At 70.6% G+C, this 55,726-nt stretch carries 52 protein-coding genes, 2 tRNA genes and 1 riboswitch (2 of these 55 running past the window's edge); of the genes, 30 read left to right on the forward strand and 24 right to left on the reverse strand.

Annotation, left to right across the window (positions count from 1 at the left end; translation table 11 throughout):
* Both ACIBVQ_RS16560 and secA2 read right to left on the reverse strand, forming a co-directional pair.
* Nucleotides 1-698, reverse strand: the 5' portion of a protein-coding gene (locus ACIBVQ_RS16560; RefSeq protein WP_352010458.1) for a helix-turn-helix transcriptional regulator. 106 nt of this gene lie to the left of the window's left edge; the window shows 698 of its 804 coding nt (coding positions 1-698); the start codon lies at nt 696-698; its stop codon lies beyond the left edge, outside the window.
* Nucleotides 699-763: 65 nt separating this feature from the next.
* A complete protein-coding gene (gene secA2, locus ACIBVQ_RS16565; protein ID WP_399178281.1) occupies nt 764-2,974 on the reverse strand; it encodes an accessory Sec system translocase SecA2 in 2,211 nt (736 codons plus the stop codon).
* Between the two features lie 169 nt (nt 2,975-3,143).
* Between secA2 and ACIBVQ_RS16570 the strand changes: the two genes are divergently transcribed.
* Both ACIBVQ_RS16570 and ACIBVQ_RS16575 read left to right on the forward strand, forming a co-directional pair.
* The gene (locus tag ACIBVQ_RS16570) at nt 3,144-3,503 is read left to right on the forward strand and encodes a VOC family protein (protein WP_352010459.1); all 360 of its coding nucleotides are present in this window, start codon (nt 3,144-3,146) and stop codon (nt 3,501-3,503) included.
* 252 nt (nt 3,504-3,755) lie between these two features.
* Nucleotides 3,756-4,619 carry a DMT family transporter gene (locus ACIBVQ_RS16575; RefSeq protein WP_352010460.1) on the forward strand — a complete coding sequence of 288 codons (864 nt, stop codon included), beginning with the start codon at nt 3,756-3,758 and terminating at the stop codon, nt 4,617-4,619.
* On the opposite strand, the gene ACIBVQ_RS16580 is transcribed toward ACIBVQ_RS16575, so the two are convergent.
* Nucleotides 4,616-5,749 carry an FAD-dependent monooxygenase gene (locus ACIBVQ_RS16580; protein ID WP_399178283.1) on the reverse strand — a complete coding sequence of 378 codons (1,134 nt, stop codon included), beginning with the start codon at nt 5,747-5,749 and terminating at the stop codon, nt 4,616-4,618. The genes ACIBVQ_RS16575 and ACIBVQ_RS16580 overlap by 4 nt on opposite strands.
* Before the next feature lie 152 nt (nt 5,750-5,901).
* On the opposite strand from ACIBVQ_RS16580, the gene ACIBVQ_RS16585 reads away from it, so the two are divergent.
* Nucleotides 5,902-6,471: a TetR/AcrR family transcriptional regulator gene (locus ACIBVQ_RS16585; protein ID WP_399178596.1), complete on the forward strand. Its 570-nt coding sequence runs from the start codon at nt 5,902-5,904 to the stop codon at nt 6,469-6,471.
* On the opposite strand, the gene ACIBVQ_RS16590 is transcribed toward ACIBVQ_RS16585, so the two are convergent.
* The 3 genes from ACIBVQ_RS16590 to ACIBVQ_RS16600 all read right to left on the reverse strand — a co-directional run bounded on the left by ACIBVQ_RS16590 (nt 6,422) and on the right by ACIBVQ_RS16600 (nt 7,989).
* Nucleotides 6,422-6,504 (reverse strand) — tRNA-OTHER (locus tag ACIBVQ_RS16590). The two genes, ACIBVQ_RS16585 and ACIBVQ_RS16590, sit on opposite strands and share 50 nt — an antisense overlap.
* 231 nt (nt 6,505-6,735) lie before the next feature.
* The gene (locus tag ACIBVQ_RS16595; protein ID WP_352010463.1) at nt 6,736-7,326 is read right to left on the reverse strand and encodes a GNAT family protein; all 591 of its coding nucleotides are present in this window, start codon (nt 7,324-7,326) and stop codon (nt 6,736-6,738) included.
* Nucleotides 7,327-7,335: 9 nt separating this feature from the next.
* Nucleotides 7,336-7,989 carry a TetR/AcrR family transcriptional regulator gene (locus ACIBVQ_RS16600; protein ID WP_399178285.1) on the reverse strand — a complete coding sequence of 218 codons (654 nt, stop codon included), beginning with the start codon at nt 7,987-7,989 and terminating at the stop codon, nt 7,336-7,338.
* Nucleotides 7,990-8,103: 114 nt separating this feature from the next.
* Here ACIBVQ_RS16600 and ACIBVQ_RS16605 point away from each other — a divergent pair, with 114 nt between their 5' ends.
* The 5 genes from ACIBVQ_RS16605 to ACIBVQ_RS16625 all read left to right on the forward strand — a co-directional run bounded on the left by ACIBVQ_RS16605 (nt 8,104) and on the right by ACIBVQ_RS16625 (nt 11,170).
* Complete coding sequence (locus ACIBVQ_RS16605; protein WP_352010465.1) at nt 8,104-8,913, forward strand: SDR family oxidoreductase; 810 nt, start codon at nt 8,104-8,106, stop codon at nt 8,911-8,913.
* A gap of 158 nt (nt 8,914-9,071) precedes the next feature.
* Nucleotides 9,072-9,833 carry a nuclease-related domain-containing protein gene (locus ACIBVQ_RS16610; protein ID WP_352010466.1) on the forward strand — a complete coding sequence of 254 codons (762 nt, stop codon included), beginning with the start codon at nt 9,072-9,074 and terminating at the stop codon, nt 9,831-9,833.
* Nucleotides 9,834-9,954: 121 nt separating this feature from the next.
* A tRNA-Lys gene (locus ACIBVQ_RS16615) sits at nt 9,955-10,028 on the forward strand.
* 312 nt (nt 10,029-10,340) lie between these two features.
* Complete coding sequence (locus ACIBVQ_RS16620; RefSeq protein WP_399178288.1) at nt 10,341-10,721, forward strand: hypothetical protein; 381 nt, start codon at nt 10,341-10,343, stop codon at nt 10,719-10,721.
* Nucleotides 10,718-11,170 (forward strand): DUF5946 family protein, encoded by a 453-nt coding sequence (locus tag ACIBVQ_RS16625; protein WP_399178290.1) that lies wholly within the window; start codon nt 10,718-10,720, stop codon nt 11,168-11,170. The genes ACIBVQ_RS16620 and ACIBVQ_RS16625 overlap by 4 nt, the downstream gene beginning before the upstream one ends.
* 119 nt (nt 11,171-11,289) lie before the next feature.
* Here the strand turns inward: ACIBVQ_RS16625 and ACIBVQ_RS16630 are convergent, their stop codons facing one another.
* The 3 genes from ACIBVQ_RS16630 to ACIBVQ_RS16640 all read right to left on the reverse strand — a co-directional run bounded on the left by ACIBVQ_RS16630 (nt 11,290) and on the right by ACIBVQ_RS16640 (nt 14,769).
* Nucleotides 11,290-11,742 carry a pyridoxamine 5'-phosphate oxidase family protein gene (locus ACIBVQ_RS16630; protein ID WP_362909220.1) on the reverse strand — a complete coding sequence of 151 codons (453 nt, stop codon included), beginning with the start codon at nt 11,740-11,742 and terminating at the stop codon, nt 11,290-11,292.
* Nucleotides 11,743-11,887: 145 nt separating this feature from the next.
* The gene (locus ACIBVQ_RS16635) at nt 11,888-14,035 is read right to left on the reverse strand and encodes a hypothetical protein (protein ID WP_399178293.1); all 2,148 of its coding nucleotides are present in this window, start codon (nt 14,033-14,035) and stop codon (nt 11,888-11,890) included.
* Nucleotides 14,036-14,037: 2 nt separating this feature from the next.
* Entirely contained in the window at nt 14,038-14,769 is a 732-nt protein-coding gene (locus ACIBVQ_RS16640; protein WP_399178295.1) for a hypothetical protein, read from the reverse strand.
* 261 nt (nt 14,770-15,030) lie between these two features.
* Between ACIBVQ_RS16640 and ACIBVQ_RS16645 the strand changes: the two genes are divergently transcribed.
* Nucleotides 15,031-16,839: a glycoside hydrolase family 15 protein gene (locus ACIBVQ_RS16645; protein WP_399178297.1), complete on the forward strand. Its 1,809-nt coding sequence runs from the start codon at nt 15,031-15,033 to the stop codon at nt 16,837-16,839.
* A gap of 203 nt (nt 16,840-17,042) precedes the next feature.
* On the opposite strand, the gene ACIBVQ_RS16650 is transcribed toward ACIBVQ_RS16645, so the two are convergent.
* The 3 genes from ACIBVQ_RS16650 to ACIBVQ_RS16660 all read right to left on the reverse strand — a co-directional run bounded on the left by ACIBVQ_RS16650 (nt 17,043) and on the right by ACIBVQ_RS16660 (nt 19,620).
* The gene (locus tag ACIBVQ_RS16650; RefSeq protein ID WP_352010474.1) at nt 17,043-17,681 is read right to left on the reverse strand and encodes a maleylpyruvate isomerase N-terminal domain-containing protein; all 639 of its coding nucleotides are present in this window, start codon (nt 17,679-17,681) and stop codon (nt 17,043-17,045) included.
* A gap of 84 nt (nt 17,682-17,765) precedes the next feature.
* Nucleotides 17,766-18,710, reverse strand: a complete 945-nt coding sequence (locus ACIBVQ_RS16655) for a sugar kinase (protein ID WP_352010475.1) — start codon at nt 18,708-18,710, stop codon at nt 17,766-17,768.
* A 103-nt stretch (nt 18,711-18,813) separates the two neighbouring features.
* Nucleotides 18,814-19,620, reverse strand: a complete 807-nt coding sequence (locus tag ACIBVQ_RS16660) for an IclR family transcriptional regulator (RefSeq protein WP_352010476.1) — start codon at nt 19,618-19,620, stop codon at nt 18,814-18,816.
* A 156-nt stretch (nt 19,621-19,776) separates the two neighbouring features.
* Here ACIBVQ_RS16660 and ACIBVQ_RS16665 point away from each other — a divergent pair, with 156 nt between their 5' ends.
* The 5 genes from ACIBVQ_RS16665 (at nt 19,777) to ACIBVQ_RS16685 (ending at nt 25,411) form a co-directional block, all read left to right on the forward strand.
* Nucleotides 19,777-21,039 (forward strand): extracellular solute-binding protein, encoded by a 1,263-nt coding sequence (locus ACIBVQ_RS16665; RefSeq protein ID WP_352010477.1) that lies wholly within the window; start codon nt 19,777-19,779, stop codon nt 21,037-21,039.
* Nucleotides 21,036-21,995, forward strand: a complete 960-nt coding sequence (locus ACIBVQ_RS16670) for a sugar ABC transporter permease (RefSeq protein WP_362909213.1) — start codon at nt 21,036-21,038, stop codon at nt 21,993-21,995. The genes ACIBVQ_RS16665 and ACIBVQ_RS16670 overlap by 4 nt, the downstream gene beginning before the upstream one ends.
* Nucleotides 21,992-22,831 carry a carbohydrate ABC transporter permease gene (locus tag ACIBVQ_RS16675; protein WP_399178300.1) on the forward strand — a complete coding sequence of 280 codons (840 nt, stop codon included), beginning with the start codon at nt 21,992-21,994 and terminating at the stop codon, nt 22,829-22,831. Before ACIBVQ_RS16670 ends, ACIBVQ_RS16675 begins: the two co-directional genes overlap by 4 nt.
* Nucleotides 22,828-24,402 (forward strand): beta-N-acetylhexosaminidase, encoded by a 1,575-nt coding sequence (locus ACIBVQ_RS16680; RefSeq protein ID WP_399178302.1) that lies wholly within the window; start codon nt 22,828-22,830, stop codon nt 24,400-24,402. The genes ACIBVQ_RS16675 and ACIBVQ_RS16680 overlap by 4 nt, the downstream gene beginning before the upstream one ends.
* Before the next feature lie 157 nt (nt 24,403-24,559).
* A complete protein-coding gene (locus tag ACIBVQ_RS16685; protein ID WP_399178304.1) occupies nt 24,560-25,411 on the forward strand; it encodes a DUF4253 domain-containing protein in 852 nt (283 codons plus the stop codon).
* Between the two features lie 18 nt (nt 25,412-25,429).
* On the opposite strand, the gene ACIBVQ_RS16690 is transcribed toward ACIBVQ_RS16685, so the two are convergent.
* From ACIBVQ_RS16690 to ACIBVQ_RS16705, 4 genes are all read right to left on the reverse strand, one after another.
* Nucleotides 25,430-26,737 (reverse strand): alpha/beta fold hydrolase, encoded by a 1,308-nt coding sequence (locus tag ACIBVQ_RS16690; RefSeq protein WP_399178306.1) that lies wholly within the window; start codon nt 26,735-26,737, stop codon nt 25,430-25,432.
* A 78-nt stretch (nt 26,738-26,815) separates the two neighbouring features.
* On the reverse strand, nt 26,816-27,469 hold the full coding sequence (locus tag ACIBVQ_RS16695) for a response regulator transcription factor (protein WP_352010482.1): 654 nt from the start codon (nt 27,467-27,469) through the stop codon (nt 26,816-26,818).
* On the reverse strand, nt 27,466-29,451 hold the full coding sequence (locus ACIBVQ_RS16700) for an ATP-binding protein (protein ID WP_399178309.1): 1,986 nt from the start codon (nt 29,449-29,451) through the stop codon (nt 27,466-27,468). The genes ACIBVQ_RS16695 and ACIBVQ_RS16700 overlap by 4 nt, the downstream gene beginning before the upstream one ends.
* Before the next feature lie 127 nt (nt 29,452-29,578).
* Entirely contained in the window at nt 29,579-30,499 is a 921-nt protein-coding gene (locus ACIBVQ_RS16705) for a lytic polysaccharide monooxygenase (protein WP_399178311.1), read from the reverse strand.
* A gap of 266 nt (nt 30,500-30,765) precedes the next feature.
* Nucleotides 30,766-30,916, forward strand: a riboswitch (cyclic di-AMP (ydaO/yuaA leader).
* Nucleotides 30,917-31,161: 245 nt separating this feature from the next.
* On the opposite strand from ACIBVQ_RS16705, the gene ACIBVQ_RS16710 reads away from it, so the two are divergent.
* Complete coding sequence (locus tag ACIBVQ_RS16710) at nt 31,162-31,782, forward strand: hypothetical protein (protein WP_362773790.1); 621 nt, start codon at nt 31,162-31,164, stop codon at nt 31,780-31,782.
* Between the two features lie 295 nt (nt 31,783-32,077).
* Here the strand turns inward: ACIBVQ_RS16710 and ACIBVQ_RS16715 are convergent, their stop codons facing one another.
* From ACIBVQ_RS16715 to ACIBVQ_RS16730, 4 genes are all read right to left on the reverse strand, one after another.
* Complete coding sequence (locus ACIBVQ_RS16715; RefSeq protein WP_362909203.1) at nt 32,078-32,461, reverse strand: roadblock/LC7 domain-containing protein; 384 nt, start codon at nt 32,459-32,461, stop codon at nt 32,078-32,080.
* A 70-nt stretch (nt 32,462-32,531) separates the two neighbouring features.
* Nucleotides 32,532-33,113, reverse strand: coding sequence for a hypothetical protein (locus ACIBVQ_RS16720; RefSeq protein WP_399178313.1), 582 nt, complete (start codon nt 33,111-33,113; stop codon nt 32,532-32,534).
* A gap of 152 nt (nt 33,114-33,265) precedes the next feature.
* Nucleotides 33,266-34,477: a DUF4032 domain-containing protein gene (locus ACIBVQ_RS16725; RefSeq protein ID WP_362773784.1), complete on the reverse strand. Its 1,212-nt coding sequence runs from the start codon at nt 34,475-34,477 to the stop codon at nt 33,266-33,268.
* A gap of 73 nt (nt 34,478-34,550) precedes the next feature.
* Nucleotides 34,551-35,195, reverse strand: coding sequence for a class II aldolase/adducin family protein (locus ACIBVQ_RS16730; protein ID WP_352010489.1), 645 nt, complete (start codon nt 35,193-35,195; stop codon nt 34,551-34,553).
* Nucleotides 35,196-35,525: 330 nt separating this feature from the next.
* Between ACIBVQ_RS16730 and ngcE the strand changes: the two genes are divergently transcribed.
* From ngcE to ACIBVQ_RS16750, 4 genes are all read left to right on the forward strand, one after another.
* Nucleotides 35,526-36,983, forward strand: coding sequence for an N-acetylglucosamine/diacetylchitobiose ABC transporter substrate-binding protein (gene ngcE, locus ACIBVQ_RS16735; protein WP_399178316.1), 1,458 nt, complete (start codon nt 35,526-35,528; stop codon nt 36,981-36,983).
* Nucleotides 36,984-36,989: 6 nt separating this feature from the next.
* On the forward strand, nt 36,990-37,901 hold the full coding sequence (locus ACIBVQ_RS16740; RefSeq protein ID WP_399178318.1) for a carbohydrate ABC transporter permease: 912 nt from the start codon (nt 36,990-36,992) through the stop codon (nt 37,899-37,901).
* The gene (locus ACIBVQ_RS16745; RefSeq protein ID WP_399178320.1) at nt 37,901-38,779 is read left to right on the forward strand and encodes a carbohydrate ABC transporter permease; all 879 of its coding nucleotides are present in this window, start codon (nt 37,901-37,903) and stop codon (nt 38,777-38,779) included. Before ACIBVQ_RS16740 ends, ACIBVQ_RS16745 begins: the two co-directional genes overlap by 1 nt.
* 117 nt (nt 38,780-38,896) lie before the next feature.
* Nucleotides 38,897-39,187, forward strand: a complete 291-nt coding sequence (locus tag ACIBVQ_RS16750; RefSeq protein ID WP_352010493.1) for a 4a-hydroxytetrahydrobiopterin dehydratase — start codon at nt 38,897-38,899, stop codon at nt 39,185-39,187.
* 55 nt (nt 39,188-39,242) lie between these two features.
* Here ACIBVQ_RS16750 and ACIBVQ_RS16755 read toward each other — a convergent pair whose 3' ends face one another.
* Nucleotides 39,243-39,464 (reverse strand): hypothetical protein, encoded by a 222-nt coding sequence (locus ACIBVQ_RS16755; protein WP_352010494.1) that lies wholly within the window; start codon nt 39,462-39,464, stop codon nt 39,243-39,245.
* A 138-nt stretch (nt 39,465-39,602) separates the two neighbouring features.
* Entirely contained in the window at nt 39,603-40,250 is a 648-nt protein-coding gene (locus ACIBVQ_RS16760) for a GntR family transcriptional regulator (RefSeq protein ID WP_399178322.1), read from the reverse strand.
* A gap of 110 nt (nt 40,251-40,360) precedes the next feature.
* Here ACIBVQ_RS16760 and ACIBVQ_RS16765 point away from each other — a divergent pair, with 110 nt between their 5' ends.
* The 9 genes from ACIBVQ_RS16765 to ACIBVQ_RS16805 all read left to right on the forward strand — a co-directional run bounded on the left by ACIBVQ_RS16765 (nt 40,361) and on the right by ACIBVQ_RS16805 (nt 52,051).
* Nucleotides 40,361-42,412: a beta-galactosidase gene (locus tag ACIBVQ_RS16765; RefSeq protein ID WP_399178324.1), complete on the forward strand. Its 2,052-nt coding sequence runs from the start codon at nt 40,361-40,363 to the stop codon at nt 42,410-42,412.
* Nucleotides 42,409-43,740 (forward strand): aminomethyl-transferring glycine dehydrogenase subunit GcvPA, encoded by a 1,332-nt coding sequence (gene gcvPA, locus ACIBVQ_RS16770; protein ID WP_362773769.1) that lies wholly within the window; start codon nt 42,409-42,411, stop codon nt 43,738-43,740. Before ACIBVQ_RS16765 ends, gcvPA begins: the two co-directional genes overlap by 4 nt.
* Nucleotides 43,737-45,296, forward strand: coding sequence for an aminomethyl-transferring glycine dehydrogenase subunit GcvPB (gene gcvPB, locus ACIBVQ_RS16775; RefSeq protein WP_362773766.1), 1,560 nt, complete (start codon nt 43,737-43,739; stop codon nt 45,294-45,296). Before gcvPA ends, gcvPB begins: the two co-directional genes overlap by 4 nt.
* Nucleotides 45,293-46,441 carry an ATP-NAD kinase family protein gene (locus tag ACIBVQ_RS16780; protein WP_399178327.1) on the forward strand — a complete coding sequence of 383 codons (1,149 nt, stop codon included), beginning with the start codon at nt 45,293-45,295 and terminating at the stop codon, nt 46,439-46,441. The genes gcvPB and ACIBVQ_RS16780 overlap by 4 nt, the downstream gene beginning before the upstream one ends.
* Nucleotides 46,438-47,205, forward strand: a complete 768-nt coding sequence (locus ACIBVQ_RS16785) for an SDR family NAD(P)-dependent oxidoreductase (RefSeq protein ID WP_352010500.1) — start codon at nt 46,438-46,440, stop codon at nt 47,203-47,205. Before ACIBVQ_RS16780 ends, ACIBVQ_RS16785 begins: the two co-directional genes overlap by 4 nt.
* Before the next feature lie 104 nt (nt 47,206-47,309).
* Nucleotides 47,310-48,626 (forward strand): ABC transporter substrate-binding protein, encoded by a 1,317-nt coding sequence (locus ACIBVQ_RS16790; RefSeq protein WP_399178329.1) that lies wholly within the window; start codon nt 47,310-47,312, stop codon nt 48,624-48,626.
* A gap of 2 nt (nt 48,627-48,628) precedes the next feature.
* Nucleotides 48,629-49,570 carry a carbohydrate ABC transporter permease gene (locus ACIBVQ_RS16795; protein ID WP_399178331.1) on the forward strand — a complete coding sequence of 314 codons (942 nt, stop codon included), beginning with the start codon at nt 48,629-48,631 and terminating at the stop codon, nt 49,568-49,570.
* Between the two features lie 13 nt (nt 49,571-49,583).
* Nucleotides 49,584-50,438, forward strand: a complete 855-nt coding sequence (locus ACIBVQ_RS16800) for a carbohydrate ABC transporter permease (protein WP_352010503.1) — start codon at nt 49,584-49,586, stop codon at nt 50,436-50,438.
* On the forward strand, nt 50,438-52,051 hold the full coding sequence (locus ACIBVQ_RS16805; protein ID WP_399178333.1) for an amylo-alpha-1,6-glucosidase: 1,614 nt from the start codon (nt 50,438-50,440) through the stop codon (nt 52,049-52,051). Before ACIBVQ_RS16800 ends, ACIBVQ_RS16805 begins: the two co-directional genes overlap by 1 nt.
* A 9-nt stretch (nt 52,052-52,060) precedes the next feature.
* Here the strand turns inward: ACIBVQ_RS16805 and ACIBVQ_RS16810 are convergent, their stop codons facing one another.
* Entirely contained in the window at nt 52,061-52,645 is a 585-nt protein-coding gene (locus ACIBVQ_RS16810; RefSeq protein WP_399178335.1) for a TetR family transcriptional regulator, read from the reverse strand.
* Nucleotides 52,646-52,877: 232 nt separating this feature from the next.
* Here ACIBVQ_RS16810 and ACIBVQ_RS16815 point away from each other — a divergent pair, with 232 nt between their 5' ends.
* Nucleotides 52,878-53,612 carry a 3-oxoacyl-ACP reductase family protein gene (locus tag ACIBVQ_RS16815; RefSeq protein ID WP_352010506.1) on the forward strand — a complete coding sequence of 245 codons (735 nt, stop codon included), beginning with the start codon at nt 52,878-52,880 and terminating at the stop codon, nt 53,610-53,612.
* 19 nt (nt 53,613-53,631) lie between these two features.
* Here the strand turns inward: ACIBVQ_RS16815 and ACIBVQ_RS16820 are convergent, their stop codons facing one another.
* Nucleotides 53,632-55,014, reverse strand: coding sequence for a serine hydrolase (locus ACIBVQ_RS16820; RefSeq protein WP_399178338.1), 1,383 nt, complete (start codon nt 55,012-55,014; stop codon nt 53,632-53,634).
* A gap of 185 nt (nt 55,015-55,199) precedes the next feature.
* On the opposite strand from ACIBVQ_RS16820, the gene ACIBVQ_RS16825 reads away from it, so the two are divergent.
* Nucleotides 55,200-55,726: the beginning of an ATP-binding protein gene (locus ACIBVQ_RS16825; protein ID WP_399178340.1), read on the forward strand. 1,237 nt of this gene lie beyond the right edge of the window; the window shows 527 of its 1,764 coding nt (coding positions 1-527); its start codon is at nt 55,200-55,202; its stop codon lies off the right edge, out of view.

Raw genomic sequence — 55,726 nt, forward strand, 5'->3', positions numbered from 1 at the left:
AAGGTGGCCATCGTGCTGAAGAAGGCGAGTTCGCGGTAGCCCCTGCGGATCCTGAGCGGGATCACGATGTGACCGGGGCCCGGCCGGTCGATCTCGGGCACCGGCTGGTCGCAGGGGTAGTCGTCCAGCTCCCGCCAGAGGGCGCCGAGCTCCGGGTCGGCGGTGAGGCTGATCTGACGGCGTAACCGGTGCAGCAGGTGGGCCCGCCACTCGCCCAGGTTGATGATCCGCTGGGACATCCCCTTGGGATGCAGGCTCAGCCGCAGCACGTTGACCGGCGGGACGAGCAGCTCCGGGGCCACGCCGCGCAGCAGCAGCCCGGTCGCGGAGTTGCGGTCGACCACGTTCCAGCGCTGGTCGACGACCACCGCGGGGTACGGCTCGTGCCCGCTCAGCACCTGGCCGAGGGCCTCGCGCACCGAGGCCATCTCCGGAGAGCTGAGCGGTGTCTCCGAGTAGACCGGCGCGAACCCCCCGGACAGCAGCAGGTGGTTGCGCTCGCGCAGCGGCAGGTCGAGCTCCTCGGCCAGGCGCAGGATCATCTCCCGGCTCGGTTTCGAGCGGCCGGTCTCCACGAAGCTCAGGTGCCTGGTGGAGATCTCGGCCTGGAGGGCGAGGTCCATCTGGCTCATCCGCCGTCGTTCCCGCCACTGGCGCAGCAGTTCACCGACTGGGCGGGACACGCTGGTGGTGGTCACAATTAACACGATATCGGGGGCATGTTGGCAAAACCATTACCCACTGCCCCCGGGGGAGAAGCGTGTCAGCGGCGGCGGACCTTGGTGACCAGACGGTTGAGGATGCGCTCCCACTCGGTGCCGAAGGGGTTCTCCTGGACGAGGTAGGTCCAGGTGGCGGTCGGCCGTTTGATGCCCGCCTCCTCGTGGTCGAGACCGTCGGCGGTGATCGTGGCCGCCTCGAACGTCTCGATCGAACGCGACTCGACCTCGGCGAGCATCCGCTCGTAGGCGGGCTTGGCCTCCTTGTTGAACTCGTCGATCGGGCTGAGGCGGCCGAGCGCGCGCAGGTGGATGCCCTCGCGCAGCTCGGCGAGGTAGGCCAGGTGGTCGGCCCACGAACGGTCGAGGTGGAAGAGGACGATCTGCCTGGCGGCCTCCTTCAGCACCTCCTCCCCGACCGTCTCCTCAAGGGAGGACCATCGCTCGGGGGCGGCGGAGGCCAGCGCCTGGGCCGCGGAGTCGCCGTGCAGGACCTTGCCGCGGAGTTCGAGCACCTGGCCCCGGTGCTGTTCGAGCAGCCGGGTGTAGCGCCAGGTGTTGCGGTGGATCTCCATGTCCACCCCCTCGGCGACCCGCTGGGCGTGGCCGACGAGACTGTGGTCGGGCACGCCCCTGGCGTACTCGTCGGCCACGTAGTGGGTGATCAGTTCGTCCTCGCCGCTGACGAAGAAGACCGAGCCGCCGGGGTCGCCCTGCCGCCCGGCCCGGCCGCGGAGCTGGTCGTCCAGGCGGCTGCTGGTCTGCCGCCCGGAACCGATGACGTACAGCCCGCCGAGCTCCTCGACGCCCTCACCGAGGCGGATGTCGGTGCCGCGCCCGGCCATCTGGGTGGAGACCGTGATGGAGCCACGCTCACCGGCCTTCGCGATGATCGAGGCCTCCTCGGCGTCGTTCTTCGCGTTGAGGACCACGCACTCCAGGCCGCGGCCGCTCAGGGTCAGCGAGAGGCGCTCGGACTCGGCGACGTCCAGGGTGCCGATCAGGATCGGCCGCCCGGTCGCGTGCACCTCGACGATCTCCTCGACCAGGGCGCGGTCCTTGTCCATCCGGTACTCGAAGAGCCGGTCGGGGGCGTCGGTCCGCACGCAGGGCCGGTTGGGGGGAACCACGGCGACCTTGAGGTCGTAGAACTCACGGAGCTGGTCGCCGACCGCGACCGCGGTCCCGGTCATGCCGCACCGCTGCGGATAGCGGGTGATCAGGCCCTGCACGGTGATCGAGTCGAGGATCTCGCCGGTCGCCGAGGGCGGCAGCGCCTCCTTGGCCTCGACCGCCGCCTGCAGGCCGTCCGGCCAGCGCTGCAGCAGCGCGACCCGGCCCCGGGACGGGTTGATCAGGTGCACCTTGCCGTCGCGGATGATGTAGTCGACGTCCTTGGCCAGCAGGGCGTGCGCGTGCAGGGCGAGGTTGACCTCGGTCAGCGTGGCCGGGGTGTCGTAGAGGTCGATCCCGAGCGCCTGCTCGACGGTGTCGATGCCCTTGCTCGTCAGGTGCACGTTGCGCGCCTGGTCGTCGAGCTCGTAGTGGTAACCCCTGACGAGCTGGCGGACCAGCGCCGCCATCTCCGGGACCGCGTTGCCCGGGTCGGTGGCCCCGGCGAGAACCAGCGGCACCCTGGCCTCGTCGACCAGCACCGAGTCGGCCTCGTCGACCAGCGCGACCTCGGGGTCGGGCATGATCAGGTCGGCCGCGTCGACGCGGGTGCGGTCGCGCAGCACGTCGAAGCCGATCTCACTGACCGGGCCGTAGGTCACGTCCTTGGCGTAGGCGTCCCTGCGCTCCTCGTGCGTCGAGGTCTGGCCGATCCAGCCGACCGAGACGCCCAGCGTCTCGTACAGCGGGCCCATCCACTCGGCGTCGCGCTGGGCCAGGTAGTCGTTGACCGAGATCACGTGGACGCGCTTGCCCTGCAGGGCGTATCCGGCGGCGGCCATCGCCCCCGACAGGGTCTTGCCCTCGCCGGTGGCCATCTCGGCGACGTTGCCGGAGAGCATGGCGAGCATGCCGACCAGCTGCACGTCGTACGGCCGCAGCCCCAGGGTCCGCCGTGCGGCCTCCCGGACGATGGCGCAGAACTCGGTCAGGTCGTCGAGCGAGGGCTCGGGCAGCTCGTCGAGTTCGCGAACCCGATCCTCCCTTTTTCCCGCCGCGGCGACGATCCGCTCGAAGGGGGCCAGATCGATCGACCCGGGACGTTCGAGGAGCCGTCTGATGCGCTGAGTTATCGAGGCCACGTCTCCTCCAACGCCCGTCCCCGGGTTCACGTTCCAACGAGGTTCACAACGAGCCTCACCGTACCGACCGAACGGATCATCGTGTAGCCCGAGGGCGGAACGGCGCGTTCGGGAAAGGATTTCGCAATCCTGACATGAGCTGACAGGTATGGGCGTGACGATGGGCTGCATGACAACGATCGCTCAGCTCATCGCCGTGAACATCGACTGCGCGGAGCCCAGGAAGCTCGCGGAGTTCTACGCGGCGGTCTTCGGTTGCGAGGTCCAGTACGCCGAGGACGACTACGCCGCCGTCGGCGACGGCACGATGACCATCTACTTCCAGCGCAACCCCGACCGCACGCCCGCCGTCTGGCCGGGTCCGGACAAGCAGTTCCATCTGGACGTACGGGTCCCCGACGTGGAACAGGCCGTCAAGGACTACCTGGAGCTCGGGGCGACCAGGCCGGACTTCCAGCCGGGAGGGCACTGGGTCGTCCTGGCCGACCCGGAGGGCCACCTGTTCTGCGTCTGCCCGCCCCAGCAGTAGGTCCGGTGGGCGGTCCGCTCCGGAGCCTTCGCGGAGGAGGGGCCGGGGCGGGCGCCGTACCGGAGGGGCGGGGACAAGGCGGTGCAGGACCGAAAAAATCCGCAGAAAAGCTGACTAGGGCGGATTTTTGTGGCCAAAATCGCTCTTGGCGCACGAGAGAGGCCCCTTACCCGCCCTTGGCGCGCTTTAAGCTTGCGGGATGACCCAAGAATCGCTTCTTTACTCATGTCTGGTCGCTTCCGGTGGGTGGCGATGACCTGGGTCGGTATGTCGATCGCTCTGATCGGCGCGCTCGGCTACGCCCTCGGAGCGGCGCTTCAGCAGTTCGAGGCGGTCTCGGAAGGGGCCTCGCTCAAGCTGATGAGACGGCCCCGCTGGTGGCTCGGCGGAGTGATCGGTTTCACCGGCGCCTGCCTGCACGCGGTCGCGCTGAGCCTCGCGCCGCTGGTCGTGGTGCAGCCGATCAGCGTGGCGACGCTGGTCTTCGCGGTGCCGCTGGCGGCGGTGCTGCACGGCAGGCGCCCGCGCAGGCAGGAGATCCTCGGGTCGATCGCGGTCGCCGTCGGACTGCTCGGCCTGATGCTGCTGGTCCCCGCGCACGCCGGGACACCCCACATGACCAACGGCCAGGCGTTCGGCTTCCTCGCCTGCGTCGGGCTGATCGTGCTGGTCACCCACCTGACCGCGCGCAAGGCCAACGGATCGCTCAAGGCGCTGTTGCTCTCGGTCGGGGCGGGGGCGGTCACCGCCAGCGTCTCCACCTTCGTGCGGGTGGTCGGCGGCGGTCTCGAAGGTGATCTGAGCAGGTTGCTGACCTGGTTCACCGTGGCGATCCCGGTGCTGCTCGTCTGCGCCGTGGTGCTGCTGCAGAAGTCCTACGAGGTGGGTTACTTCGGCATCGCCTACGCCGCGGTCCAGGTCGTCGACCCGATCACCTCGATCCTCGCCGGGGCCATCCTGCTGAAGGAGCCCATGCCGACCGGGGCGGCCAACGTGATCCCCGCCCTGCTGGCCGCCGCGGTGCTCATCTGGGGGACCGTCACCCTGGGGCGGCTCTCCCCCGACCACGGCGGCAGCCGTACGGCCGTGCGTGAACCCGCGACGGTCTCCTCCTAACCCTGGTCGTGCGGGGGCCGCCAGCCGAGGACATCGTCCATCGCGGCGGTCATCCGCCCGGAGGCGAACCGCCAGGTGAGCGCCGTCGCGGTGTCGCGCAGCCGTACGGCCAGCGGCCCGCGCAGCCGGGTTGCCCGGCAGATCGAGGCGGACCTGGCGGTGATGCGCGCGGTCCGCGCCAGCCTCGCCGAGGTGTAGGCGGCCAGGTCCCCGCCCGTGCTCACGACGTGGGCCAGCACGACGGCGTCCTCGATCGCCTGGCAGGCCCCCTGGCCGAGGTTGGGGGTCATCGGGTGGGCGGCGTCGCCGATCAGCGCGATCCTGCCCCGGTGCATCGCGGGCAGCGGGGCCGTCAGGTGGTACACGTCGTTCCTGAGCGCGTCCCCGGGCTCGGCGGCGGCGAGCAGTTCGGGGATCGGGGAGTGCCAGCGGCCGAACAGGCGCAGCAGCTCGGCGCGCTGGTCGCCGTCGCCGGCGCCGGCGGGGACCGTGTCGGTCGCGTAGCAGTAGGTCAGCCCGCCCGCCAGCGGCATCACCCCGAAGACCCTGCCCGCGCCCCAGGTCTCCGAGGCCTGGACGGCCCCGCCGCCCGGCACCAGCACCCGCCAGCTGGTGACCCCGGCGTAGCGCGGTGCCGGGTGGCCGGGGAACAGCGTGGCCCTGACGGGGGAGGAAACGCCGTCCGCGGCGACCACCAGGTCCGCGCGCAGGGTCTCCGCCTCGGTGCGCACCTCCCCGCCGGGATCGGCCGCCAGGACCGTGGTGCCCAGCCGTAGGGTGCCGGGGGCGAGGGCGGCGTGCAGCGCGCCGACGAGATCCGCGCGGCGCAGCAGCACCACGGAGTCGCCGTAGCGCGCCGAGGCCTCCTCCTCGGTCGTGCGCGCCAGCCAGCTTCCGTCGGGGCGCCGCAGGCCCAGCTCACCCCTGACCGCCGACAGGCCGCGGACCGTGTCGCCGACGCTGATCGTGTCCAGCGCGCGCAGGGCGTTCGCCGCGACCGCGAGCCCGGAACCGACCGGTTCGAGGGCGGGCGCGCGCTCGCACACCGTCACGTCCCAGCCCCGCCCCTGGAGCGCCGCCGCCGCCGTCAGGCCGCCGATCCCCGCTCCGATCACCACAGCGCGCGCCACGTCGCACTCCTTCACTACAGGTGTAGTCACTACAGGCGTAGTGAAGGTTACTCCTCTTCCCGAGGTAACTACAACCGTAGTATTGGACGGTGAAGTCCCAACGCGCCGAGTTGATCGCGGAGACCGCCATCGCCCTGCTGGCCGAACGTGGGATGCGCGGCCTGACCCACCGGGCGGTCGACGAGGAGGCGGGGTTGCCGCCGGGGTCGACCTCCAACCTCGCCCGTACCCGCCTCGCGCTGCTCGAACTGACCCTGGAACGGCTCACCGAGCTGGAGGCCGCCACCTTCGCCGCCCTCCTCGACGCCGCCGGTCCCGGCTCGCCCGAGACGCTCGTCGAGCTGGCCGCCAGGACGCTGTGGGAGCAGCTCACCGCGGGCCGCCACCGGACGATCGCCCGATACGAACTCGCCCTGGAGGCCACCCGGCGTCCCGAACTGCGTGAGGTCTACGACCGGGCGGGCAGCCGTTTCCGCGACCCGGCCGTCGCGGTCCTCGCCGCCGCCGGGTCCCCCGACCCGGTACGGCACGGCCGCCAGGTCGTCGCGTTCGGGGAGGGCCTGATGTTCGACACCGTCGCCGGAGCGGGAAGCGAGCCGACCCTCGACGACCTCCGCCTCGGCCTCGCCGAACTGCTACGGGGAATGCTGCCCGGCGAGGGCGGCGGTGAAGTACCTGCACCAGGACTCGAACCTGGGACCCGTCAAAGGGGCGCGTTATGAGTGCGGCGCTCTCACCGACTGAGCCATGCAGGCGTGTGTGCCGTACAAGGAGGGTAGCGAGGGCACAGGCGGGGATTCACCCGGTTTTCCCGGCGTACCGGGATGTGGGATTCCTTCCCCGCCGGGACGATCGGCCCGTGCGTACGCGCGGTGAGATGCGGCTCCACGTCAACGCTGTGGAAGGCGTGATCGGCCCATGTTGTACGCGCGCGGTGACGCGTCGCGGCCGGGCCGCGTCGAGTGACCGGCCGTGCGGTCTTCGGGTCACCTCACCGCGAAGGAGCACAACCTGCTGCGGTGCGCGGGCCACTCGTCGTCCAGGATGCTGAAGTAGGCGGTGTCACGCCAGGAGCCGTCGGGCCTGCGGCGGTGGCGGCGCAGAACCCCCTCCTGGACGCCGCCGAGCCTGCGGATCGCCGCCTGCGAACGGAGGTTGAGGATGTCGGTCTTGAGCTGGACGCGGTTCAGGCCGAGCTCTCCGAAGGCGTGGTCGAGCAGCAGGACCTTGCAGGCGGTGTTCACCTCGGAGCGCCACACGGCCCTGCCGTACCAGGTCCAGCCGATCTCGATGCTCTCGTCGAAGCCCTGGGTGTCGATGTAGGAGGTCCAGCCGACCGCGCGGCCGGTCGCCTTGAGGATCACCGCGAACGGCACGTGGCGCCGGTCGTGGACGAGCTGCGTCACGATCGCGGCCAGTTCCATCTCGGTGCGCGGGGTGATGGCCGGGAGCCAGCGCCACACCTCGTCGTCGCCCCCTCCGGCGAGGAACAGGTCGGGGACGTGGGCCTCGCTCAGCGGTTCGAGCCGTACGGCTTCACCTTCGAGGGTCACGGGGGACGGCATGGTCGCGGTCATGAGACGACCTTATGGCCGGTCGTGACCTGCGGGAAGGTCCACTTCCTGCGTGTCCTGGGCGACGGGTGGACCGGGCCTGCGGGGTGCCAGGCCGTACAGGAGGGTGTCGATGATCAGGGCGGCGAGGGCGTCGGGGTCGTCGGGGGCCTGAGCCCGCATGCCGGCGGGGGAGTGGTGCACCGCCTCGCTGATCAGCGCGAGGTAGACCTGCCGGGCCCAGAGCGGGTCGGTGCCGGGGCGCAGCAGCCCGGCTTCGAGCGCGCGCGCGAACACCGCGTCGCACTTGGCCATCACCTCGTTGTGGATGCGGGCGGCCTCCTCGCCGGGCGGGGGCAGGGTGCCGAGGGCGAAGCGCCAGCCGGACTTGATCTGGACCACGTTGGCGGTCGCCTGGTGCATGGCGACCAGCGGCGGCGCGGTGTACGGCCTGGCCGCGTCGACGGCGTCGCTGATCTCCTGCCAGGCGGAGGTCGCCATGGTCTCGACGAGGGCCTCGCGGCTGGAGAAGCGCCGGTGGACGGTGGTCCTGGCGACTCCGGCGGCCTCGGCGATCTGTTCCATGGTGGCGCCGGGGTTCTCGCTGAGCAGTCGCTCGGCCGCCTCCAGGATCGTCCTGATGCTGCGCTCCGCGTCAGCCCGTAGCCGTCGACCTGTCGTTGCCATGCTCAGAGGCTACAGCACCGCACCATTTCGAAAGTTAACTGCAACATTGATGTTGCGGATAACTCCATAGCTGCTACCTTGATGACCCAGGAAACCAAGTTAGGGAGTTTCGCGATGAACAGCACCGCTCTCGTGACCGGCGCCTCCTCGGGGATCGGCGCCGAGTTCGCCCGTCAGCTCGCCGCGCGCGGACACGACCTCGTGCTCGTCGCCCGTTCGGTGGAGAAGCTGGAGAGCCTGGCCGGGGAACTGCGCGGGGCGCACGGCGTGCGGGCCGAGGTCGTCGTCCAGGACCTCGCCGCACCCGACGCCGCCTCACGGGTGGCCGAGGAGGTCGCCGCCAGGGGGATGACCGTCGACCTGCTGGTCAACAACGCGGGCTTCGGCACCGCGGGCCGCTTCGAGGAGATCCCGGCAGAGCGCGAGCACGAGGAACTCATGGTCAACGTCGTGTCCCTGGTCGGCCTGACCCACGCGTTCGTCCCCGGCATGGTCGCCCGCGGTGGCGGTGCCGTCGTCAACGTGGGATCGACCGCGGGCTTCCATGTCGCGCCCTACTTCGCGACCTACGGCGCGTCCAAGTCGTTCGTGCTCAACTTCAGCCTGGCGCTGTGGAGTGAGTACAGGGGCCGGGGGGTCAAGGTGCTCGCCGTCACCCCGGGGCCGGTGGAGACCGCGTTCTTCGACGTGATCGGCACCAGGGCCGCGGCGATCGGAGCGCGCATGATGACGCCGGACCGGGTGGTTCGCGGCGCGCTGCGCGCGCTCGACCGAGACCGGGGCTACGTCGTGCCGGGGGTGGGCAACCTCTTCATGGCCCACATCGTGCCCGACCGTCCGCGCAGGCTCTCCGCCCTGATCGGGCGGCTGGTCACCAGGAAGGTCGTGGAGACCTCCTCACCCGTCGCCGCGAAGACGGCGTGACCCCGGTGGGGCCCGAAGGCTATCCGGCTTGTGTTAGTTCCATCACCTTTGGACGGTCCGGGGTGCCCCCAACCCTCCGCCGGGTATTTGATGACCAAGGATCTTCAACGCCGCAGATCCACGTGTCTTCCTGACCGTTCGACTCTCGGGAGTTCGCTGTGCCCGGCGGATCGATCTACGTGACGAGCGACGACCCGGTCCACGGGTTGTCCCCCCAGGTCATGTACGAGCAGTTCTGGCGCAAGGAGGCGGACCAGCGCTGGAAAATGCGCGGGCTCAAGGCCGCCGGAGGGCTGGCCGTGGGGCTGGTCATCGCCTACCGGTTCGCCATCCCCTCGCCCGCTTTCTTCGGGCTCGTGTGCGGACTGCTGGTCGGCGCGGGCGACCTGTTCTGGGCCTGGCGCTCCTACGAGGCGACCGCGGTCTGGCGGGGCAGGCGCCGGGGCGAGACCATCACGGGAAGGCGGCTGCGCCGCAGCCTCCGCAGGCGCGGCTACCGCGTCCTCGACGGCCGGGCCGTACCCGGAGAGGCCTCGATCGACCACCTGGTCATCGGGCCCGGCGGCGTCTGGGTGGTCGACAACGAGGCCTGGTCCCCGGACACCGAGATCGCCAAGTACGGCGAGCGGCTGTTCCTCGGCGAGAAGTACGGCACGTCGGTCGCCAAGGCGCTCGTCAAGGCCGCCGACTCCCTGGCCGAGGTTCTCTCCCGCGAGACGAACATCCCCGTGACGATCGAGCCGCTGCTGGCTGTACACGGCGGCGAACTCAGGCGGACGGTCAGCGCCGAGGGGCTCACCCTGCTCAAGCCGCGCCTGGTCGCCCGCTGGATCCTGGCCGGGCCACGCATGGATCTCGACGCGGAGCAGGTCGAGGTGCTCGCCAGGACCGCGGCCCGCGTCCTGCGCAGGATGAACTGACGCCTCACCCCGTCAGCCGTGAGAGCGCGGACGGCACTTCCCGGCTTGTCGCGCGGGATGAACTGACTCCCGCCGGATTACGGGCCTGTGGCCGAAGTGCGCTATCCTTCAAGGGCTTCAAGCGCCGCTAGCTCAGTTGGTTAGAGCAGCTGACTCTTAATCAGCGGGTCCGGGGTTCGAGTCCCTGGCGGCGCACAGCGAGGTCACCGGCACGTTCACGATTCCGATCGCGGGCGTGCCGGTGTCGTTTTACAGGGTGGTTAGTCCCCCACATCGGCTCCATGCGAATGACCGCTCATCGCTGATCCCGTTCATGTCTCAGCCCCCTGTTCGGGGCGCGCGTCAGCCCTATGGCCGCTCTCGTCTGCACATGGACTCCTGCTCGACATCCCCGAGGTCGGCTGAGAGCCTCTGCTCGCCGACGGCTCGCTTGACCTTCCGGCGAGGGGAGCCCCTAGCCTCGCAGCGCATTGCTTGACATCGATGACTTCGTCATACAGGAGGGGCATGTCTGCCAGACGAGGTGAAGCCTGGAGCCACGTCCTGATCAACGCTGAGCGGGCGCTGGCCGTCTCGTCGCTTGGCGAACTGGTAGCCCTGCTCCCCGATGAGCACGCCGTGACCGAGGTTCTCAACGAACACCTGGCCCAAGGGTCCGCGGTCCTGGTCCCGGAAAAGGGCTGCTGGCGGCTGCGCTACGCGTCCTCCAGCGTGTCGGCGCAAGCCGCTTTCACCTTGGCGAAGCTGGTGATCCTGGACGACGGGTTCGCAAGAGTCAAACAATGTGCCCGATGTCGGCGGCCGTTCGTCGATCAGACCTCGGCCAGGACCGGCAAGAGGTGTGCCGAACACCTACGCTCACCCGGTGAGAACAGGAGGTACCCGTGACCCGCTGCCCCGAATGCGGAGCACCCACTCGGCCTCACTCGTGTCAGGAACTCTTCGAGATCGTGCTCGCACTCGACCACTCTCGGCTCCCACCCTGGGGTTCTCTGCACGGTGTCACGGTGTCCTGTTTCCTGCTCCAACATCCCAGCCGCCTGCTCGGGGCCGCTCCAACCCGTCCCTGGACGATCCTGCACACCTACCTCGACGGAGGGCTCACCGCCGTCACCCGGCTCACCGAACACACCCGCCGCGCCAACAGCCACCGCGACACCCGACCCTCTGAAGCCGCCTTCGGCGCACCGGTCACCCTCATCCCGCCGCCCACAGCCTTCAGCGTCACCATCCACGACGTTGCCCAGGACGGCACGTTCCCCGCCGAAGGCTTTCCAGAACGCCTCACCGCCTGGGCAAAGGACTGCATCACCGGCTGGAGCTCTCTCAGCACCTGATGACGCGGCGGTCCTGCACCAACGATGAAGGCCGAGACCCCTCCGATCCCCCTTAGGGCTTGCTTTGCGGATCCTCGCCGTGGTGAAGATCCATAAAACAGGCCCTGGCCGCCTTTCGGTTATCTGCGGCGGATGGTTCGTACCGGTTGGCCGGGGCGCCAGAGGCGGATGACGAGTTCGTCGCCTTCGACCGAGGTGAGGACGGCCTCGTGGAGGTCGAGGCGGAAGGCGTGGAAGTCGCCGGGGGGCTCGTCGCCCGTGGTGTAGGCGAGCTTCTCGCCGGGATCGGTGATCTCGACCGCGACCCCGGCGACCTTGGCGTCACCGTCGTCGTGCGGGTGGGCGTGGATCGCGCACCGGCCGTCGCGCCGCAGGTCGAGGGCCTTGACCGCGCCGAGCATCGAGCCGAACGACAGGTCGGGCCCCTGGAAGTCGACCTCGCTGCCGCTCACCCTGGGGGAGCCGTCCCTGCGCAGGGTCGCGAGCACGTGGCTCTTGCTCGCCTCGAACCGGGCCCTCACCACCGAGGCCAGCTCACCGGCCTCACGCTCGAACTGTTGCCATGTCGCCATCCCCGCAGTGTGGCAGCCGCCCACGACAAAAAGCCTCGGCAAAAGCCCCGACGAAAAGCTCCGGCGGCACAGGCCCGGTGAAGTGGTCCTGACGAACAGGGAGTCCCGTTGAGACGGTCTCGACGGGACAGCCCGCACAGGACGGTCAGAGGATCGTGGGGCGTAGCCGTACCCAGGCGAGCAGGAGCCAGCGTCGCCACTCGGGCAGCAGGACGCGGGTGAGGATCGCCTCCCTGACCGTACGGCGGCCGGGTCCCGCGGCGGCCCAGGAACGGACCACGTCCGTCAGGAGCTGGCGGGAGGCCGGGCTGGGGTGGGCGGCGTCGGTGAGAGCCGAGACCAGAGCGGTACGCAGATCCTCGCGGGCGGCCGCGGTGTCCAGCCAGACACGCAGGGCCTCACCGAAGTGGGGGAACTCCCGGGTGGCGGCGAAGGCGGCCCGCCAGGCGAGGGTGCAGGACATCGGGTCGACGGGACCGGACATCTCCAGCACCGACGAGTGCTCCTCGAAGTCCAGGGAGACGGTCAGGGTCAGGAAGAGATCGGTGCCGAAGGTCGTCCGCTGCCGGACGGAGGGGATGTCGTTCCTGGTGAGGGACAGCGCCAGGATGAGGACGTGGACCGGGTAGCCGGCGGCCAGTTCCCTGGCCCATCCCAGCAGGCGGGAGCGGAGCTGGGGGGTGCCGTTCGTGACCAGGTGGTCGACGGTCTCCAGGACCTGACGGAGTTCGGGGCCTCCGAAGGAGGGGAGCAGGTCGAGCAGGAGACGCATGGCGACGTCGAGCCTGCCGATCATGTCCGCGCCGGTGCCCTGGGCCGTGCTCGCGGCCCACTTCAGCGCCGTGGAGAAGACCGCCGCCGGGTCGAGGTCGGCCAGGGCGCGGGCCACGTCGAGGACCTCAAGCCTGACCCGCTCGTCACCGTGGGTCGCCAGGTGCTTGAGCCGGGTCATGGCGATCGACAGGTGGGTCTGGCCGAGGACCTCGCAGACCTGCACGACGGTGAGCTTCAGGCTCTGGGGGGCCTGGCGTTCCCGCGACCACTCGTAGAGCTTGGTCCGCACCCGGCCGCCGACGAGGGGGTGCAGGCAGGTCTGGGTGAGCGCGATGTAGGCCAGGTCGGCGGCCGATCCGGTGGCCCAGGCCCGCGCCATCTGGGTGATCTTCTCGTACTTGTTGTATCTGGCCGCGAGGTCGGCGAACGTCCTGACGAGCCGGTGGCCGAGCGTTCTTTCCAGCGCGAGGACGGTGTCGGTCGGCAGTTTGGCAAGCCAGGAGAGCAGTTCCATCCTGGCCAGGGGATACTCGGCGAAGACGTGGGGCAGGAGCGACTCGGCGTAGCCGTACCGGCGGAAGACGATCTGGTCCTCGTCGCGTTCGGCGTCGAGCAGTTCGCTCAGGCCGGTGGTCGGGGTCCAGGCGAGGCCGCCCCCCGCCAGGGTGATCTCCAGGTGCCTGGCCAGGGATGACGCGGCGCCGTACACCTGGGTCTCGTCGGCGGGGGTGATCGTCGCCGCGGCGATCATCAGGGTCTGGTCCAGCAGGCCGGGGTGGGAGCCGAACCACTTGCGCAGTTCCTCGGCCCAGCCGAGGTAGGCGCGCTCGACCTCGTGCTCGTCGCCGCCCCTGCGGCTCACCTCGTAGACGATCCTGGCCAGGCGGGCGGCGTCGCCGGGGGAGGCGCCCCACAGCAGCCGTGTCCCTCCGGGCCAGTCCTGCCAGGGGGAGTCGAACAGACCCCGGCGGGCGAGGTGGCTGCGGTAGACGGTGTTGGCGGGCGGTGGTTCGACGGTGACCGAGGTCAGGAACTCGGTGAGGTGCCGCTGTTCGGCCGCCGTGCCGACGACGACGGCGAACGCGTTCGACGCGCGCACCGCGGCCAGGAAGGACCGCAGCCGCGAGGGCTCCTCGTCACGGGCGCGGATCAGGTATCCGCAGGGCGTGGACGCGGCGGCGGCCTCCTCGACGTCGTCCTCCCCGGTGGAGAAGAACCGGATGCGCAGGGCCGGGTGCAGCCGCCGCAGCGCCGCGATGGCCGTGGTGACCACGCCCGCCCCCTCCGGGCCCGCCAGCGCGATGACGTGGTCCGCCGCGAGGATCTCGACGATCCGGCCGTGGTTGAAGGCGGGGATGTAGGCCCTGACCCGTTCGGCGACCTCGTCCTCGGACAGCACCATCGCGGGACGGCCCCGCACGATGGTGAGCTGGTTGAGGATGAGGTCCCGCGCGACGGTGTTCCCGAAGACGTTCTGGGAGCCGTCCCCGGTGATCGTGACGTCCTCGATCGTGGTCATGCTCAGCCCATCCTGAAGTCGCCGTTCACCGTGTTGCCGAAGGCGTTTCTTGATCCCCGCCCGTTGATCGTCACCCCGCTGATCGAGGTTCCGTCGCTCCGGGCGGGAGCGCCGGTCCCGGGGAGCGGCGCGGCGACGGCGGACGGTACGGGAACGCGCAGATAGGCGGTCTCGGAGAACTGTTTGTCGTCCATCCGGACCCGGACCTCAGTGAACTGGCTCTCCCGCAACGCCGTACGGCCTCCGGCGACGTAGTCGCGGAAGACCTGGTCCGACAGCAGGAACGCGGCGAAGGTGACGTCGGGGTCGCTCCCCCCGATGGCGTCCCGGAGGGGTTCGCTGTCGCAGAGACGGCAGACGGTGACGGTGGCGGCCGAGACGCCGGGGGCCTCCTCCCGTTCGTCGTCCACGAGGCCCGCGTGCAGGGCGGCGCGCAGCCGCAACCTCAGCCCTCTGGCCCGCAGCTCCGGCGCGGCGGCGGCCAGGGCCTCCTGGAGCCGGGCGGGGAAGGGATCGACGAGCGTGGGGATCGCCTCACCGGGCAGGACGGCGAGGATTCCGTCCCCGGTGCTCTCCTTGAACCGGGCGGACTCCCAGGTCTCGGCCAGGCCGCAGGCCGTACAGGCGGCGGAGAGGGCGCGGCGGATCTCCATGTGGAGGTGGGGCAGGTCGACGTCCCGGTGTCTGCTGAACTTCTCGGCGTCGACGGTGAGCAGCGCGCCGTACTTCTCCATGGCGAACCTCCTGTGGGGCCTCGGCTCTGCCAACGATGCAGGGGAACCGCCAGGTGTGTTGTCGTAAATCAGACATCCTCCTGTCCTGAAGCGGACAGGGCACCCGGCTTGGTTCGTACGGGGCAGGCCGGTCGCCGGTACGGCTTGGCCTCTCTACCTGGGGGTATATCCAGGAAAAGGGGAGTTTGGGGCAAATGGGGTGTGCCGGGCCCGGGATGCGTGACCCATGATCCTCACCGGCGGTTGGCGAGGTGCACGTCCTTGAGCACACGACCGATCAGTGACCACGCCATGCTGTCCGACTGCCGTTCGGCGGCCCTCGTCACCTCGGACGGCTCGATCGACTGGCTGTGCCTGCCCCGTTTCGACAGCCCGGCCCTCTTCGCCAGGCTCCTCGACGAGGACGCGGGACACTGGTCCGTACGGCCCGCCTGCCCCGTCGGGGTCGAGCGGGGATACCTGGAACACAGCCTGGTGCTTGAGACCACCTTCCGCGGCCGGGACGGGACCGTGGTCCTGCGCGACGCGCTCGCCCTCGGCCAGGGGGAGCGCGGGCACGCGCTGGGCACCGGGTCGCCGGGCCTGCTGCTGCGCGAGGCGACGTGCGTCGAGGGACGGATGACGCTTGAGGTGGAGTACGCGCCCCGCCCCGAGTTCGGGCTCGTCCAGCCGTTGATGGAGTCCGTGCCCGGCGGCCTGGTCGCGCGGGGCGGCGCGAACGTCCTGACGCTGTCGGTCCCGGTGCCGCTGCGGGTGAGCGGATCGACCGCGCACGGCACCGTGACGCTTGCGGCGGGCGAGCGCCTGGGCATGGCGCTGCAGGCCAGTTCGGGCTGGGCGCCGGACCCGCCGCGCAGGAGTCAGGAGCGGATCCACCGCCGTATCACGGACACCGTCGCCGGATGGCGCTCCTGGTCGGACACGCACCTGGGCTACCGGGGGCCGTGGGAGCGGGAGGTGGACCGGAGCGGGCGGGTGCTGCGCGCCCTGACCTTCGCCCCGACCGGCGCCATCGTCGCCGCGGCGACCACCTCCCTGCCGGAGAGCATCGGCGGAGAGCGTAACTGGGACTACCGCTACACCTGGGTCCGTGACACCAGCTTCACCCTCCAGGCGCTGGCGACCGCGACGTGCGACGTCGAGGAGGCGGAGTTCTTCACCTTCCTCGCCCGCGCCTCGGCCACCCAGCTTGACCAGGGCGCCGACCTGCAGATCATGTACGGCGTCGGCGGCGAACGCGACCTGAGCGAACGGTCGCTGCCCCACCTGACCGGCTGGCGCGGCAGCGCCCCGGTGCGGGTCGGCAACGACGCCTGGCGGCAGCGCCAGATCGACGTCTACGGCGAACTGCTCGACGCGGCCGGTCTGCTCCACAGGAACGCGCACCGGCCCGACCCGCTGACCCGCGCCTTCCTCGTCGGCGTCGCGGAGACGGCGGCCCGCCGCTGGCAGGAGCCCGACCAGGGACTGTGGGAGGTGCGCGGCCCCGAGCGGCACTACCTGCACTCCAAGCTGATGTGCTGGGTCGCCATGGACAGGGCCGTGTCCCTGGCCCCGCTCCTGGGGGCGGACGAACGCGTCGCCGCCTGGAAGGAGACCGGGGAGCGCATCCGTGAGGCGATCCTGACGCACGGCTGGAACCCGGAGGTGGGCGCCTTCACTCAGGCCTTCGGTTCACGGGACCTGGACGCCGCCGCGCTCATGCTGCCCATGGTCGGCTTCCTGCCCGGTGACGACCCCAGGGTGTGCGCGACCGTCGACGCCGTCGCCACACGGCTGACCGACGGGCACGGCCTGGTGCGCCGCTACCAGGCGGCCGACGGGCTGCCCGGGGACGAGGGCACGTTCCTGCTGTGCACGTTCTGGCTGGCCCACGCCCAGGCCATGGCGGGCAGGAGCGGCCCGGCCAGGCGGACGTTCGAGACCGCTGCGTCGTACGCCAACGACGTCGGTCTGCTCGCCGAGGAGGTCGACTCGGTGACCGGGGAGCCCATCGGCAACTTCCCCCAGGCCTTCAGCCACATCGGCCTGATCAACGCCGCGGAGGCCGTACGACGCGCGGAGGGATGACCCGGGGCGACACGCCGTCGTCATCTGGGGGGCTCCGCCCCGTGCCGGGCCCGGGCGCCGGTGAAGGCACCCGGGAGGACGTCCGGACAGATGTCCGGGAAGAGCCCGGAAGGCATCCGGAGGGACGGTCCAGTGGTCACCCGGGACGGCACCCGGTAGGCGCCGGGAAGGGCCTGGGAAGCCCCTCCTGGACAGGACAGGTGTCAGAAGGCGGTGATGTTCGACGGGGCGCGTTCGGCGCGGCTGAGGGCGCGCAGGACGGCGGTCGGGCCGTGCCGTCGCGCGGCCACCTTGGACAGCAGGACGATCACCCTGTCCACGACGCTCTCCGGCAGCGGCGGCGTCGGGACGCCCACGCTGACCGCCAGGTCGTCGGAGTGGACGACCAGTTCGACCGTCCTGGTGACCAGGGCGTCGTCGAACGTCAGCGACCACGGCCCCCACCACGGGAAGCGCACCGGCCGCTCCGGTGCGGAGGGCAGCCGTACGGCCAACTCCTCGACGACCGAGTCGACGTGTTCCGCCAGCGCCCGCGGGCCCTCGGCCGCGATCTGCTCACCGCCCAGGCGGATGGTGACGTTGACCTCGTCGTCGAGGCCGGCGTCCACCCACAGGGAGCGGCCGTAGTGATCGACGAGGGAGACGACCGGCTCCTCGGGCACGGGGTCCTCAAGGAGCCGGGGGACGAGCAGGATCTGGTTGACCATGTGCCCGGCCAGGGCACCGACGCCGAACTCCGGCAGCGCGCTCGGCTCCTCCCACGCCGCGGTGACCGCGGGGTCACGCAGCAGGGCGGCGGCGGAACGCGCCGCGGACAGGAAGTCGTCTCTGATGCCGCTCATTCACGTCCTCCAGATCGGATCTTGTTCGCGTGCCAAGCGTCCCACGGAACCGTCGGCGGGTCAGGGGGCGGGCGCCTCGGACGGTCAGCGGCTGACGGCGTCCGAGGGGGAGAGCAGGGAGAGGTCGCGGCGGCGGGGGAGGCTCTCCCAGTCGCCCTCCGAGGTGACCGCGAACGCCCCGGCCGCGCAGGCGGTGGCCAGGCGCCGTTCCGGGTCGGCCTCCTCCATGGTCTCGGCGAGCCAGGCCGCGGCGAAGGCGTCGCCCGCCCCGACCGGGTCAAGCTCGGTCACCCGGTACGGCTCGGCGTGCCGCAGCACCCCGTCGGACAGTTCGACGGCGCCGAGCGCGCCGCGTTTGACGAGCACGTGGCGGGGGCCGAGAGCGGACAGGGACTTGGCCAGGCGGACCGGGTCGTCGCCCTCGGCGAGGAGGCCGCCCTCGGCCTCGGTGGCGAACAGGACGTCGGTGGAGGCCACGACGTCCCGCAGGGCGGCCGAGGCCTCGGCGGGGCTCCACAGGGCGCGGCGGTAGTTGACGTCGAGCGAGACCGTCACCCCGGCGGCGCGGGCCTCGGCGACCGCGGCGCGCACGGTCTCGGCGGCGGAGGCGGAGATCGCGAGGGTGATGCCGGTGACGTGCAGCACCCGGGCGGAGCGCAACGTCGGCAGGTCGAGGTCGCCAGGGCGGAGCCGGGACCCGGCGCTGCCCGAGCGGTAGTAGCGCACGTCGACCAGTTCGGCGGTCCGCCTGCTCTTGACCATCAGGCCCGTCGGCGCCTCGGGGTCGACGATCATTCCCCGGACGTCCACCCCCTCGCCGGCCAGTGTCGAGCGCAGCAGCTCTCCGAACTCGTCGGCTCCCACCCGGCCGAACCAGGCCGCGCGGCGGCCCATGCGACTGACGCCGATCGCCAGGTTCGACTCGGCGCCACCCACACCGAGGCCGAAGTCGCGGGCGTGCCGGAGCAGCCCGGTACGGCGTGCGGTGAACAGCGCCATGCTCTCCCCGAGCGTCACCAGGTCGATCATCAAAGGTTGGTCCTTTTGGTCTCGTCGGACATGCGGGTGGAGGCGGTCCCCTGCCTCCACGGGCCCGGCGTCCCCCCCGACGCCGGGCCCCGTCTGTGAACGGTCAGCGGGTCGAGCCCAGCTTCCTGGAGATGCGCAGCGCCGTCTCCGCGACCAACGGTCCCAGATCGCGAACCCGGACGGCGGTGATCCGTGAGGTGAGCCCGGAGATGGAGATGGCCGAGGTCACGCTGTCGGCGTGGTTGAAGATCGGCGCCGCGACGCAGCGCACCTCGGGCTCGTTCTCGCGGTCGTCGACGGCGTAGCCCCGCTGCCGGATGCGGCCGAGTTCGGTGCGCAGGCGGTCGGCGTCCACGATGGTGTGGCGGGTCATCCGCGGCATCCCGGCGGCCACGACCCGTTCGACGTCCTCGTCCTGCTGCCAGGCGAGGATGGCCTTGCCGACGGCGGTGCGGTAGACGGGCGCCCTGCTGCCGATCCGCGAGGCCATCCGCACGGTGGCCTCGTTCTCGACCTTGTCGATGTAGACCACCTCGGGAGGGTCGTAGACCACGAGGTGGACGGTCTCCTTGACCTCGGTCATCAGCCGGTGCGACTCCTCGGCGGCGACGGTCCGCAGGTCGAGCGTGGACAGGTAGGCCTGGCCCAGGTGGAGCGAGCCGTGCCCGAGCCGGTAGGCCCCGGTCTTGCGGTCCCGGTCGAGCAGCCTGGTCTCGATGAGCGGGAGGGTCAGCCGGAGCACGGTGCTCTTGGACAGGCCGGTGGCCTCGGCGAGCCGGGTGAGTGAGAGTCCCTGGCCCGCCCCCGCGTGGTCACGGACGTGTTCCAGTACCGCCAGGGCTCGCCGCAGCGAGGCTGACTGGTTGCGTTCCGGCGCAGGTTCGTTCATCACGCCCTCACGTGTGGTCATCAGGCTGAGTCGGGCACGAACCACAAACTATGGGAATTGGAAGTCTTCTTTCCAGTTTGCGACACAAGGTTCTGCAGTGCAGAACAAAGGACATTCCCCCCTTCCGGTGACAGGCGCCCCCTTCTTAGGGTCTGCCGCCAACGGGAGGAGAGACCTGTGAAGATCCTGAACTGGGCCGCCGCGGGCGTGGCCCTGCTGGCCCTGGCCGCGTGCGCGCCGTCGACCGCCCCGGCCGCGAGCGGGGGTGACGAGAAGTCCGGGACCCTGAGGGTGTGGCTGTTCGACGAGCCCAACCGCGCCCCCAAGGAGAAGGTCGTCGGTGAGGCGATCAAGGAGTTCACCGCCGCCAACGCGGGCGTGAAGGTCGAGGTCGCCTACATCCCGACGACCCCCGCCAGACACGAGAAGTTCAAGGGCGCCTTCAACGACCCGGCGAGCGCGCCCGACGTCGCCGAGTACGGCAACACCGACCTGGCCGAGTACGCCGCCGCCGGCGGCTTCTCCGACCTGGGCCCCGACCTGTCGGCCTGGTCCGAGGGCAAGGACGTCGGCGCCGACCTGCTGAAGTCCGCGACCGTGGACGGCAAGGTCTACGGCCTGCCGTGGTACATCGGCATCCGCGCCCTCTACTACCGCACCGACGTCTTCGAGGAGCTGGGCCTCAAGCCCCCGGCCACCCTGGGCGAGCTGACCGAGACCGCCCGCGAGATCCGCAAGAAGAAGCCGGACCTGTACGGCATCGCCGTCGGCGGCGAGTACACCTTCGGCGCCATGCCGTTCGTCTGGGATGCCGGCGGCGACATCGAGAACCTCGCAGGCCCCGAGTCCCGCGCGGGCGTCAAGGCCTACACCGACCTGCTCAGCGACGACGTCTGCCCGCCGCAGGCCTGCGCGAGCCTGACCGGCGGCAAGACCGTCGAGCTGTTCGCCAGCGGCAAGGCGGCCATGGGCATCCTCGGCAACTTCAACCGCGCCGCGGTCGACGCGGGCGCCGCGGCGGGCAAGTACGCCGTGATCCCGCTGCCCGGCTCGAAGGCGGGCACCCCCGCCCCGGCCTTCTCCGGCGGCAACAACCTCGGCGTCATGAAGAACAGCCGGCACCGCACGCTGGCGGTGAAGTTCCTGCAGCTGCTCGGCGGCAAGACCTACCAGACCAAGATGTACGAGGCCATGGGCAACCTGCCCACCCTGACCTCGGCGCGTGACGAACTGGCGGCCAAGGACTCCTTCCTCAAGCCGTTCCTCGACACCGTCGCCGCGGGCACCCGTTTCGTGCCGATCGACCCGGCCTGGGTGAAGATCGACAACCAGAAGGTCATCCCGACCATGCTCCAGAAGATCGCCACCAAGCAGGCCACCGTCGAGCAGGCGACCGACGAGGCCGCGGCGGCGGTGAAGACCGCCTTCGGCCGGTCATGACCTCGGCGACCACCGCGACCGTGGCACCGGGGGCGTCCAAGACGCCGAAGGTACCCGCGGGCCCGGGACTCCGGGCTCGCGGGGGTGGCCGCCTGCGGCCGTGGCTCTACCTGCTGCCGTCCGCCGCGGTGCTGGTGCCGCTGTTCGGCTACCCGCTCTACATGCTCGGCCTGCTGTCGGTCTTCGACTACCGGCAGGCCCAGGTCAGCGGTGGGCAGCCGACCCGGTTCGTGGGGCTGGGCAACTACGCCCTCCTGGCCGCCGACGGCCGTTTCTGGTCGGTGCTCGGGCAGACGCTGGTGTTCGCCGCGGCGCTGGTGGTCTCGACGCTCGCGGTCGGCGCGGCGCTGGCCGTGGTGCTCACCAGGGCGGGCAGGGTGCCCCGGCTGCTGCTCTCGCTGGCCGCGATGGCCGCGTGGGCGGCGCCCGCGATGACCGGCTCGACCGTCTGGATGTTCCTGTTCGACGCCGACCTGGGGCTGGTCAACCAGGTCCTCGGCATCGAGGGTTTCAACTGGTTCTACGACCGGTGGGTCACCTTCGGCGTCGTCGGCGTCACCGTGGTCTGGCACTCCTTCCCCTTCGTCATGGTGACCCTCTACGCGGGCATCCAGGCCATCCCCGGCTCGGTGCTCGAAGCGGCCTCACTCGACGGAGCCTCGGTCTGGCAGTCCTTCTGGCGGATCATCGTGCCGATGCTGCGGCCGCTGATCACGATCGTCGTCATCCAGTCGATCATCTGGGACTTCAAGATCTTCACGCAGATCTACGTGATGACCAACGGGGGCGGCATCGCGGGCCAGAACTCGGTGCTCAACGTCTACGCCTACCAGACGGCCTTCGGCTCCTCCGAGTACGGCCTCGGCTCGGCGATCGGCGTGGTCATGACGCTGATCCTGCTGGTGGTCACCCTGTTCTACATCCGCGCCATCCACCGCAACGGGGAGAAGCTGTGAGCAGGTCCCGCCTGGTCGCCAATGTCGTGGCGGTGGTCGCGGCGTTCGTCACCTTCTTCCCGATCTACTGGATGGTCCTGTCCGCGGTGAAGCCGGCGGGGGAGATCCAGTCGCTCCAGGTGCGTCCGTGGACCCTGGCGCCGACCCTGGAGAACTTCCAGCGGGTGCTCGGCGGGGAGAACTTCGGCCGCTACTTCCTCAACAGTCTCGTCGTCGCCATGTCCGTCGTCGTGCTCTCCGGCGTGGTGGCCTTCCTGGCCGCCGTCGCGGTGACCCGGTTCCGCTTCAAGTTCCGCACCACGGTGCTGATCATGTTCCTGATCGCGCAGATGGTGCCCGTCGAGGCGCTGACCATCCCGCTGTTCTTCCTGATCCGGGACCTGGGTACGGCGGTGCCCGGTGTCGGCCTCAACACACTGGGCTCGCTCGTCCTGGTACACCTGGCCTTCAGCCTGCCGTTCGCGGTCTGGATGATGCGGGGCTTCGTCGCCGCGGTCCCCGAGTCTCTTGAGGAGGCCGCGATGATCGACGGGGCGAGCAGGCCCGTCGTGCTGTGGCGCATCCTGTTCCCGCTGGTCGCGCCGGGTCTGGTGGCGACCAGTGTGTTCTCCTTCATCGCGGCCTGGAACGACTTCGTCTTCGCCAGGACCTTCATCATCTCGGCCACGGGCAACCAGACCCTGCCCGCGGCCCTGCTGGTCTTCTTCAAACCCGACGAGAACGACTGGGGGGGAATCATGGCAGCCTCGACGCTGATGACAATTCCCGTGCTGATCTTCTTCGTGGCCGTCCAGCGCAGACTGGTGGCCGGGCTCGGCGGGGCGGTGAAGGATTGAACGCCCACGGCCTGCTTCCGCGACCGTCCACGGTCAGGCCGGGCCCGGGTGCCTTCACCCTGGTCCCGGAGACCGCGCTCGACGCCCCTCGGGAGCTGGCGTCGGTCGCCGCCTGGCTGCGCGCCACGCTCGGCCCGCCGACCGGCTGCGCGCTGCTGCCGCCGCAGGGGCCCGAGCAGGGGCGCCTCACCCTGGCCCTCGACCCGGACCTGGGGGCCGAGGCGTACCGGCTGCGGGTCACCTCCTCCGGCGTGTGGATCACCGGGGGCGACGCGGCGGGGGTCTTCAACGGCGCCCAGGTGTTCCGGCAGCTGCTGCCGCCCGCCGCGCTGCGGCGCGCCCCCGTCGCGGGCGCGCCGATGACCGCCCCCGCCGTCGAGATCGAGGACCGTCCGGCGTACGGCTGGCGCGGCTGCATGCTGGACGTCGCCAGGCACTTCATGCCCAAGGCCGACCTGCTGCGCTTCGTCGACCTGCTGGCCCTGCACCGGCTGAACGTGCTCCACCTGCACCTGACCGACGACCAGGGATGGCGTCTTGAGATCGCCAAGTATCCCCGCCTGACCTCGGTCGGCGGCTGGCGCCCGGCGAGCATGCTCGGCTCCCGCCAGCACGAGACCGTCGTCGGACGCCCGCACGGCGGCTTCTACACCGCCGACGACGTGCGGGAGATCGTCGCCTACGCGGCCGAGAGGTTCGTCACCGTCGTCCCCGAGATCGACCTGCCCGGCCACACCCAGGCCGTCGTCGCGGCCTATCCGGAACTGGGGCTGCGGCCCACTGAGGTCCGTACCGGATGGGGGGTCTCCGAGGACATCCTCGACCTCACCTCGCCGACGGCCCTGGAGTTCTGCCGTGACGTCCTGGACGAGGTCATGGAGCTCTTCCCCTCCTCCCACATCGGCATCGGCGGGGACGAGTGCCCGGGGGACCCGGCCGCGCGCGCCGTCTTCATCGGGGCCGTCGCGGAGCACGTCGCCGCCGCCGGGCGCACGCCGTACGCGTGGGACGAGATCCTGGAGGGCGGTGCGACGCCGGGGACGACGGTGGCGGCCTGGCGCGGGCCCAAGGCGACGACGGTGGCGGCGCGGGCCGGTCACCGGGTGGTCGCCTGTCCTGACATGTCGGTCTATCTGGATTATCGGCAGTCGGAGTCGCCCGATGAGCCCATCCCGATCGGGCCGCCGCTCACCCTGCGGGACGTCCACGCCTTCGACCCCGTCCCCGCCGGCATGGACGAGCGGGACCGCCCCCTGGTGATCGGCGCCCAGTGCAACGTCTGGACCGAGCACATGGAGGACGCCAGGGCCGTCGACTACATGGTCTTCCCCAGGCTGTGCGCGTTCGCCGAGGTCGTGTGGGCGGCGGAGCGCACGCCGTACGAGGAGTTCGCCGGGCGGCTGGAGGTCCACACGGCCAGGCTCGACGCGCTGGGGGTCGAGTACCGGCCGAAGGAGGGGCCGAAACCGTGGCAGAGCCGCCCCGACGCGCCCGGCTGGCCGATGAGCAGGGCCGACCGTGAGGCGGTGATCGCCGGGTTCGGCGTCGGCGAGGGGCCCGCCCACCCGTAACGCTTTCCTGTCCGTCACGCGCCCCGCCCTCTTTCGTCACGCGCAGGCGCCTGCGCGAGGGGGCGGGGCGCCCGTCCTATGAGCCCTGTACTGGGCGTTTACCGTCGGTGAGGGGGATAACTGTCGCTCGGCACGCCTGACGCGCCAAAATTGGTCCGTGGTCAGGATCGGATCGGTGGGGATGAGCGATTGCGAGCGTGGGCAACTTCCGCCGCTGCTGGGCCAGCTGTTCGCCGACGGCGGGCAGGGACGCAGCATCGCGGCCGAGCTGCCCCCGGGAGACTTGGTGTGGCCCGACCCCGACTACTCGCAGTTCTCGCTGGACCATCTCCCGGCCTTCTGGCTCAGTGACGAGGCGGTCTCCGCCGACCTGTGGACCAGGCTGCGGGCCGAACACGAGCACTCGGGGCTGTGGCCGGTGCTCCTTGAGGACTCCGTACAGCCTTGGTCGGCCGGGCAGATCGCCCCCGACGCCGCGGCCGAGATCGACAACTACCGCGCGGACGCGTTCATGGCCGAGGTGTGGTCGGACTGGGTGGAACGGGCCCGCGCCGACCAGCTGGACCTGCTGGCCCCCTACGGCCCGCAGTGCCCGGGACCCGCCCCCGCGGGCAGTCTCGTCGCCGATCCCGACGTGGTCGCCGACTGGTACGCCGGGCTGGTCGCCGAGCGCAGGGCCCCGCTCGGCCTGGTGGCCGCGGAGCGGGGCGCGGACGTGCTGGCCGTCATGGGCTGGCAGGGCGCGCTCAACCACAACGAGTGGATGGTCCCGCTGGCCGCCGTCCTGCGCAGCTGGGAGGACAGGTTCGGGGCCAGGGTCGTCGGCCTGGGGTTCAACACCCTGGACCTCAGCGTCGCCGCGCCCCCCGTCACCCCCGAGCACGCCCTGCACGTCGCCGCGGAGCACTGGACGTTCTGCCCGGACAGCGTCACCTACAGCTCGGGCACGCTGATCGACTACGCCGAGCGGATCACGGGGAGGAACGCCTGGTCGTTCTGGTGGGACTGACCGTCCGGGGCGCCCGGGTCACTTCGGCGGCTGCGCCGAGGAGTGGTCGGGCAGCGCGAGCGGCCGGTCGAGCAGGAAGTCCAGCAGCAGCGAGCGGTACACCTTCGGCTGCCCCCGCTCGACGGCGTGACCCGCGCCCCGTACGTAGACCAGCCTCGACTCCGGCAGCGTGCGCCGGTAGTCGCGGGTCACCCGCCAGGCGACGTAGTCGCACTCGCCCCGCATGATGAGCGAGGGCACCCGCACCTGGCGCAGCGCGGGCCTGGGGTCGGTGATCCCGGCGAAGTCGGCGTTGGTGACCTGGTTGACGTAGAAGCCCTGCGGGTTGTCGTGCGGCTTGGTCGGCGGGCCCGCCGTGCACCCGGTCCCGTCCTTGCCGGCGAGCGCGAGCCGGTGCAGGTGGGAGTCGGCCTCGGCGTCGGGGACCAGCGCGTGCGCCGCCTCAGGGTTGATCCCCATCAGCGTGAACAGGGCCAGCACCCTCGGCTCCTCGTTCAGCTCGTCGAAACGGGCGCGGTCCTGCGGGGCGACCCGGTCCCAGGGGCTGCCGTAGTTCCCGCCGGGGAAGGCGCCCTCCCAGATCGGTCCCGGCGAGACGAAGACCGCCTTGGCCACGTTGTCCGGGTGGGCGGCCATGTACTGGGCGGTGAGCGAGCCGCCCCACGACTCCCCGACCAGGATCACCCGTTCCGCGCCGATGGTCTTCCTGATCGCGTCGAGGTCGGCGACGTGCCGGGCGACGGTGTAGCCGGAGACGTCGGCGAGCCGGGTCGACCTGCCCGCCCCGAGCTGGTCGTAGGAGTAGACGTCGAAGCCCAGCGCGGCCAGCTCCGCGCCGCTGTCGGGAAGTCCCTCGTCCGGGGTGCCGGGACCGCCGTGCAGGAAGATCACCGGGGTGGGACGGGGCTTGGCGGCCTTGAGGGAGACGTAGGCGATCCTGGAGCCGGTCGGCAGGTCCCAGAACCCGACACCGGCGGGGGCGGGACCGTGGGCGATCACCGGCAGCGGCCGGAACACCGTGACGGTGGCCGTCCCCGCGACCACGACGGCGACCACGGCCGCGAACACGGCGGAGGCGACCGTACGGCGGCGCGCGCCGTACAGGGCGAGGCAGGGCAGGCCGAGCAGGAACGCGACGATCACGAGCGTGACCAGGCCCGCCGCGCACAGCGCCGGGACCGACGCGGTTGCGGCGGCCGTGCCGAGGAAGGCGGCCACACCGGCGGCGGAGGCGGCCAGGGCGGTGACCACGAGCAGCAGGCCCCCGGCCAGGCGCCGTACGAGCGGCGCCCTGGAGGCGGGCAGGGAAGGGGATGGTTCTGTCATGGAACTCACGCTAGGAACGTCACTCCCGGTGATCGTCCTGCCGGAGAACCGTTTCCCACCCCGCCGCGCGGCGGGGGGTCACCGCGCCCCGGGACGGACCAGACCGGCCTCGTAGGCCGCGATGGTGGCCTGCACCCGGTCGCGGACCCCGAGTTCGGCGAGGATCCGCGCGACGTGGTCTTTGACGGTCGCCGGGCTGATGCCCAGCGCCGCCGCGATCTCGGCGTTCGACAGGCCGCGGGCCACGTGGAGGAGGACCTCCGTCTCACGGGGGGTCAGGCCGGAGAGCCTGGCGGCCTCCTCGGGGCCGGGCCTGCCGGTGAAACGGTCGATCAGCCTGCGGGTCACCCCGGGGTCGAGCAGCGCGTCGCCCCCGGCGACCACCCGGACCGCGTCGATGATCCGCCCGGGGTCGGCGTCCTTCAGCATGAATCCCGCGGCCCCCGCGCGCAGCGCCGCGAACACGTACTCGTCCAGGCCGAAGGTGGTCAGGACCACCACCCGCGTCGCCGGGACCTCGGCGGTGATCCTGGCCGTCGCGGCCAGCCCGTCGAGCCCGGGCATCCGGATGTCCAGCACCGCCACGTCCGGGCGCAGGGCCGTGGCCTGCGCGACCGCAGTCTCGCCGTCGGCGGCCTGGCCGACGACCGTCATGTCCGGCTCGGCGTCGAGCACCGCGGTGATGCCGATCCTGACCACCGCCTGGTCGTCGGCGACCGTCACCCGGATCACGCTGGGAACACCTCCGGCAGCCATACCCGAATCCCGTCCTTCGTCTCGGTGACCGTACCGCCCGCGGCGTCCACCGTGGCACGCACCTTCCTGGCCTCCCCGGGACCGGAGAGCACCAGGCCGTCGTCGCGGTAGGTCACCGTCACCGTCACGCCGTCGGCCAGCAGCGCCTCGGCCAGACGGTAGGCGGCCACCTCGACCGTCGCGGGCAGCGGACGGCGCCGTCCCTCGTGCTCGACGAAGGCCCCGCGCCTGACGGCCAGTGCCGCGATCCCGGCGACGACCGGGGGAGGTGTGTCGTCCGCCGGGTCGCAGCCGCCGCGAAGCTCGTCGAGGAGCTCCCTGAGCGCGGTGAGCCCGGCCCTGGACTCGGTGAGGACCAGGTCGAGCCGTCCCTGTTCCGACGCCTCGACCACGGCCCGCGCCCGTGCCCCCGCCGTACGGCGCAGCCCCGCGGCGATCCGGTTCCGCTCGGCGCCCGCGGCCTCGGCCGTGCGGCGGTCGAGGCGTTCCCGGTCGAGGGCCTCGGCCCGCCACCGCCTGCGCCTGCGCCCGCCGACCAGCAGCCCCGACCCCCACGCCAGCCCCGTCGGTACGGCCATCCCCGCGCTCAGCGTGGCCCAGACGGCCAGGGGAGGGCCCGTCATGCCCGGGACGAGGGGAAAGGCGGCGAGCCCGGCGACCACGAGCGGGGCGGGCCAGCCGCGGGAGCCGTACGCGCCGACGGTGTACAGCAGCGTCAGCTCGACCCACCAGCACACGAGGACCAGCTGGGCGGAGTGCGGCACGGTCAGCCCCGCCGCGTCGCACGCCAGCCAGGCCAGCAACGTCCCCTGCGCCACGGCCAGGCTCAGCTTCGGCGCCAGCCTGCGCCCGCGCAGCGGCAGGGCGTGCAGGACGAGCAGGACCAGCAGCAGCGTGCCCGAGGCGGGGGAGACGAACGGCCGCGGTGCCTCCGTGGCCAGCAGCCCGAATCCCGCGGGCAGCGCGACCGCCAGCACCACGAGGGCCCAGTCGAGCGCGGCGGCGCCCCGCCAGCCCGCCGTACGGCGTGACCACAGGGGCCGCGGGGGCTCAGGGGACGTAGAGGACGCGGTGGGCGCAGCGGGCCCTGTGGCCGGGGAGGGCAGCGGGAGCGCCGCTCTGACGGCCCATCCGGCCCCCTCGGGGCCCGCGCTCAGCGTCCCTCCCACGGCGCGTACGGCCCTGCCGAGGGAGGCCAGGCCGGTTCCGGTGCCGAGCCCTCCGGCGGCGGGACCGCCCCCGTCGGTGACCGTGACCACCAGGTGTCCCGCGTTCTCCTCGACCCGGACGCGTACGGCGGCGCCGGTGGCGTAACGCATCGCGTTTGTCAGGCTCTCCCTGACGATGCGCAGGGCGAGCGCCGCGGTCCCGGGTGGCGCGGAGGCGGCTGTGCGCCGGTAGTCGGCCCCGGGGTGATGGCCCGCCAGGGCGTCGACGTCGGCCAGCGTCGTCTCGCCGCCGCGCCGGTCGATGCGGGCCAGGCGGTCGAGTTCGGCGACGGCCAGACGGCCCGCCTCGGCGGCGTGGGCGGTCGCCTCCGCGGTCATGACGGGGTCGGCGAGCCGCAGGGCCGCGGCCGAGGCGACCGCGATGCCGGTCAGCCGGTGCGCGGCCACGTCGTGGAGTTCGGCGGCCAGCCGGTCGCGCTCGGTGGTCGCGGCGAGTCTGGGGATGGCGGCCGAGGCGGCGCGGTAGGCGGCGAGCGAGGCCCGGCCCGTCCTGCGCCGCCGGTGGGAGCGGCCGAGGGACCACACGACGGCGGCGGCTCCCGCGGCGAGCGTGCCGAAGCCGGCGGCGTCCCTGAGGCTTCCGTTCACGACGCCGATCGTGATCGCCACCACGAGGGTGACGGCGACGGCCCCGGCCGCCGCGGTTCCCGCCGTGCCGTACAGGGCCAGCGCGTAGAGCGCCGCGACGGTCACCAGCGCGGCCAGGCAACAGCCGAGGGTCAGTGACACGCGCTCACGCTACCGGGTTTGCCCGTGATGTCCGGAAGAACGAGCCTCCCACCGGCCCCGCGCCCGGGAGCCGATGGGAGGGGTTCGCGTGCCCTACGGCCTCACGGCCCGTACGGCGGGTACCGGGTCACACGCGCTGCCAGAGCGCGGGGACGTTGGCGGGCTCCCAGCCGGGCAGGGAGGTGTGCGCCTGCAGGCACCGGTAGGCGGAGCCGCCGTAGGTCACCACGCTCCCGGCGTAGTAGGAGACACCGGCGGCCCAGGGCTGCGCGGGCGGCGTCGCGGTCGTCGTCAGCGTGGGCGTCGAGGTGTGGGAGACGGTCGGGGTGGGGGTCGGGGTGAGCGTCGGCGTCACCGTGGGTGTCGCCGTCACGGTCGCCGTGGCGGTCGGGGTCGGGGATGGGGTCGACACGTTGCCGAAGGTCACGTCGGAGCAGGTGTAGAACGCCTCGGCGCTGTCCGAGCGCTGCCAGATCGAGTAGATGATGTGGCGGCCGGTCTTCGGGGGCAGCTGGCCCTGGATGACGTACTCGCCGTTGACCTTGGACGGGTTCCTGACCTTCGCCAGCAGGGTGGAGTCCAGGTCCGACCACTTCAGCGGCTGGAGCGGGTCGAAGCCGTCCTTCGTGATGTAGATCTCGAAGGTGCCGGGGTGGTCGGCGGTGTAGGGGTAGCGGAAGGTGTAGGCGCCGCCGCCGGTAGGCATGGCCGTGGAGGGCCAGTCGGTGCGGGCCGCGTCGTAGGCCCGGTACTTGGCGCGTCCGGCGCTGCACAGCTGCCCGTCAGGGATGATCTCCCTGTGCTTTCCGTTGGCGGTGCCGATGTTCAACTCGTCCCAGTCGTAGAGCGGCTGGGTGTCCCATTTGCCGACGGCGGCCTTGCAGGCCGGGGTGTCGGGCGACTCCGGGTTCTCCAGATAGCAGGCGTAGACCCGGCTGACGGGTGTTCCCATCGATCCATGGGCGGACGCAGAACCGGCCATGACCGTCGAGAGCAGGACGGGTACGGCCGCCGCGGCGGCGATCGCACCAAGCTTCCGATTGTTCATGAAGGGCTTCTCCTGGGGGGTGTAAGGGCGGAGAACGTGCAGGTCAGGCCCATGATTACGGGTCAATTATTAGGTAAGTTTCCTAACAGTTTCACCGAACTTAACGCCATGGGCGGAGTGGGGTCAAGACCTGGCCAATGTCCCTTTCTTGGGGGTTGAAGGTAGATCTTCTGGGGTTTTCATGGCTTTTGCTTTGCTTTGTCCGTTTGTGGTGGGTAGTGTCCTAGTTGTTCTCGACCGGTGACTTGCCCCTCACGAGAAGGAGCGGTCGGTCGACGTCGAATCCCGAAGCCTCCCGAGGGCGACGGGAACCGGGGACCCACCTTTTGGGGTGAATCCGCCGCGACAACGCGGCGGTAGGGCAACTCCACCGCCCGAACCCGTCAGCTAACCCGGTAGACGAGATGGAGAGGAGATCCCCTCATGGATCACGTCGTCGCCTACCCACCGGCACGCACCGCCTTCGCGCGGATCGACTGAGACTTCCGCCGCGCCTGACCGCGGCACCCCCGCTCCGCACCGCGCTCCGTGTACGCCCGCCTGTTTCCTGGTGCGGCCTCTCTTCCCTGTGAGCGCTCACGCCCCGTGCCCCACTGATCGCCGAACGTCTTCGGCCCGGCACGAGCGGCTGTCCTGTTCCCTCGTGAAAGAGCCCTGTCTTCATGCGTTTCTCCGCTGCCCTGCGCCATCGTCTGCTCGCCGCCACCCTCCTGAGCGCGAGCGTCCTGACCTCCGCGGGTGTCGTCTCCGCGCTGCCCGCCGCAGCCGACACCGGCACCGGAACCACCGCCACCGCCCCGGCCGCCGCTGAGCCCGTCCTGCTCAAGGGCTCGACCAAGGCCTCCTACTTCTGGGACGACTCCTCCGGCCGCGCCGGTGACACCGGTCTGCCCGCGAGCGGCAAGCCCATGCAGAAGGGCATGATCGCCAGCCCGAGCTGGCCGCTGTTCACCGAGGGCTACGTCCTCTACAACGGCAAGAAGGCCAAGTTCTTCGTCGGCGACCGCGGCCCCGGCGTGCCGTCGAGCAGCGGCGTCATGATCGACCTCGACGCCAAGACCTTCGCCGACCTGACCGGCGGCAGCTTCAACTCCGACACGCTGGGCGTGGACGGTGTCGACGGCCAGGGGCACATCAAGGTCGAGTACGTCATCACCAAGTGGGGCGACGGCGTCGGCAAGAAGAACTACCCCGTGGCCTTCTCCAGCGGAGCCTGGAAGCTCATGGACCACAACCCGGCCACGCCGCCGCAGACCGCCCTGGCCGACGCGCCGCGGCCGTAACCCCTCATCGCGAAATATCCCCCAACCCCCTGAAATATCCCCCAGCCTCGAAGACCCCCGACCCCCTTCGGATCCCCGCTTCCTGAGATCCCCGAAGGTCCCGCTCCTCTCCCGGGACCCCTCCTCCGATCCCCCTCGGAGTCCGAGACCCCCTCAGGAAGGACGAGGGCGGGCACCCCGCACAGGTGCCCGCCCTCGTTCCGTGTTCACCGGCCGTGCCGTACGGCCCGCGGGCCGGACCCTCGGTCCCTCCTCGGCGTCGCGTGGTCCCTCGCGGTCGTCCTCGCCGCTCCGGTCACCGGGGCGTCCGGGCGCGGGAGGTGATGGCGGCCAGGTTCTCCGCCGTCCTGCGTCCCTCAAGCCGCAGCAATCCGAGGTTGGACCCCGGGCGGGCGAGGATCGTGAGGACGATCTTCGGGCCCGCGGTGTAGAGGAGCGCGTAGCCGCCGGCCGCGGAGACCAGCGTCTCCTCGAAGGTTCCCCTGCCCGTCATGTCTGCCATCCGGCGGCTGAGGGCCAGCAGCGCCGAGGAGAGGGCGCCGGTCTGCTCGGCGAAACCGCCGTCCAGGTCACTGGCTATCGTCAGGCCGTCCGCGCCGCACACGACGCTTCCGTCCACATCGGGTGTCCGCTCACGTAGCCGGGTCATCTCCTGGCGTACCTCGTCGCGGATTTCCACCGGCACCCTCCTTCTGGTCCGCTTCAGCGTCCGCGGTTTCATGGGCGTCATCGAAGGCGTCGGACCGGGCTCAGGCGAGTGCCCTCAGCGCGTTCCTCAGCCGGATGAGCAGGTCGACGTCGGCGGGGTCGCCCGCCGTCACGGTCCCCCCGGGAGCCCCGGCGGGAGGTCCGGTCGCGGGCGGGCACGGTGGCCCGGCCGTGTCGAAGCACCCTCGCGGGCCGGGCCGGTGCCGTTCCTCACGCGGGAACGGCGGGGCGGTGAGACCCCCGGCACGGGCGGTCAGGTGACCCGACAGGGACTGGAGACGATGCCGCGCCAGGGCCAGATCAGCGTGATGTACATCAAGACGGACATAAATCACGAGCAGGCCGTCGAACACCGTTTCCAATGGTTTTAGTAAATGGTATCCGTCGTCAGTGGTTATGATCACTTCACGGATTCCAGTGGGCTCGCCGGGGAGGCTCACGGCAAGGCCGTCGAGCATCGCCCGTAAGGTCTCGCCGAGCCCCCCGACGGCCCTGCCCGCGCCGGTTTCGCGGGCCGCGTCGCCGCCCGCCACGGCCGTCCCGCCGGTCTGGTCGATCAGCACCGCGTCCAGCGCGCCGGGGATGGCCATGGCCTCGGCCAGGCAGCCTTCGATTCCGAGCACGGGGTCCCCCTCGCCAACGACTCCACAACGCCGCCCGGTCAGCGTAGGGAAACCGCTCCGAACCCGGAGCTATTCATGAAAAGTCAGATATGGCGAGGAAAAGAATTCCGCCGGGCAGTAGAAGGTTTGTCAACCGGCGAGGGGAACGTTTACTACTCGTCGGGGAGGAGGGCTTTCTCGTCGGGTTTGTGGACAAGAACATTCTTCACATATGACTCGGTCGAGGCGGGCAGCCCGACGTCCTGCCCGGCTTTCTCGGAGATGAACCAGCGGTGGTCGAGCACCTCGTGGAAGAGCTGGGCCGGCTCCAGTTTGCGCCGCATGTTCGCCGGTACGGCCTCGATCGTCGGCTGGAACACCTCGGCCAGCCACCGGTGGGCCACGACCGCCTCGTCCTCGTGGCGCAGGCCGCGCGCGACCCGGAAGGCGTCGAGGTCGTTGAGCAGCCGCCTGGCCTGGTTCTCCTCGACGTCCAGACCGGTGAGCCTGAACAGCCTGTGCTGGTGGTGTCCCGCGTCGACCACCTTGGGGCGCACGACCAGCCGTCCCGTGCCCGCCTTGCGGCGGACCATCATCTCGGCGACGTCGAAACCGAGGTCGTTCAGCTTGCGGATCCGCTGGTCGATCCGGTGCCAGTCCACCTCCTCGATGATCTCGTCGGAGGTGAGCTCGCCCCAGAGCCTGTGGTAGCGCGCGCAGACCGAGTCGGCGACCTCCTCGGGGTCGATCGAGGAGTGCAGCAGCTCGCCCGCCTGCAGGTCGAGCATCTCGCCGAACAGGTTGACGTGCGCGACGTCGATGTCGTGCAGCCGCTGCCCCTCGCTGATCATGGGGTGCAGCTCCCCGGTCTCCGCGTCGACCAGGTAGGCGGCGAAGGAGTCGGCGTCCCTGCGGAACAGCACGTTCGACAGCGAGCAGTCACCCCAGTAGAAACCGGTCAGGTGCAGCCGCACCAGCAGTACGGCCAGCGCGTCGAGCAGCCGGGTGAGCGTCTCGGGGCGGATGGTGCCCGACATGACCGCGCGGTAGGGCAGGGAGAACTGCAGGTGCTCGGTGACCAGCGCGGAGTCGAGCGGCTCACCGTCGGCGTCGGTCCTGCCGGTGACCACGGCGACCGGCTCGACCGCCGGGGCGTCAAGCCGGTTCAGGTCCCACAGCAGGCGGTACTCGCGTTTGGCGTAGTGCTCGCTGATCTCCTTGATCGCGTAGACCTTCCCGGAGAGCCTGGCGAAGCGCACCACGTGCCGGGAGATGCCCCGGGGCAGGGCGACCAGATGGTGGTCGGGCCAGTTCTCAAGAGGGATGTCCCAGGGCAGCCGGATCAGGTCCGGGTCGCTCGGGGTGCCGGTGAGCTGCAGGGGCATCGCGTCGATCCTCACGTCGACAGGGCGGGGACGTCGTCCCCGCGGGGGGCCTGGTGGGAGGCTCGCGGGAGGTTCAGTCCTCGCCGAGGGGGAAGGCGGGAGCCCGGCGGCGCCGTACGACGGCGGAGAGCTGGTCCCCGGTGAGCGTCCTCGGCTCGCCGAGGGCCCTGGCCCGCACGTAGACCTCGCAGAGCCATTCGAGCAGCCTGGCCGCCTCGAAGGCCTGCGGGAGGTCGTCGCCGAGGGTCACCCCGCCGTGGTTGGCCAGCAGTACCGCCTGCCGGTCGCCGAGGGCGGTCATGACGTTCCCGGCCAGCTCGGCGGTGCCGTACGTGGCGTAGTCCGCCACCTTGACCACGCCGCCGAGCAGTGTCGTGTTGTAGTGGACCGGAGGCAGCTCGGTCATGACCGCCGAGACCACGGTGGCGAAGGTCGAGTGGGTGTGCACCACGGCCGTCGTCCCCGTCGCCGCGTAGATCGCCAGGTGCATGGGGGTCTCGGAGGAGGGCGACAGGTCTCCCTCGACGAGGTCGCCCCCGACGCCGACGACCGGGCAGGCCTCGGGTTCGAGCCGGTCCAGGGCCAGACCGCCCGGGGTCACCGCGACCAGGTCGCCGAGACGGACGCTGAGATTGCCCGACGTCCCGAGAACGAGCCCGGTCTCCACGATCCGGCGACCGTGTTCACACAGCAGCCGACGCTGCTCCGCCAGCAACATGCCCCAAAAGTAGGGTCTTGCGGCGGTATGCGGCAAACCGTCATTATCTGGTCTAGACCGGCTCTTCCCAAAGGGTTGCTTCAGGACCTAGATTCTTTACCCACACGCATGTCGCGAGTCAATGGCGATGTGCGAAGTATCGGGTACTGTGTGCAAATCTGCCAAGGTCAGGATTGCTTTGCTGTCTCGTTGCTACCGGATTTGTCGCAGAGACATCACGGCTCGGTCTAGACCGGCTGCGAACCCTTGACGCTGTAGTCCGGGGCTACGTACCTTCAGGCAAACGTTTAGGAAACTTTCCTAATTGATCCCCCGCCCAGGAGGGTTACAATGTCCTACTCGGCCGGTACGCCCGGAGATATCACCCGGCGGCAGATGCTCCGCCGGATCGGCCTGACCGCCCTCGTCGCAGGCCCCGCCGCAGGACTGCTCAGCGCGTGCGCGACCGGGGGCAGCAACGCTCCCGCCGCCACCACCTCCGCGGCCCCCTCCTCGGGCGGTGCGGTCTCCCCGGCCAACCCGTTCGGTGTCGCCGCCAACGCCCCCCTCGAAGTCGTCATCTTCAAGGGCGGTCTCGGTGACAGCTACGCCACCGACGTCCACGAGCCGATGTACAAGAAGGCCTTCCCGCAGGCCACCGTCAAGCACGTCGCCACCCAGCAGATCGCGCAGACCCTGCAGCCGCGCTTCGCCAGCGGCGAGGTGCCCGACGTCATCGCCAACTCCGGCACCGACCTCATGGACACCGGCGCTCTGCAGCAGGAGGGCCAGCTCCTGGACCTCACCGAGCTGTGGGACGCCCCCTCGATGGACGACCCCGCCAAGAAGGTGCGCGACACCGTCGCCCCGGGCACCATCGAGTCGGGTCTCATCGACAACAAGCCGTTCCTGATGAACTACGTGTTCTCGGCCTACGGCCTGTGGTACGACTCGGCCCTGTTCGAGAAGAACGGCTGGACCGCGCCGAAGACCTTCGACGAGTTCAAGGCCCTCTGCGAGAAGATCAAGACCGCGGGCATCACCCCGTTCGCCTACGCGGGCAAGAACGCCTCCTACTACGCGTACTGGATGATCCTCATCTCCGCCGCGAAGATCGAGGGCAACCAGGTCCTGATCGACATCGACAACCTTGAGGACGGCGTCTGGAAGCGCGACTCGGTCAAGCAGGCCGCCGCCGCCTGGGCCGAGATCGGCAAGTACATGGACAAGTCCTTCGAGGGCCTGATCCACACCGAGGTGCAGACCCGCCAGAACCAGGGCAAGGTCGCCCTCTACCCGTCGGGCTCCTGGCTGGAGAACGAGCAGAAGAGCCAGACCCCCGAGGGGTTCAAGTACGCCCTGACGCCCACCCCCAGCGTCACCGCCGCGGACAAGATGCCCTTCGAGGCCATCCGCGCCGCCGCCGGCGAGGCCTACATCGTCCCCGCCAAGGCCAAGAACCCCAAGGGCGGCCTTGAGTACCTGCGCATCATGCTCTCCAAGGAGGGCGCGCGCGGCTTCACCGAGAAGTCCGGCAACATCACCGTTGTGACCGGTGCCGCCGACGGCCTGGACCTGTCGCCCGGTAACGCGAGCCTCAGCGCCGCGCAGACCGCCGCGGGCCAGAACATCGTCACCTTCAGCGCCTTCGAGAACTGGTACAAGGAGCTGGAGACCGAGCTGCGCAAGCAGACCAACGCCCTCATGTTCGGTCGTATCTCCGCCGAGCAGTTCTGCGACAACATGCAGAAGGCCGCCGACAAGTCGAAGTCCGACTCTTCGATCACCAAGCAGAAGCGGACGGTGTAGTCCCCCATGCGGCATGGCAGGTACCGGTTCATCTTCGGCTTTCTCGCCGCGCCGGTGATCCTCTACGTGGTCTTCGTGATCAGCCCGTACCTACAGGCTTTCTACATCTCGTTGACCAACTGGAAGGGCATCTCGGCGAACCCCCAGTTCATCGGCCTGGAGAACTACACCCGGCTGCTGGACGACGAGGTCTTCTGGGCCGCGGTGCGTCACCATGGTGTTCTGTTGCTTGTCATGCCGCTGGTCACCATCGTGATCGCCCTGTTCTTCTCCTTCCTGCTCAACCTGAGCGGAGGGCGGCGGGGCGGCAAGATGAGCGGGATCTGGGGTTCGAAGGTCTATCGTGTGATCTTCTTCCTGCCCCAGGTCCTGGCGGTGGCCATCGTCGGTGTGCTCTTCCAGGCGATCTACCGTCCCGACGAGAGCGGTGTCATCAACGGCCTGCTCAACCTGGTCGGCATCGACCCGGTCGGCTGGCTGATCGCCCCCGACCTGGCGCTGTGGTCGATCATCGGCGTGATGGTCTGGCAGGCGGTCGGCTTCTACGTCGTGCTGTTCTCCGCGGGAATGTCCTCCATCCCCAAGGACGTCTTCGAGGCCGCCGAGCTTGACGGCGCGAACCGCACCACCCTCTTCTTCAAGATCACGCTTCCGCTGCTGTGGGACACCATGCAGGTCGCCTGGGTCTACCTGGGCATCGCGGCCTTCGACGCCTTCGCCCTGGTGCAGGTGCTCTCGGTCGACCGGGGTGGTCCGGACAACTCGACCACGGTCCTGCCGCTGGAGATCTGGCGGACCGCGTTCAACTTCTCCAAGTTCGGCTACGCGTCGGCGATGGGCGTGGTGCTCTTCTTCATGACCATCACCTTCGCCGCGCTCACCCTGCGCGTGACCAGGCGCGAGAGGATCGAGTTCTGATGGTTTCCAAGCCCGCCTCCCACGGCAGGCCGCGGCGCAGGCGCAACTCCCTCGGGGCCTTCGGCGCGCTGTCCCACGTGGCGCTGCTCATCTGGGCGATCCTGATCATCGGCCCGATCCTGTGGACGTTCCTGGGGTCCTTCAAGACCAACGCCGAGATCTTCGGCGACCCCATCACGCTTCCCTCGTCCTACCACTGGGACGCCTGGGGAAGGGCCTTCCAGAAGGCCCACATCGGCCAGTACATGCTCAACACCGTCTTCGTGGTGACCTGCAGTACGGCGCTGACCATGCTGCTCGGCTCGATGGCGGCCTACGTGCTGGCGCGCTACAGCTTCCCCGGCAACCGGGCGATCTACTTCCTGTTCGTCTCGGGCATGACCTTCCCGGTCTTCCTCGCGCTGGTGCCGCTGTTCTTCGTGGTGCGCCAGCTCGGACTGATCGACACCCACTTCGGGGTGATCCTGGTCTACGTCGCCTACTCGCTGCCCTTCACGGTGTTCTTCCTGTCGGCGTTCTTCAAGACGCTGCCCACCTCGGTGGCCGAGGCGGCGATGATGGACGGCTGTTCGCACACCAGGACGTTCTTCCAGATCATGGTGCCGATGGCCAAGCCCGGCCTGATCAGCATCACGATCTTCAACATCCTGGGTCAGTGGAACCAGTACCTCCTGCCGATCGTGCTGCTTTCCGGCAACGTCGAGGACAAGTGGCTGATCACCCAGGGCGTGGCGAACATCTCGACGAACGCGGGCTACGAGGCCGACTGGCCGGGCCTGTTCGCCGCGCTGAGCATGGCGATCATCCCCGTCATGATCGTTTACATCATCTTCCAGCGTCAGATCCAGTCGGGTCTGACCTCGGGCGCCGTCAAGTAACGAACAACAGGCGTGTCCCGCGGACCTCTCCGCGGGACACGCCTTCGGCGTTCTCCCGGCGCGCCGAAGCGCCGTGCGGGCTTGGCGTCGTGACGACCGGCGTGATCTCCTGGACCGATGGACCTGCTTGACGACTCCGCGATCGACCGGAGACTGGCCGACCTGCCCGGCTGGCGGCGCGAGGGTGACGAGATCCGCCGGACGATCACCGCGAAGGACTTCCCCTCGGCCATCCGCATCGTGGACGAGGTCGCCGTGGAGGCCGAGCGGATGAACCACCATCCCGACATCGACATCCGCTGGCGCACTCTCCACCTGGCGCTGTCCACCCACGACGCGGGCGGCCTGACCGACCTGGACCTCACCCTCGCCGCCCGGATCGACGAGATCGCCACGCCGTACAGCTGAGCCGCGGGGAGCGCGGGATGTCGGGCCGCGGGGGCCGCGCCGTCCCCGCGGCGGCTCATGACGGGGCGGCGGAGGCCATCCGTTCCTGCTCCGTGAGAAGCTCGTCCAGCGCCTCGGCGTCGTCCGCGTGGACGGTCATGGAGAGGTTCGCGTCCAGCTGGACCCTGGAAAGGGCCCTGGTCAGCCGGGTCGCGTACCACCGGCCGGTGTCGCTGCGCCAGATGGACCACGTTCCGGCGTAGCGTCCGAGGACGCGCTCGACGTCCGTCTCTTTCACGGGTTCTTCCACAGAGGACCGCACTCTGTCACCACCTTCGTGCTTGCCTGTCGCATCCCATGATGGGTTCGCGTCAGATGGGCCGGTAGTGAGAGGCGCTCTCCGGGAGACTGAGAGGCGCTTTCCTGTGAGCGGCTCTCAGGGCGTCTCGGGGATGCGGGACATCATCCGCTCCATGCCGTTGACCCAGTTGTCCCGCAGGGCCGTGGCGGCCCCTTCGAGGTCGCCGGCGATCAGGCACTCGGCGATCCGGCAGTGCTCCTCGGCGGCGCGTTCCATCGGGGTGCTCTCCCCGGCGACCAGGTGTGAGTAGCGGCGCATCCCCGCCTTGACGCTGGTGATCAGGTCGAGCAGCCGCTCGTTGCCGCAGCCGCCGAGCAGCAGGTCGTGCCACTCGTCGTCGTGCCGTTCGATGTCCTGCTGTTCGGCGACGTCGTCGGAGAACCCCTGGGCGAGCCTGAGCAGTTCGGGGGCGGTCCGTCCGAGGTAGGCGGGGTCGGAGCTGTCCAGCGCCAGCGCCTCAAGGGCCGCCACGATGGCGCACAGCTCGCGGAACTCCTTACGGCTCACCGGGGCGAACCGAAAACCCCTGCCCTGGTTGCTCTCCAGCACGCCCTCACCGGCGAGCGTGATCAGCGCCTCGCGCAGCGGCGTACGGCTGACGCCCAGTTCGGCGGCCAGCGCGGCCTCGTTGATGTCCGTTCCGGCCACGAAGTCCCCTCGGTCGAGCCTGAGCATGAGCTCGTCGCGGATCTGTTCGCGGAGGGGACGCCGCTCGATCGGCATGGCTCTCCTCGGGATTGATCTTGACCGAAACCTACCACTTGACGCAGTACAAAATACTGCACTATGAATTCTGCATACAAAATAGTACATGGCACAGATTGGAGTTTCGGGTGGGCCTGACCAGGGTTTCCGGTCTGCTGTTCGGCGGGGACTACAACCCCGAACAGTGGCCGGAGCACGTCTGGGACGAGGACGTCCGGCTGATGGCCGAGGCGGGGGTGAACATGGCGACCGTCGCGGTCTTCTCCTGGTCACGCCTGGAACCCCGCCCCGGCGAGTACGACTTCGGCTGGCTCGACCGCGTCATGGACCTGCTCCACGCCAACGGCGTCGCCGCCGACCTGGCCACCGCCACCGCGACCCCGCCGCCCTGGCTGGTCCGCGAGCACCCGCAGGTGCTCCCCGTGGACGCCACCGGCACCCGCCTCGACTTCGGCTCCCGGCAGAGCTACTGCCCGAGCTCCCCGGTCTTCCGCACCGCGACCGTACGGCTGGCCCGCGCCATGGCCGAACGCTACGGCGACCACCCGGCGCTGGCCATGTGGCACATCAGCAACGAGTACGCCGACCACACGCTCGAATGCTTCTGCGAGGAGTCGGCCAGGCACTTCCGCCGCTGGCTGCGCGAACGCCACGGATCGGTCGACGGCCTCAACGCCGCCTGGGGCACCTCCTGCTGGGGACAGCACTACACCGCGTTCGACCAGGTCAACCCGCCCAGGAAGGCGCCGGGGCCGGTCAACCCCGCGCAACTGCTCGACTGGCGCCGCTTCTGCTCCGACGCGCTGCTCGAATGCTTCGAACTGGAGCGGGAGGTGCTGCGGGAGGTCACCCCGGAGATCCCGGTGACCACCAACTTCATGAGCGTCCTGCACGGCCTGGACTACTGGAAGTGGGCCGGGGCCGAGGACGTCGTCAGCGACGACGCCTACCCCGACCCCGCCGACCCCACCTCGCACGTGACCGTCGCGCTCAGCTACGACCTCATGCGCTCGCTGCGGCGGCAGCCGTGGATCCTGCTCGAACAGGCCGCGAGCGCGGTGAGCTGGCGCGAGGTCAACGCGCCCAAGCCGCCGGGGATGATGCGCCTGCACAGCCTGCAGGCCGTGGCGCACGGCGCCGACGGCGCCATGTTCTTCCAGTGGCGGCAGGCGAAGTACGGGCCGGAGAAGTTCCACTCGGCGCTGCTGCCGCACGGCGGCGTCGCCTCCCGGGGCTGGCGGGACACCCTCGCCCTCGGCGCCGACCTCAAACGGCTCGCCGAGGTCGCCGGAACCCCGACCACGGCGCACGTCGCCCTGGTCCTCGGCTGGGACAGCTGGTGGGGTCTTGAGGCCCCGGAGTCGATGCCGTCCAACCGGCTCAGGCTCAAGGAACTCCTGCAGGCGTGGTACGGACCGCTGCACGCCGCGGGCGTCGCGGTCGACCTGGTCCCGCCGCTGGGCGACCTGTCCGGCTACCGCGTGGTGATCGCCCCCAACCTCTACATGTGCACCGGGGAACAGGCCGCCTGGCTCGAAGCCTTCCCCGGTCACCTCGTCGTCGGCCCGTTCAGCGGCGTCGTCGACTCCGACGACCAGGTCCACGAGGGCGGCGCTCCCGGCCCGTTGCGCGCCCTGCTCGGTGTGACGGTCGACGAGTTCTGGCCGCTGCCCGAGGGAACGGTCCAACCCCTGCGGCTGGCCGGGCGGGTCGTACCGGCGCGGACCTGGGCCGAGTGGCTGCGCGTCGAGGACGCCTCCGGGGACACCCTCGGGGACGCCTTCGGGGGCACCGAGGTGCTCGCCCGCTACGAGGGCGGCGACCTGGACGGACAGGCCGCGATCACCAGGCGCGGCAAGGCCGTCTACCTCGGTTGCCTGCCTGAGGACGTCACCCCGGTCCTGACGGAGGTCCTGGCCGCCGCGGGAGTCGAGCCGGTGGCCGTGGTGCCGGAGGGCGTCGAGGCCACCCGCAGAGGCGACCACCTCTTCCTGCTCAACCACACGACAGACCCGGTGAAGGTGGACCTCGCCGAGCCGGGAACCGACCTGCTCACCGGCCGTGACCTCGCGGGCCCGATCGAGATCCCGGGCCGCGACGCCGTCGTGCTGCGCCTGGCGAACTCCGGCGCCCGCCGTACGGACACGGAGAGCCCGCTGACGAACGAAGGAGAACGGTGACACACCCCTACATCCCGAACGCCGAGCCCGGCGTACGGGCCGAGATGCTCGCCGCCGTCGGCGCCGCGAGCGTCGAGGACCTCTACGCGGACATCCCGGAGGGGCTGCGCCTGCGCAGGCCGCTCGACCTGCCCGCGCCGCTGGCCTCGGAACAGGAGCTGGTCGCCCACATGCGCGCCCTGCTGGCGCGCAACGTCGACACCACCCAGGTGCTCAGCTTCCTGGGGCACGGCTGCTACCCGCACCACGTGCCGGCCGTCTGCGACGAGGTCAACGGCAGGAGCGAGTTCCTCACCGCCTACGCGGGCGAGCCGTACGAGGACCACGGGCGTTTCCAGGCGATCTTCGAGTACGTCAGCATGATGGCCGAGCTGCTGGAGATGGACGTCGTCAACGTCCCCACCTACGACGGCCACCAGGCGGCCGGGACCGCGATCAGGATGGCGGCCCGCTACACCGGACGGTCCAGGGCGCTGGTCAGCGGGGCCGTCTCCGCCGACAGGATGAGTAAGCTGCGCGACTTCCTCGGCCACGACATCGACCTGGTCGTCGCCCCCGTCGGGCCGGACGGCGAGATCGGCGAGGTCGAGATCGACGAGACCTACGCCGCGATCTACCTGGAGACCCCCAACGTCTACGGCGTCGTGGAGACCAGGGGCCGGGAACTGGCCGACCTCGCGCACGCGGCGGGCGCCCTCCTGGTCGTCTCCGCCGACCCGATCTCGCTGGGCGTGCTCGCCCCGCCCGCCTCCTACGGCGCCGACATCGCCTGCGGCGACATCCAGTCGCTCGGCATGCACCAGAACTACGGCGGCGGCCAGGCGGGATACATCGCGACCCGCGACGAGGAGCGCCTGGTTGCGGAGTTCCCCTCGCGCCTGTTCGGCATCGCGCCGACCACGGTCCCCGGCGAGTACGGTTTCGGCGACGTCTTCTACGACCGGACCTCCTTCGCCCTGCGCGAGGAGGGCAAGGAGTGGGTGGGCACCGCGGCCGCCCTGTGGGGCATCACCGCGGGCGTCTACCTCGCGCTGATGGGCCCGCAGGGCATGCGCGAGATCGGCGAGACCATCCTGGCCCGCACCCGCTACGCCATGGACCGCCTGGCGGAGGCCGGGGCCACGGTGCCGCACTCCGGCTCCGTGCACTTCCGCGAGTTCACGATCGAGGTGCCGTCCTGCGACGCGCTCCTGGCCGTGCTCCGGGAGCACGGCATCCTCGGCGGCGTCCGCCTGGACGACCGCACGCTGCTGGTCTGCGTGACCGAACTGCACTCGAAGGACGACATCGACCGGCTGGCGGCAGCCGTACGGGAGGGGCTGGCATGAGTGGGCACGCGGGAGAGCCGTTCGCCGAGCTGCCGGTCGCGCCGAAGCCGCCGCTGCGCCGCTTCCACCAGGCCCGCTGGGACGAGCCGATCATCTTCGAGCAGTCACGGCCGGGACGCAGGGGCGTGGCCGTACCGGCCGCCGGGGTGCCCGCGGTCGAGCTGCCCGCCTCGGTACGGCGTGCCGAGCCGCCGAGGCTGCCGGAGATGTCGCAGCTGCACGTGCTGCGGCACTACGTCAGGCTCTCCCAGGAGAACCTGGGCGTCGACCAGGCCATCGCCGTCGGCCAGGGGACCTGCACGATGAAGTACAGCCCCAAGGTCAACGACCGGTTCGTCAACGACCCCAGGATCGCCGAGCTGCACCCCCTCCAGCCGGAGGACACCGTGCAGGGCGTCCTGGAGATCTACTGGCGCCTCGAACGGATGCTCGCCGAGATCTCCGGCATGCACCGGGTCTCGCTCCAGCCCGCCTCAGGGTCGGCCGCGATCTACGCCAACGTCGCGATGATCCGCGCCTACCACGCCTCCCGGGGCGAGGCGGAACAGCGCGACCAGGTCATCACCACGATGTTCTCCCACCCGTCGAACGCCGCCTGCGCCAAGGCCGCCGGGTACGAGGTCATCACGCTGCTGCCCGACGAGAACGGCTACCCGGACATCGAGGCGCTGCGCGCCGCCGCCGGGCCCAGGACCGCGGCCCTGCTGATCACCAACCCCGAGGACACGGGCATCTTCAACCCGCGTATCGAGGAGTTCGTCAGGATCGTGCACGAGGCCGGTGGCCTGGCCTGCTACGACCAGGCCAACGCCAACGGGCTGCTGGGCGTCACCCGCGCGGCCGACGCCGGGTTCGACCTGTGCCACTTCAACCTGCACAAGACCTTCTCGACCCCGCACGCCTGCGGTGGCCCGGCGGCGGGGGCCAGCTGCGTCTCCGAGGCGCTCGCGCCCTTCCTGCCGTCCCCGACCGTCGAGTTCGACGGCGAGGGCTACCGCCTCGACGACGACCGGCCGCTGTCCGTCGGCAAGATGCGGCCCTTCCTGGGCGTCACCCCCAACGTGGTGCGCGCCTACGCCTGGATCATGGCGCTGGGCGCCGACGGGCTGCGCGAGGTCGCCGAGACCGCGGTGCTCAACAACAACTACCTCATGCGCAAGGTGCTGGACATTCCCGGCGCGGGCGCTCACTGGGACAGGAACCGCCTCGAACAGGTCCGCTACTCCTGGCAGGGGCTGTTCGAGGAGACGGGCGTGCACTCGGAGGAGATCGGCGTGCGCGCCGCCGACTTCGGCGTGCACTACTGGACCAGCCACCACCCCTTCCTGGTCCCCGAGCCCTTCACCCTCGAACCCACCGAGTCCTACTCCAAGGAGGACCTCGACGAGTACGCCGCGATCCTCGCCCACGTCGCCGACGAGGCCCGCCGCGACCCGGAGTTCGTCAAGGGAGCCCCCTACAACCAGACGATCCACAAGATCGACCCCGCCTCGCTCGACGACCCCAAGCAGTGGTCGCCGACCTGGCGCGCCTACACCCGCAAGCATCTGACATGACGTCCGTACGGCCCGGCGCCCCCGGCTTCACGGTCGGCCTGCTCGTCAACCCGGTCGCCGGGATCGGCGGCCCGGCCGGGCTCAAGGGCAGCGACGGCGAGCGGGCCCAGCGGCTCGCGCTGGCCAGGGGCTCCTCCCCGAAGGCGGGGGAGCGGGCGGCGCAGGCCGTACGGGCGCTGCTGGCCAGGCGGCCCGGCACGCCGATCCTGACCGTCGCGGGGCCGATGGGGGAGGACAGCGCGCGGGCCGCGGGAGCCGACCCCCGGCTGGTGCCGTTCGTTCCCGGCGCCCCCTCCGGGGGCCGGGACACCACGGCGGCCGTCGAGGCCATGCGGGAGGCGGTCGACCTGCTGCTGTTCGCCGGAGGAGACGGCACCGCGCGGGACGTGCTCGACGGGGCGCCGTCGTGCCCGGTGCTGGGCGTCCCGGCCGGGGTGAAGGTCTACTCCGGCTGCTTCGCGCTCAGCCCGGCCACCGCGGGGGCCATGGCCGCCGAGTTCGCCGATGCCCGCGAAACGGCCGAGGCCGAGGTCGTCGACCTCGACGAGGACGCCTACCGGCGGGGCGAGGTCGGCCCCAGGCTGTACGGGGTCCTGCGCGTGCCCGCGGCCAGGGAACGCCTGTCCGGCCGCAAGCTGGGATCGGCCGCCTCCCCGGGCACGACGGAGGCCGTCGCGGCCGAGGTCGTCGCCCGCATGCGGCCCGGCGTCCGCTACGTGCTGGGCCCCGGCGCCACCACCATGGCCGTCGGCGGGCGGCTCGGCCTGGCCACCACCCTGCTGGGCGTGGACGTGGTCCAGGACGGCGCGCTGGTCGCCGCCGACGTGACAGAAGGGCAGCTCCTCGACCTCGTGGACGGGCGGGAGACCCACGCCGTCGTCTCGGTGATCGGGGGGCAGGGATTCGTGCTCGGCCGGGGAAACCAGCAGATCAGCCCGGCCGTACTGAGAAAGGTCATGGCCTCCGGCGGGCTCGTCGTCCTGGCGACCCAGCGCAAGCTCGCCGGGCTCGGCGGACGACCGCTGCTGGCCGACACCGGAGACCCCGCGACGGACGCCCTCGTCGAGGGCTACGTCCCCGTCATCACCGGGCACCGCGAGAGCGCGCTGTACCGGATTCGATCCGCCACCGAGGAGTTCCGATGACCATCATGACCAACGCGCTGAGCGGCAAGGTCGCCATCGTCACCGGCGGCGCGTCCGGCATCGGCGCGGCCACCGCGCTGCTGTTCGGTCGCCAGGGCGCGGCCGTCGTCGTGGCCGACATCGACGGCCAGGGCGCGGAGCGGGTCGCGCGCGAGATCGAGGCCGCGGGTGGCAGGGCCGTCGCCGTCGAGACGGACGTGGCCGCCGAGGCCGACTGCGAGCGGGCCGTACGGACCGCCGTCGAGACCTTCGGCGGGCTGCACGTGGTGTTCAACAACGCCGGGATCATCCGCCGCGCCACCGCGCTCGAACTGACCGCCGACGAGTGGGACCGCGTCATGGCGGTCAACGTCCGCTCGGTCTTCCTCATGTGCAAGCACGCCATCCCCGCGATGAGGGACGGCGGCTCGATCGTCAACACCGGCTCGGGCTGGGGCCTCAAGGGCGGCGGCGACGCCCTGTCCTACTGCGCCTCCAAGGCCGCCGTGGTCAACATGACCCGCGCCCTGGCCATCGACCACGCCAAGGCCGGAATCCGCGTCAACTCCGTCAACCCCGGCGACACCGACACCCCGATGCTCCGCGAGGAGGCCAGGCAGCTGTCCGAGGACTGGACGGCCTTCGCCGCCGACGCCGCCGACCGCCCGATGGGCCGTGCGGGAACCCCCGACGAGATCGCCCAGGCCGTCCTGTTCCTGGCGAGCGACGCCGCCAGCTACGTCACCGGCGCGGCGCTGGTCGTCGACGGTGGCGGCCTCGCGTGACCTTCCGCAGGGCCCTTCGCGAGGCCTGATCGCCCACAAAGCCTGATTTTTCGTGAGAAAAGCACCCCCACCCCCCCCGCAAGGAAAGCTCCAGGAGGCACACCGTGTCCTTTTCCCCGTCCAAGAAGTTCCTGGCCGCGGCGGCCCTCGTCGCGACCGCCGCGACCGCGGCGTGCAGCGGCAGCGGCGGCGGTGGTGGCGGCGGGGCCGCGACCGGCGGCGCCGCGGAGGGAGGGAAGGTCACCATCAGATGGTCGACCTGGGGCTCGGCCGAGGACGTCGCCCTCTTCAAGGGCTTCAACGACGACTTCATGAAGCGCCACCCGAACATCGTGCTGAAGATGGAGACCGTCCCCAAGTACGAGGACTACCACCCCAAGCTGCTGACCCAGCTCACCTCGAAGACCGCCCCCGACGTCTTCTTCGTCGGCGACGACAACGTGGGCAAGTTCGTCGCCGCCGGGGTGCTCGCCCCGCTCAACGACAAACTCGCGGGCCCCGACAGCAAGAGCAAGCCGGAGGACTTCTTCGAGGGCATCTACGGCGGCGCCAGGAAGGACGGCCAGGTCTACGGCGTCCCCAACGACACCAACCCCGAGGTCCTCTGGTACGGCAAGAAGGCCCTCAAGGACGCCGGCATCACCGAGGACCCCGCCGAGCTCAACGCCGCGGGCAAGTGGACCATGGCCAAGTACCTGGAGATGAACGCCAAGCTCAAGGCGGCGGGCAAGGCCGGGTCCATCTTCTGGAACTGGTACGGCTCCACCTACAGCGTCATCGGCGGCTTCGGCGGCAAGGTCTGGGACGGCGGGAAGTTCGTCGCCACCACCGACCCCAAGTCCCGCCAGGCCCTGGAGACCCTCGCCAAGGGCTACGCCGACAAGACCTTCCTTTCGGCCGACGTGCTGCCCGCGAGCAACGGCGCCAGCACCCAGTTCCTGAAGGGAACCGCGGGCTTCTACGCGGGCGGACGCTGGATGATCGACTCCCTGCGCAAGGGCGGTGACCTGCCCAACTACGACATCGTGCCGTTCCCGTCCGAGACGGGCCAGCCGATGCCCGGCGCGGTCGCCGCCTCCTACCTGTCGCTGAACAAGGACTCCGCCAACCCCAAGGAGGCCTTCACCTTCCTGAGCGAGTTCGTCAGCAAGGAGGGCCAGCTCCTGCGGCTCAAGGGCGGCGGCGCCGTACCGTCCGTGAAGGGGGCCGAGCAGGTCGTGCTCGAAGGCGGCTACCCCGCGCACGCCCAGACCTTCCTCGACGTCCGCGACACCGGCTTCGCCAACTACCCGGAGGAGGTGGCGATCCCCGGCCTCACCAAGGACATCAACGACCACCTGCTGAAGGTCTGGACGGGCAAGGTCCCCTTCGAACAGGGCATGACCGAGCTGCAGGCACTCGTCGACGGCAAGATCGGCTAGCGGTGGCAGGCGTCGTCACCGAGACGCGCCCCACCGCGAAACCCGGCTCCGCGCGCGCGGCGGCGCGCGTGCGGAGCCGGGACGGCTGGTGGGCCGCGTTCTTCCTCGCCCCGCAGGTCGTCGGCCTGCTCGCCTTCCTGGTCCTTCCCCTCGGCTTCGCCGTCGTGCTCGCCTTCATGAAGTGGGACGGGCTCGGCGAGAAGTCCTGGGTCGGCTTCGACAACTTCGCCGCGCAGCTGTCCGACCCCGCCTTCGGCACGGCCGTCTGGAACACCGTCGAACTCGCCTTCCTGACCGTCCCGTTCGGTCTCGGCCTCGCACTGCTCATCGCCGTCGCGCTCAACCACGTCAGGGGCAAGACCCTCTACCGGGTCGTCTACTTCATGCCGGTCGTCACCAGCTCGGTGGCGGTCGCGGTGATGTGGCAGATCATCCTGGCCGGAGGCGACTACGGCGTGCTGAACAGGACCGTCCAGGACTGGTTCGGGATCACGCCGCCCGACTGGCTCGAAGACCCGAACTGGGTGATCGTCGCCATCGCGGTCGTGACCATCTGGTCCTCACTCGGCCTCAACGTCGTGATCTTCCTGGCCGGGCTGCAGACCATCCCGCCCTCGCTGACCGAGGCCGCCCGCATCGACGGGGCAGGGCCGATCAGGGTCTTCCGCTCGGTGACCCTGCCCATGATCTCCCCGACCCTCTTCTTCTCGACCGTGGTCGCGGTGATCAGCTCCTTCCAGGCGTTCGACCAGATCTACGTGCTGGTCGACCCCGACCACAACGACGGCGCCCGCACGATCGTCTACCAGGTCTACGACCTGGGCTTCAAACGGTTCGAGTTCGGGATGAGCAGCGCCGCCGCGCTGATCCTGCTCGCGCTGACGCTGCTGGTCACCCTCGTCCAGTTCGGAGTGCAACGGCGCTTCGTCCACTACGACTCGTGAAAGGGGGACGTCCATGTCCGTGATCCCCACGGGTGTCTCCCTGCCCCGCCGCCTGGGCGGGATCGCCCTGCACGTCGCACTCGCCGTCGGCGGGCTCGTCATGCTGTTCCCGTTCGTCTGGATGCTGCTGACGTCGTTCAAGGGCACGCACCAGATGCTCAACTCGCCCCTGGACTGGCTGCCCAACCCCTGGCGGGCGCAGAACTACCCCGACGCCTTCGGCGCGCTGCCCTTCGCCCAGGCCTACTGGAACAGCTTCTACATCGCGGTCCTCAACGTGGCGCTGACCCTGCTGACCTCGGCGATGGCCGCCTACGCCTTCGCCAGGATCCGCTTCAGGGGCTCGGGGCTGCTGTTCGGACTCTTCCTGGCGACCCAGATGGTGCCGGCGCAGGTGACGATCGTGCCGCTGTACCTGATGCTCTCCAAGCTCGGCTGGATCGACTCCCACCTGGCGCTGATCGTGCCCGGCTACGTCAACCCGTTCGCGGTCTTCCTGCTGCGCCAGTTCATCAGGGCGGTCCCGATCGAGCTTGAGGAGGCCGCCCGTCTCGACGGGGCGGGCCGCTGGACGATCTTCTGGCGGATCGTGCTGCCCAACGTCAGGCCCGGCATGGGCGCGCTCGGCATCATCGTCTTCCTCGCGAGCTGGAACAGCTTCTTCTTCCCGCTCATCTTCCTGAACTCGCCCGAGCTGGCCACCGTCCCGCTGCTGGTCAGCCAGTTCGCCGGACAGCACGGCGCGACCGAGTACGGGCTCACCCTCGCCGCCTCGGCCATCTCGGTCGTCCCGATGATGATCGCCTTCCTGATCGGCCAGCGGCGCATCCTCAACAGCATGGCCATGTCCGGCCTGGGAGGACGCTGATGACGTTCGAGCTACGCGACCTGGGGCGGACCCCCTTCACCGACCGGGGCTCCCGGCTGCTGGTGATGCCCGCCGCCGACGGCTCCCTGTGGATCGCCCGCGCCGAGTACGAGACCCGGCTGGCGGACACGACCGTGCTGACCGGCCTGCGGCTGTTCTCCGGCGCCGTCGAACTGCCCGTACGGCGGGCCCACGCCGACCGTCTCACCTTCGAGGGCGGCGTCGAGCTGGTGTTCGCCGACGCGGAGACGCTGGTGCTGACCGGCTCCGGCGCACGGGCCGTCTGGGACGGCGGCGGGGGAGCGGTCGAGGGGACGCTGGTCCTGACCGGAGCCTCCACACTCGACGGCCCCACCCTGCTCGAACGGGCCGCGTCACGGTGGCGGGAGTGGTTCGGGCGGATGCCCGCCGTACCCGATGACCTGCGGGAACGGGCCGAACAGGCGTGGTGGACGCTCGGGGTGAACCTGCTGCCCATCGCTCAGGCGCGGGGCAGGCTGGGCGTCGTCCCCTCCAAGTTCGGCTACGTCGGCGTCTGGAACTGGGACGCCTGCTTCCACGCGGTCGGCCTGCGCCACGGCGCCCCCGAACTGGCCCGTGACCAGATCCGCATCCTGCTCGGTCACCAGCGCCCCGACGGGCTCGTCCCCGACGTGGTGCACGACCTGGGCGTGCTCGCCGAGACCACCGACCTGCCCCGCTCCGACCACGCCCGCCTGGCCCAGCACGTCGGTACGGCGGTCGGCGGGCCGGACCCGGGTGAGGCCGGGCAGCCGATCGGCGGCGTCGTGCCGGTCACCAAACCACCGCTGCTTGCCTGGGCCGTCTGGAAGATCCACGAGGTGGCGCCTGACCCGGGTTTCCTCGCCGAGGTCTACGAGCCGATCGCCCGCTCCCACGAGTGGTGGCTGACCGTCTCCGACCCCGACGGGGACGGGCTGGCCGAGTATCTCCACCCCTACTCGTCCGGCCTGGACGACAGCCCGATCTGGGACCACGGCCCCAGGGCCGAACCCCCCGACCTCAACTCCTACCTCGCCCTGCAGGCGGACCGGCTCGGCGACATCGCCGAGGCGCTCGGCCGTACGGCGGAGGCGGCCGGGTGGCGGGAGCGGGCCGCCGGGCACGTCGAACTGCTCGTCGCCAGGCGCTGGAACGGCGAACGCTTCACCACCCTGGCCAAGACCTCCCGGGAGGTCGAGGTGGCCTGCCGTACCCCGCTTGAGCTGATGCCGCTGTTCACCGGCCGCCTGCCCGAGGCGATCGCGGAGAGGCTCCTCGCCGACCTGCTCTCGCCGAGCTTCTGGGCCGAACGCCCGGTGCCGACGGTCGCCTTCGACGACCCGGACTTCGACCCCGACGCGATGTGGCGCGGGCCGGTGTGGCTCAACGTCAACCACCTGCTCGTCGAGGGGCTGCGCCGCTCCGGCTTCGCCGAGGCCGCCGACGAGCTGGCCGTACGGACGCTGCGGATGGTGAACGACGGCGGCGGCCTGTACGAGTACTGGAACCCCCTCACCGGCGGCCGGGCCTGCCGGGCCACCCAGGGCTTCGGCTGGTCCAGCGCCCTCTTCCTCGACCTGGCCACCACTCACGGCACCTCGGCGACGTGAAGGCCGTGGCTACTCCGGCAGGACGCCGGTCAGGAGGTCGTCGAGTCCCGCCTGGACGCCGTCGAGGGTGAGGTCTCGCCGGTAGGCGAGCAGGTTCGCGGCCAGCGGGGCGAGCAGGGCGTCGGCCAGGAAGGACGGGTCGCGGTCGGGCCGGGCGTCGGCGATCAGGATCGCCAGGTGGCGGTGGTAGGCGTGGTAGGCCCCGCCGAAGCGGGCGAACGGTCCGGTGGTCTCCGCCACGAGCAGCAGGTCGAGCTGGTCGACCGTACGGCGGGCCAGCGCGCGCAGGAAGGCGCGGATCCGCTCGGCGGCGGGCGCGCCGGGACCGAGCGGGGGCGGGCCGCTCAGATAGGTCGTCTGGAACTCCCGCTCCCGCCGGTCGATGAGCGCGTGGGCGAGGCCGGACCTGTCGCCGAAGCGGCGGTAGAGCGTGCCGACGCCGACACCCGCCGCGGCGGCCACATCCGCCATCGCCAGTGCCTCGACGCCCCGGGTCGCCACGATCTCCTCGGCGGCGGCGAGGATCTTCGCACGGTTGCGCGCCGCGTCCGCGCGCCTGTCGCCCGGCCGGTCACCCGTGACCGGCCCGCTCACGGCCGACCCGCCCACGGCCGAGCCGCCCGCGGACGGGGTGTCCGCAGCCGAACCACCGGCGGACGGGGTGTCCGCGGTTGAAGCGTCCGCGGCCGGGGGATCCCCGGCTGGGGGGTCCGCTGCTTGAGGTCGTCGGCTCCGAGGCACCCCCCAACCCTATCGACTTGCGATCCGGAATCGATTCCGCCTAGTCTCTGAAACGGAATCAATTCCGCATTGAGGGGGCAATGTCATGCTCAACGGACGGGTGGCGCTCGTCACCGGAGGCAGCCGCGGCATCGGTGCGGCGATCGCACGCAGGCTGGCGGCCGAGGGCGCGGACGTCGCGATCACCTACGCCCGCGCCGGGGAGAAGGCGCGGGAGGTGGTGCGGGAGATCGAGGCGGCCGGTGGCCGGGGCCTCGCCGTACCCGCCGAGGCGACCGACGCGACGGCGCTGGCGGAGGCGGTCGAGCGCACCGTCTCCACACTGGGCGGGCTGGACATCCTGGTGAACAACGCCGGGATCGCCCCCTACGGCCCGATCGAGGACTTCACCCTGGAGGAGGTGGACCGGACGCTGGCCGTCCACGCGAGGGCGTCGTTCCTGCTGGCCCAGGCGGCGGTCCGGCACATGGGGGACGGCGGGCGGATCATCAGCATTGGCAGCAGCCTGGTCGAGCGGGTGACCTCGCCCGGCTGGACGCTGTACTCGATGAGCAAGTCCGCGCTCATCGGGTTCACCAAGGGGCTGGCCCGTGACCTCGGGCCCCGGGGCATCACCGTCAACCTCGTCCACCCCGGCTCGACCGACACCGACATGAACCCGGCGGACGGACCGGACGCGGAGGAGGAGCGCTCCTACACGGCGCTCGGCCGCTACTGCGATCCCGACGACATCGCCGCGACCGTGGCGCACCTGGCCGGGCCCGGCGCGCGCAACATCACCGGAACCTCCGTCACCGTGGACGCCGGGACCACGGCCTGACCGCGGTCCCGGCGACGGGCTACCTGGACCCGACCAGGGAGAAGGAGCCCTTGATGAGGGAGATCATCTGGGGGGCGACCCGCTCCTCGGGGAGGGCCTTCCTCTTGTCGTAGGCCAGCGCGGTGACGACGTAGGTCTTCCCCGAGGCCGAACGCCCGAGGTAGGCCAGGTCCAGCAGGCCGGGCTCCGAGCCGCCCTTGAACCAGACGGTCGGCCACTTCTTGGCGTCGAGGCCCAGGCCGTCGAAGCCGGACAGCGTCTCGTTCAGGGTCTTGGAGTTCAGCCTGCTCAGGCCCACGTAGGCGCGGCAGATGTCACGCGGGGAGCCGAACCACTCGATCGTGTCGACCTCGCGGGGCGTGGTCCACGGCTTCATGCCGGAGCCGTCCTGCTTGGCGACGACGTCACGCAGGTACTTCCGCTTCTTGGCGGTGCTGAGGCCCAGGTAGGTCCTGGCCTGCCGGGGGTGGTCGATCCCCTTGAGCAGGAAGAGCTCCCTGGTGGTCAGGAAGGGGATGTTCAGCTTGGGGTGGTCGGACCACTGGCGGACCTTGGCCTCGACGGCCCTGCGGCCGACGGTGTGGATGAGGATGTCGGCCGCGGTGTTGTCGCTGATCGAGATCATCAGCTTGGCGGCCTCGCGCACGGTGACCTTGCTGTTGTCCGGGCGCTCCCACAGGCCGCCCTCGCTGGGGCTCTTCCACTCCGGCTTGATCGTGAGCTCGGTGTCCCAGCTGAGCTTGCCGTCGCGGACCTTCTCGGCCACCGCGCCCAGCACGTAGAGCTTGAAGATCGAGCCGAGCGGCCTGGGCTTGTCCACGTTCACGCCGTGCACGACCTGGCACCGTCCCCGGGAGTCGATCTCGGCGGCGAGGAAGCCGACGTTCGGTGCGACCGAACGCATCCGGGTGTCCAGCTCCCGCCAGTTCTTCGGGCCGGGCGGCAGGGGCTGCGGCTGTTGGACCCGCAGGCTGTTGATCTTCCCGTCGTCGTCCACGGAGAGCGTGACGACGTAGTCCTCGCCGCCGAGCTTCGCCGTGCCGTACAGCGACGTGGGGTCGGCCTCGTTCAGGGTCTGCAGCGTCAGCCCCTTGAGTGCGGCGACGAACTTGTTGATCTCGGCGGGGGGGACCTCCTGCAGGAAGCCGGCCGCGAAGTGCTCCCGCAGCTCGCTCTCGGGCAGGGGGGCGCGGGACAGCGCGTCGAGGAGCCAGGTCAGCTGCCTGCCCGCCGGGGTGTCCGGGATCCGGGGGGCGGCGGCGACCGTCAGAGCGGTCCCGGAAAGGGTTACGGAAGAGGTGGCGGCCACGCTCTGCCCTCCGGCGGCCACGGTGCTCACCGGAACGACGGTCGCGGCGAGGGCGAGAGCGAGCATGCGCGTCGATCTGAACGGCGGTCTCACGAGGATCTCCTTGGTGGGAGGCGGGTTCTTCCGGCCGCACCCTCGGCGGCCTCGATTCGAAGGTAGGGACGGCGGGACCTGCGGGAACACCCGGCCGTCCTCCGTTTCCCGAGGTGAGGCAGACTGCATCGGATGTGTGGACAACCTCATGGACGACGCCCCGTCCCGGGCGGCAGGCTGCGGTCATGACCCGTGTGATTCCGCCCGCCGCCCTCGCCGGGGCGATGGCCGCCGTGGCCGCGGGCGGCATCGTCGCCGGCGGGGTGCTGGAGACCGGCTTCCCCGTGCCGCTGAGCGTGTGGGCGTTCGTCGCCGTATGCCTGATCACGCCCACGGTCGGCTGGCTCATCGCGGCCAGACGGCCGGACAACGTCTACGGCTGGCTGCTGCTCGCCGCCGCCGACTGCCTGGGGCTCGGCGCGTTCGGGGCGGGCCTGCTGATCAGTGACCCCACGCTGCGGGGACCACTGGCCGTCGTCGCCGTCGTGCTGAGCTCGCTCTTCACCGTCTTCTACGGGCTGACCTGGGTCTTCGTCCCGCTGCTCTTCCCCGACGGCCGCCTGCCCTCACGCCGCTGGCGGGTCGGGGCGTGGATCGCGGCGGTGGCGATCACGGTCCACTGGGCGGGTCTTCTGCTGGGCGCGGACGCGGTCTACGAGTCCATTTTCGCCAGGGGCAACCCGATCGGTCTCAAAGGCACACCCGGCCTGGT

The organism is Streptosporangium sp. NPDC049376, assembly GCF_044466505.1.
Taxonomy (GTDB): domain Bacteria; phylum Actinomycetota; class Actinomycetes; order Streptosporangiales; family Streptosporangiaceae; genus Streptosporangium.

Bases quoted from the DNA above. Each gene is read 5' to 3' on its own strand.
- ACIBVQ_RS16785 (WP_352010500.1), top strand. From the start codon at position 46,438: ATGACCATCATGACCAACGCGCTGAGCGGCAAGGTCGCCATCGTCACC.
- ACIBVQ_RS16630 (WP_362909220.1), bottom strand. From the start codon at position 11,742: ATGGCGACATGGCAACAGTTCGAGCGTGAGGCCGGTGAGCTGGCCTCG.
- ACIBVQ_RS16655 (WP_352010475.1), bottom strand. From the start codon at position 18,710: ATGATCGACCTGGTGACGCTCGGGGAGAGCATGGCGCTGTTCACCGCA.
- ACIBVQ_RS16740 (WP_399178318.1), top strand. From the start codon at position 36,990: ATGCGGCATGGCAGGTACCGGTTCATCTTCGGCTTTCTCGCCGCGCCG.
- ACIBVQ_RS16595 (WP_352010463.1), bottom strand. From the start codon at position 7,326: ATGACCGCGACCATGCCGTCCCCCGTGACCCTCGAAGGTGAAGCCGTA.
- ACIBVQ_RS16635 (WP_399178293.1), bottom strand. From the start codon at position 14,035: ATGACCACGATCGAGGACGTCACGATCACCGGGGACGGCTCCCAGAAC.
- ACIBVQ_RS16725 (WP_362773784.1), bottom strand. From the start codon at position 34,477: ATGCCCCTGCAGCTCACCGGCACCCCGAGCGACCCGGACCTGATCCGG.
- ACIBVQ_RS16570 (WP_352010459.1), top strand. From the start codon at position 3,144: ATGACAACGATCGCTCAGCTCATCGCCGTGAACATCGACTGCGCGGAG.
- ACIBVQ_RS16670 (WP_362909213.1), top strand. From the start codon at position 21,036: ATGACCTCGGCGACCACCGCGACCGTGGCACCGGGGGCGTCCAAGACG.
- ACIBVQ_RS16620 (WP_399178288.1), top strand. From the start codon at position 10,341: ATGTCTGCCAGACGAGGTGAAGCCTGGAGCCACGTCCTGATCAACGCT.
- ACIBVQ_RS16705 (WP_399178311.1), bottom strand. From the start codon at position 30,499: ATGAACAATCGGAAGCTTGGTGCGATCGCCGCCGCGGCGGCCGTACCC.
- ACIBVQ_RS16600 (WP_399178285.1), bottom strand. From the start codon at position 7,989: ATGGCAACGACAGGTCGACGGCTACGGGCTGACGCGGAGCGCAGCATC.
- ACIBVQ_RS16805 (WP_399178333.1), top strand. From the start codon at position 50,438: ATGACGTTCGAGCTACGCGACCTGGGGCGGACCCCCTTCACCGACCGG.
- ACIBVQ_RS16730 (WP_352010489.1), bottom strand. From the start codon at position 35,195: ATGTTGCTGGCGGAGCAGCGTCGGCTGCTGTGTGAACACGGTCGCCGG.
- ACIBVQ_RS16640 (WP_399178295.1), bottom strand. From the start codon at position 14,769: ATGGAGAAGTACGGCGCGCTGCTCACCGTCGACGCCGAGAAGTTCAGC.
- ACIBVQ_RS16575 (WP_352010460.1), top strand. From the start codon at position 3,756: ATGACCTGGGTCGGTATGTCGATCGCTCTGATCGGCGCGCTCGGCTAC.
- ngcE (WP_399178316.1), top strand. From the start codon at position 35,526: ATGTCCTACTCGGCCGGTACGCCCGGAGATATCACCCGGCGGCAGATG.
- ACIBVQ_RS16605 (WP_352010465.1), top strand. From the start codon at position 8,104: ATGAACAGCACCGCTCTCGTGACCGGCGCCTCCTCGGGGATCGGCGCC.
- ACIBVQ_RS16745 (WP_399178320.1), top strand. From the start codon at position 37,901: ATGGTTTCCAAGCCCGCCTCCCACGGCAGGCCGCGGCGCAGGCGCAAC.
- ACIBVQ_RS16800 (WP_352010503.1), top strand. From the start codon at position 49,584: ATGTCCGTGATCCCCACGGGTGTCTCCCTGCCCCGCCGCCTGGGCGGG.
- ACIBVQ_RS16710 (WP_362773790.1), top strand. From the start codon at position 31,162: ATGCGTTTCTCCGCTGCCCTGCGCCATCGTCTGCTCGCCGCCACCCTC.
- gcvPB (WP_362773766.1), top strand. From the start codon at position 43,737: ATGAGTGGGCACGCGGGAGAGCCGTTCGCCGAGCTGCCGGTCGCGCCG.
- ACIBVQ_RS16780 (WP_399178327.1), top strand. From the start codon at position 45,293: ATGACGTCCGTACGGCCCGGCGCCCCCGGCTTCACGGTCGGCCTGCTC.
- ACIBVQ_RS16815 (WP_352010506.1), top strand. From the start codon at position 52,878: ATGCTCAACGGACGGGTGGCGCTCGTCACCGGAGGCAGCCGCGGCATC.
- ACIBVQ_RS16760 (WP_399178322.1), bottom strand. From the start codon at position 40,250: ATGCCGATCGAGCGGCGTCCCCTCCGCGAACAGATCCGCGACGAGCTC.
- ACIBVQ_RS16650 (WP_352010474.1), bottom strand. From the start codon at position 17,681: ATGAGCGGCATCAGAGACGACTTCCTGTCCGCGGCGCGTTCCGCCGCC.
- ACIBVQ_RS16690 (WP_399178306.1), bottom strand. From the start codon at position 26,737: ATGACAGAACCATCCCCTTCCCTGCCCGCCTCCAGGGCGCCGCTCGTA.
- ACIBVQ_RS16660 (WP_352010476.1), bottom strand. From the start codon at position 19,620: ATGACCACACGTGAGGGCGTGATGAACGAACCTGCGCCGGAACGCAAC.
- ACIBVQ_RS16750 (WP_352010493.1), top strand. From the start codon at position 38,897: ATGGACCTGCTTGACGACTCCGCGATCGACCGGAGACTGGCCGACCTG.
- ACIBVQ_RS16585 (WP_399178596.1), top strand. From the start codon at position 5,902: ATGCGCGGCCTGACCCACCGGGCGGTCGACGAGGAGGCGGGGTTGCCG.